At 46.2% G+C, this 57,671-nt stretch carries 49 protein-coding genes (1 of these 49 running past the window's edge); 16 read left to right on the top strand and 33 right to left on the bottom strand.

Features of this window, described 5'->3' with window-relative positions; translation table 11 throughout:
• The 13 genes from E5342_RS04960 to E5342_RS04905 form a co-directional block, all read right to left on the bottom strand.
• On the bottom strand, positions 1-590 hold the 5' portion of the coding sequence (locus E5342_RS04960) for a DegT/DnrJ/EryC1/StrS family aminotransferase (protein ID WP_135958962.1). It extends 541 nt beyond the left edge of the window; only the first 590 of its 1,131 coding nucleotides appear in the window; it begins with the start codon at positions 588-590; its stop codon lies off the left edge, out of view.
• A gap of 72 nt (positions 591-662) precedes the next feature.
• A complete protein-coding gene (gene metG / locus E5342_RS04955; protein WP_135958939.1) occupies positions 663-2,702 on the bottom strand; it encodes a methionine--tRNA ligase in 2,040 nt (679 codons plus the stop codon).
• A 267-nt stretch (positions 2,703-2,969) separates the two neighbouring features.
• Positions 2,970-4,361: a DUF3575 domain-containing protein gene (locus E5342_RS04950; RefSeq protein ID WP_135958938.1), complete on the bottom strand. Its 1,392-nt coding sequence runs from the start codon at positions 4,359-4,361 to the stop codon at positions 2,970-2,972.
• Between the two features lie 15 nt (positions 4,362-4,376).
• On the bottom strand, positions 4,377-6,101 hold the full coding sequence (locus E5342_RS04945; RefSeq protein ID WP_135958937.1) for an ATP-binding protein: 1,725 nt from the start codon (positions 6,099-6,101) through the stop codon (positions 4,377-4,379).
• A gap of 200 nt (positions 6,102-6,301) precedes the next feature.
• Complete coding sequence (locus E5342_RS04940) at positions 6,302-7,162, bottom strand: DUF4493 domain-containing protein (RefSeq protein ID WP_135958936.1); 861 nt, start codon at positions 7,160-7,162, stop codon at positions 6,302-6,304.
• 22 nt (positions 7,163-7,184) lie between these two features.
• Entirely contained in the window at positions 7,185-8,939 is a 1,755-nt protein-coding gene (locus tag E5342_RS04935; RefSeq protein WP_135958935.1) for a DUF4493 domain-containing protein, read from the bottom strand.
• 9 nt (positions 8,940-8,948) lie between these two features.
• Complete coding sequence (locus E5342_RS04930; RefSeq protein WP_210434959.1) at positions 8,949-10,616, bottom strand: PCMD domain-containing protein; 1,668 nt, start codon at positions 10,614-10,616, stop codon at positions 8,949-8,951.
• A gap of 9 nt (positions 10,617-10,625) precedes the next feature.
• Entirely contained in the window at positions 10,626-11,297 is a 672-nt protein-coding gene (locus E5342_RS04925; RefSeq protein WP_135958961.1) for a hypothetical protein, read from the bottom strand.
• A gap of 136 nt (positions 11,298-11,433) precedes the next feature.
• Positions 11,434-11,577: a hypothetical protein gene (locus tag E5342_RS19300; RefSeq protein ID WP_168354451.1), complete on the bottom strand. Its 144-nt coding sequence runs from the start codon at positions 11,575-11,577 to the stop codon at positions 11,434-11,436.
• Between the two features lie 14 nt (positions 11,578-11,591).
• Positions 11,592-11,888, bottom strand: coding sequence for a hypothetical protein (locus E5342_RS04920; RefSeq protein ID WP_135958933.1), 297 nt, complete (start codon positions 11,886-11,888; stop codon positions 11,592-11,594).
• On the bottom strand, positions 11,882-13,675 hold the full coding sequence (locus E5342_RS04915) for a PCMD domain-containing protein (protein ID WP_168354450.1): 1,794 nt from the start codon (positions 13,673-13,675) through the stop codon (positions 11,882-11,884). The genes E5342_RS04920 and E5342_RS04915 overlap by 7 nt, the downstream gene beginning before the upstream one ends.
• An 11-nt stretch (positions 13,676-13,686) precedes the next feature.
• Positions 13,687-14,997 (bottom strand): DUF4493 domain-containing protein, encoded by a 1,311-nt coding sequence (locus tag E5342_RS04910; RefSeq protein ID WP_135958932.1) that lies wholly within the window; start codon positions 14,995-14,997, stop codon positions 13,687-13,689.
• 13 nt (positions 14,998-15,010) lie between these two features.
• Positions 15,011-15,814 (bottom strand): DUF4493 domain-containing protein, encoded by an 804-nt coding sequence (locus E5342_RS04905; protein WP_135958931.1) that lies wholly within the window; start codon positions 15,812-15,814, stop codon positions 15,011-15,013.
• 867 nt (positions 15,815-16,681) lie between these two features.
• On the opposite strand from E5342_RS04905, the gene E5342_RS04900 reads away from it, so the two are divergent.
• On the top strand, positions 16,682-17,530 hold the full coding sequence (locus tag E5342_RS04900) for an AraC family transcriptional regulator (protein ID WP_121737161.1): 849 nt from the start codon (positions 16,682-16,684) through the stop codon (positions 17,528-17,530).
• Between the two features lie 7 nt (positions 17,531-17,537).
• Here the strand turns inward: E5342_RS04900 and E5342_RS04895 are convergent, their stop codons facing one another.
• From E5342_RS04895 to E5342_RS04860, 8 genes are all read right to left on the bottom strand, one after another.
• Entirely contained in the window at positions 17,538-19,076 is a 1,539-nt protein-coding gene (locus E5342_RS04895; RefSeq protein WP_135958930.1) for a YifB family Mg chelatase-like AAA ATPase, read from the bottom strand.
• A gap of 60 nt (positions 19,077-19,136) precedes the next feature.
• Complete coding sequence (locus tag E5342_RS04890) at positions 19,137-20,237, bottom strand: TlpA disulfide reductase family protein (RefSeq protein WP_121737159.1); 1,101 nt, start codon at positions 20,235-20,237, stop codon at positions 19,137-19,139.
• Positions 20,238-20,426: 189 nt separating this feature from the next.
• The gene (gene pckA / locus E5342_RS04885) at positions 20,427-22,034 is read right to left on the bottom strand and encodes a phosphoenolpyruvate carboxykinase (ATP) (RefSeq protein WP_121737158.1); all 1,608 of its coding nucleotides are present in this window, start codon (positions 22,032-22,034) and stop codon (positions 20,427-20,429) included.
• A 312-nt stretch (positions 22,035-22,346) separates the two neighbouring features.
• Positions 22,347-23,354 (bottom strand): 2-oxoacid:ferredoxin oxidoreductase subunit beta, encoded by a 1,008-nt coding sequence (locus E5342_RS04880; protein ID WP_135958929.1) that lies wholly within the window; start codon positions 23,352-23,354, stop codon positions 22,347-22,349.
• 23 nt (positions 23,355-23,377) lie between these two features.
• Positions 23,378-25,225 carry a 2-oxoacid:acceptor oxidoreductase subunit alpha gene (locus tag E5342_RS04875; protein ID WP_135958928.1) on the bottom strand — a complete coding sequence of 616 codons (1,848 nt, stop codon included), beginning with the start codon at positions 25,223-25,225 and terminating at the stop codon, positions 23,378-23,380.
• 91 nt (positions 25,226-25,316) lie between these two features.
• Positions 25,317-26,528, bottom strand: a complete 1,212-nt coding sequence (locus E5342_RS04870) for an alanine dehydrogenase (protein WP_135958927.1) — start codon at positions 26,526-26,528, stop codon at positions 25,317-25,319.
• Between the two features lie 3 nt (positions 26,529-26,531).
• Entirely contained in the window at positions 26,532-27,053 is a 522-nt protein-coding gene (locus tag E5342_RS04865) for a shikimate kinase (RefSeq protein ID WP_121736888.1), read from the bottom strand.
• A 79-nt stretch (positions 27,054-27,132) separates the two neighbouring features.
• Positions 27,133-29,193, bottom strand: coding sequence for a hypothetical protein (locus tag E5342_RS04860; protein WP_135958926.1), 2,061 nt, complete (start codon positions 29,191-29,193; stop codon positions 27,133-27,135).
• 280 nt (positions 29,194-29,473) lie between these two features.
• On the opposite strand from E5342_RS04860, the gene E5342_RS04855 reads away from it, so the two are divergent.
• From E5342_RS04855 to E5342_RS04830, 6 genes are all read left to right on the top strand, one after another.
• On the top strand, positions 29,474-30,649 hold the full coding sequence (locus E5342_RS04855; RefSeq protein ID WP_121736886.1) for a glycosyltransferase family 87 protein: 1,176 nt from the start codon (positions 29,474-29,476) through the stop codon (positions 30,647-30,649).
• 5 nt (positions 30,650-30,654) lie between these two features.
• Positions 30,655-30,837: a hypothetical protein gene (locus E5342_RS04850; RefSeq protein WP_236651525.1), complete on the top strand. Its 183-nt coding sequence runs from the start codon at positions 30,655-30,657 to the stop codon at positions 30,835-30,837.
• Between the two features lie 41 nt (positions 30,838-30,878).
• On the top strand, positions 30,879-31,676 hold the full coding sequence (locus tag E5342_RS04845) for a polysaccharide deacetylase family protein (RefSeq protein ID WP_135958925.1): 798 nt from the start codon (positions 30,879-30,881) through the stop codon (positions 31,674-31,676).
• A complete protein-coding gene (locus E5342_RS04840; RefSeq protein WP_121736884.1) occupies positions 31,663-32,298 on the top strand; it encodes a viroplasmin family protein in 636 nt (211 codons plus the stop codon). Before E5342_RS04845 ends, E5342_RS04840 begins: the two co-directional genes overlap by 14 nt.
• 56 nt (positions 32,299-32,354) lie before the next feature.
• The gene (locus tag E5342_RS04835; RefSeq protein ID WP_135958924.1) at positions 32,355-33,488 is read left to right on the top strand and encodes a glycosyltransferase family 4 protein; all 1,134 of its coding nucleotides are present in this window, start codon (positions 32,355-32,357) and stop codon (positions 33,486-33,488) included.
• 68 nt (positions 33,489-33,556) lie between these two features.
• Positions 33,557-34,330, top strand: coding sequence for a glycosyltransferase family 2 protein (locus E5342_RS04830; protein ID WP_121736882.1), 774 nt, complete (start codon positions 33,557-33,559; stop codon positions 34,328-34,330).
• On the opposite strand, the gene E5342_RS04825 is transcribed toward E5342_RS04830, so the two are convergent.
• The 5 genes from E5342_RS04825 to E5342_RS04805 form a co-directional block, all read right to left on the bottom strand.
• The gene (locus E5342_RS04825) at positions 34,331-35,041 is read right to left on the bottom strand and encodes a lipopolysaccharide kinase InaA family protein (RefSeq protein WP_121736881.1); all 711 of its coding nucleotides are present in this window, start codon (positions 35,039-35,041) and stop codon (positions 34,331-34,333) included.
• Between the two features lie 206 nt (positions 35,042-35,247).
• Complete coding sequence (locus E5342_RS04820; protein ID WP_135958923.1) at positions 35,248-36,132, bottom strand: hypothetical protein; 885 nt, start codon at positions 36,130-36,132, stop codon at positions 35,248-35,250.
• A gap of 118 nt (positions 36,133-36,250) precedes the next feature.
• Positions 36,251-37,141: a hypothetical protein gene (locus tag E5342_RS04815; protein WP_121736879.1), complete on the bottom strand. Its 891-nt coding sequence runs from the start codon at positions 37,139-37,141 to the stop codon at positions 36,251-36,253.
• Complete coding sequence (locus E5342_RS04810; protein WP_121736878.1) at positions 37,125-38,180, bottom strand: glycosyltransferase family 9 protein; 1,056 nt, start codon at positions 38,178-38,180, stop codon at positions 37,125-37,127. Before E5342_RS04810 ends, E5342_RS04815 begins: the two co-directional genes overlap by 17 nt.
• Positions 38,180-38,785, bottom strand: a complete 606-nt coding sequence (locus tag E5342_RS04805; RefSeq protein ID WP_121736877.1) for a DUF4254 domain-containing protein — start codon at positions 38,783-38,785, stop codon at positions 38,180-38,182. Before E5342_RS04805 ends, E5342_RS04810 begins: the two co-directional genes overlap by 1 nt.
• A 102-nt stretch (positions 38,786-38,887) precedes the next feature.
• On the opposite strand from E5342_RS04805, the gene E5342_RS04800 reads away from it, so the two are divergent.
• Positions 38,888-40,087, top strand: a complete 1,200-nt coding sequence (locus E5342_RS04800; protein ID WP_121736876.1) for an MFS transporter — start codon at positions 38,888-38,890, stop codon at positions 40,085-40,087.
• 204 nt (positions 40,088-40,291) lie between these two features.
• Positions 40,292-41,401 carry a 4-phosphoerythronate dehydrogenase PdxB gene (gene pdxB, locus E5342_RS04795; RefSeq protein WP_121736875.1) on the top strand — a complete coding sequence of 370 codons (1,110 nt, stop codon included), beginning with the start codon at positions 40,292-40,294 and terminating at the stop codon, positions 41,399-41,401.
• Between the two features lie 12 nt (positions 41,402-41,413).
• On the opposite strand, the gene E5342_RS04790 is transcribed toward pdxB, so the two are convergent.
• A complete protein-coding gene (locus tag E5342_RS04790; RefSeq protein ID WP_121736874.1) occupies positions 41,414-41,974 on the bottom strand; it encodes a phosphoribosylglycinamide formyltransferase in 561 nt (186 codons plus the stop codon).
• Between the two features lie 154 nt (positions 41,975-42,128).
• On the opposite strand from E5342_RS04790, the gene E5342_RS04785 reads away from it, so the two are divergent.
• The 3 genes from E5342_RS04785 to rnc are packed head-to-tail and all read left to right on the top strand — an operon-like array spanning position 42,129 to position 44,496.
• Positions 42,129-42,365: an acyl carrier protein gene (locus E5342_RS04785; RefSeq protein ID WP_005639879.1), complete on the top strand. Its 237-nt coding sequence runs from the start codon at positions 42,129-42,131 to the stop codon at positions 42,363-42,365.
• Positions 42,366-42,386: 21 nt separating this feature from the next.
• Complete coding sequence (gene fabF / locus E5342_RS04780; protein WP_121736873.1) at positions 42,387-43,652, top strand: beta-ketoacyl-ACP synthase II; 1,266 nt, start codon at positions 42,387-42,389, stop codon at positions 43,650-43,652.
• A gap of 1 nt (position 43,653) precedes the next feature.
• Complete coding sequence (gene rnc / locus E5342_RS04775; protein WP_121736872.1) at positions 43,654-44,496, top strand: ribonuclease III; 843 nt, start codon at positions 43,654-43,656, stop codon at positions 44,494-44,496.
• Between the two features lie 56 nt (positions 44,497-44,552).
• Here the strand turns inward: rnc and E5342_RS04770 are convergent, their stop codons facing one another.
• Positions 44,553-45,566, bottom strand: a complete 1,014-nt coding sequence (locus tag E5342_RS04770; protein ID WP_121736871.1) for an ATP-dependent 6-phosphofructokinase — start codon at positions 45,564-45,566, stop codon at positions 44,553-44,555.
• 80 nt (positions 45,567-45,646) lie between these two features.
• Here E5342_RS04770 and E5342_RS04765 point away from each other — a divergent pair, with 80 nt between their 5' ends.
• Positions 45,647-47,161 carry a GH3 auxin-responsive promoter family protein gene (locus tag E5342_RS04765; RefSeq protein WP_135958922.1) on the top strand — a complete coding sequence of 505 codons (1,515 nt, stop codon included), beginning with the start codon at positions 45,647-45,649 and terminating at the stop codon, positions 47,159-47,161.
• A 97-nt stretch (positions 47,162-47,258) separates the two neighbouring features.
• Here E5342_RS04765 and E5342_RS04760 read toward each other — a convergent pair whose 3' ends face one another.
• The 3 genes from E5342_RS04760 to E5342_RS04750 all read right to left on the bottom strand — a co-directional run bounded on the left by E5342_RS04760 (position 47,259) and on the right by E5342_RS04750 (position 51,357).
• Entirely contained in the window at positions 47,259-48,044 is a 786-nt protein-coding gene (locus tag E5342_RS04760) for a phosphatase PAP2 family protein (RefSeq protein WP_121736869.1), read from the bottom strand.
• Complete coding sequence (locus E5342_RS04755) at positions 48,034-49,872, bottom strand: right-handed parallel beta-helix repeat-containing protein (protein ID WP_135958921.1); 1,839 nt, start codon at positions 49,870-49,872, stop codon at positions 48,034-48,036. The genes E5342_RS04760 and E5342_RS04755 overlap by 11 nt, the downstream gene beginning before the upstream one ends.
• A 1,035-nt stretch (positions 49,873-50,907) precedes the next feature.
• Complete coding sequence (locus tag E5342_RS04750) at positions 50,908-51,357, bottom strand: cupin domain-containing protein (protein WP_121736867.1); 450 nt, start codon at positions 51,355-51,357, stop codon at positions 50,908-50,910.
• Positions 51,358-51,596: 239 nt separating this feature from the next.
• On the opposite strand from E5342_RS04750, the gene E5342_RS04745 reads away from it, so the two are divergent.
• From E5342_RS04745 to E5342_RS04735, 3 genes are all read left to right on the top strand, one after another.
• Positions 51,597-51,974, top strand: coding sequence for a winged helix-turn-helix transcriptional regulator (locus tag E5342_RS04745; RefSeq protein WP_121736866.1), 378 nt, complete (start codon positions 51,597-51,599; stop codon positions 51,972-51,974).
• A 272-nt stretch (positions 51,975-52,246) separates the two neighbouring features.
• On the top strand, positions 52,247-53,722 hold the full coding sequence (cysS, locus tag E5342_RS04740; RefSeq protein WP_121736865.1) for a cysteine--tRNA ligase: 1,476 nt from the start codon (positions 52,247-52,249) through the stop codon (positions 53,720-53,722).
• Between the two features lie 25 nt (positions 53,723-53,747).
• Positions 53,748-54,155 carry a PaaI family thioesterase gene (locus E5342_RS04735; protein WP_005864005.1) on the top strand — a complete coding sequence of 136 codons (408 nt, stop codon included), beginning with the start codon at positions 53,748-53,750 and terminating at the stop codon, positions 54,153-54,155.
• Positions 54,156-54,235: 80 nt separating this feature from the next.
• On the opposite strand, the gene E5342_RS04730 is transcribed toward E5342_RS04735, so the two are convergent.
• Together E5342_RS04730 and E5342_RS04725 are read right to left on the bottom strand one after the other, a co-directional pair.
• The gene (locus E5342_RS04730; protein WP_135958920.1) at positions 54,236-55,102 is read right to left on the bottom strand and encodes a DUF3108 domain-containing protein; all 867 of its coding nucleotides are present in this window, start codon (positions 55,100-55,102) and stop codon (positions 54,236-54,238) included.
• Positions 55,044-56,957: an Ig-like domain-containing protein gene (locus E5342_RS04725; RefSeq protein WP_135958919.1), complete on the bottom strand. Its 1,914-nt coding sequence runs from the start codon at positions 56,955-56,957 to the stop codon at positions 55,044-55,046. Before E5342_RS04725 ends, E5342_RS04730 begins: the two co-directional genes overlap by 59 nt.
• Positions 56,958-57,671: the final 714 nt, after the last annotated feature.

The following is a 57,671-nucleotide window of genomic DNA, read 5'->3' as shown; positions in this document are numbered from 1 at the left end:
GCCAACGGTTTCGAAGGGAAGAAGGAGGTCGTTCCTATAGAGGCGATCGTACCGGCTTTCTTCACCGTTCCATCCGAGAAAGTATAATCAGCCCCGATGGACTGGGCATTATCCTCGATCACATATAGATTATGGCGGCCAGCGATACGCAAGATCGATTCCATATCACAACATTGGCCAAAAAGATGAACCGCGATAATAGCTCTCGTCTTTTCAGACAAGGCATCTTCTATCTTTTCCGGGTCTATATTGAATGTTTGGGGATCTACATCCACTAATACCGGCACTAGGCCAAGAGCCAAAGCCACCTCAGCCGCAGCGATATATGTAAAAGCAGGAACGATCACCTCATCGCCCGGATGTAAGTCTAATGCCATCAAGGAGATTTGCAAGGCATCTGTACCGTTGCCGCACGGGATCACATAAGGAACACCTAAATAATCTGATAAATGGTTACAAAATCCCTTCACCTGAGGGCCATTGATAAAGGCACAAGCATTTATCACCGTTTGCATGGCGGGATCGATCTCACTACGCAAACGTTCATACTGCTTCCGCAGATCTACCATCTGTATCTGTTTCTCAAGCATCTTATCCATTCAAAAAATAGGGCTATCCCGTCGTTAAAACGGAATAGCCCCCTCATTATTGCGTTTACCTTATTATTTCACCTCGCTACCCGGTTTCACCTCTTTCTCCGGAGTGATAACGGCCAGCTTTCCATCGAAATTCTCGGCGGAGAGAATCATGCCCTCGGAAACAATGCCTTTCAGCTTACGGGGAGCTAAGTTAGCGATGAAGCAAACTTGCTTGCCTACCAATTCCTCGGGTTTATAATGTTGGGCGATGCCCGATACGATCGTACGTTTCTCCAGACCATCGTCTATACGGAACTGAAGCAGCTTATCCGCTTTCGGAACCTTCACGCATTCCAGCACCGTACCCACACGGATATCCAGTTTCATGAAATCATCGAACTCGATATTCTCACGGATCGGTTTCGCCTTATAGTTCGCCTCCTCATTCGCTTTCTTCGTATCCAATAATTTCTGCACTTGAGCCTCGATCACGCTATCTTCTATCTTCTCGAACAGCAATTCTGCCTTGCCCAATGGATGACCGGCCTCCAATAGATCCGTAGCACCTAGGCGATTCCATCCCAACGGCTCTACATTCAGCATCTTGTTCAGTTTCTCCATGCTAAACGGCAAGAACGGTTCGAAAGCGATCGCCAGATTAGCCGTAATCTGCAAAGCGATATTCATGATCGTAGCGACACGAGGCATATCCGTCTTCGCCAACTTCCAAGGTTCCATATCAGCGAGATACTTATTTCCGATACGGGCTAGGTTCATCGCCTCTTTCTGCGCGTCACGGAAGTGGTAGGTATCCAACAGGCGTTCCACGTTCTCTTTCACATCCGCGAAATCCTTCAAGGTCTGACGATCATAATCCGTCAACTCGCCAGCCGCCGGCACCTTACCCTCGAAATACTTATCCGTAAGGACTAACGCACGATTCACGAAGTTCCCTAAGATAGCGACCAACTCATTATTATTACGAGCCTGAAAATCTTTCCATGTGAAATCATTATCCTTTGTCTCCGGCGCGTTGGCCGTCAAGACATAGCGCAACACGTCTTGCTTGCCCGGCATATCCACCAGATACTCGTTCAACCAAACCGCCCAGTTGCGGGAAGTAGAGATCTTGTCGCCCTCCAAGTTCAAGAACTCGTTAGCGGGGACATTCTCCGGCAAGTTATAAGAACCTTCCGCTTTCAGCATGGAAGGGAATACGATACAATGGAACACGATATTATCTTTACCGATGAAATGGACCATTTTAGTCTCCGGATCCTTCCACCAAGTCTCCCAGCTATCCGGCAGCAACTCTTTCGTATTAGAGATATAACCGATCGGAGCGTCGAACCATACATACAACACCTTTCCTTCCGCCCCTTCCACGGGAACAGGGATACCCCAATCCAAGTCACGGCTCACCGCACGGGGTTGCAGTCCCATATCCAGCCAGCTCTTACACTGCCCATATACGTTCGGTTTCCATTCCTTATGATCCTCCAAGATCCATTTACGCAAAAACGGCTCCCACTTGTCCAAAGGCAGATACCAATGCTTCGTCTCACGCATCACCGGCTTGCTGCCACTGATAGCGGATTTCGGATCGATCAAATCCGTCGGGCTAAGAGACGTACCGCAAGCCTCGCACTGATCGCCATACGCCTTCTCGTTTCCACAATGCGGACAAGTACCCGTGATATAACGGTCGGCCAAGAATTGCTTCGCCTCCTCATCGTAGTATTGCTCGCTTGTTTTCTCGATGAATTCGCCTTTATCATACAATGTACGGAAAAAATCCGAGGCCATCTGATGATGCGTAGCGGAAGTAGTACGGGAATAGATATCAAACGTGATACCGAACTCCTCGAACGATTTCTTGATAATACCGTGGTAACGATCCACCACATCCTGCGGCGTGATCCCCTCCTTCTTCGCTCTCAACGTGATGGGTACCCCATGCTCGTCCGAACCACCAATCATCAACACTTCCTCTCCCTTCAAACGAAGGTAACGGGCATAAATATCAGCAGGCACATACACCCCGGCCAAGTGGCCGATATGCACCGGTCCGTTCGCATACGGCAACGCCGTAGTAATCAGCGTTCTCTTAAAATGTTTTTCCATACCTTGTGTTCTCTTTTTGAGGGGCAAAGGTACGGAATAATTTGATTTATTGAAAAAGAATGGTTTTCTTTGCCACAAAGTATTCATTTAATCAGCAAATATGATTACACCAGCAGTCGCAGTATTCGGCACATTTGCTATTATTGGCATAATCGGCTGTATCATCATCAGCACCAAACGAGGGAGAGAGTGGTTAAAGAGGTTCGATTAATCGTATACCCATCCGTCCTCAAAAAGGATGAGAGCGGGTGGCAAATGCCCCCGTCTTTATTTAAATCCAAACCTATACACCAGCGCCAGCCGGAAATTCAGCATGAAATGGGTCAGAGAGAAATTATCCACGGTCTCGCTCACCTGCGTGTTATAATCGCGGGTATAGGTAGAGGCATCGAAGGTGATCCGCGTACCGAAGCCCAGCCCGGCCTCGAACGCCCAGCCTCCGGAAATCGGTTGTAAATAGTTCAGCATAGCACCAATCCCAAAGAATTGCCCTGTCTCACCATGTCCTAACGGCTCATTGTCTCGCACATTGAAATTACCGTATTTCATTTGCAAGCCCACGTTAAACCCGCAATACGTACCATCATCATTGAACCAAAGACGAGGTTCGAGCATCAACGCCGATATACCCCACAAATTATCCGGATTGCTTTTATAACCGAACCGCGAATAAGTACCGCCCAAAACAACAGATCCCCACCCCCCAAACATATACTCCAATTCCAAGTTGGGCATGATAGCTCCGGTCTTAAACTCAGCACCTTTTGTTCCGATACTTAATCCGGGCGACAAGGTAGCCCAAGGCAAGAGATTCGTGCGTACCGTCAGGTTAGCCGTTTGGTAAGTAGGATAGACTTTCTGCACGGCACGAGTTGCCTCTTGTCGAGGTTGGTACACAGCAGATCGCTTTTCTTGCGCTTGCGGCTCAGGTGCTACGTCTACCGTTGCCTGCCGGACAATTTTTGGCTCCGTCCGGACCGGTTGAACAACTTCCGAAGCTTGTCTCACTTTTTCCTGCGTTGGCGGAGCCACCGGAAGCATCGCACCTTCCTCATAAGGAAGGTCTGCCTTATTGTTTATCACCACATAGGCAAAGACCTCATCATCCACGCAAAGATCGGGATCGTTGAGTACATAAATATAAGGAACCTCCGCATATCGTTTTAGGCTCGATGAGATAGCGGGTACAGACTGATCCGTGGAATAAAAGATCTGTTTATTAGCAAATTCCGGCATAGCGAAATAAAGCAGATATACATGCACACTATTCCCCCACTCCCCGCTACGATCCACGTAAAAGGATATCTGTTTGTTATCAAGTTCATATTTATTTTTCAGGTATTTCCGTACGGTATTCCCTCTCCACATTGCCGTATTCACGGCAGTCTTGGATACCGCCCCTGTCTCGGTATAGATATGCGAGACGATCAACACATGAAACTCCCCATCCATCAAAGGGTTCATCACCGGCCAGATTTTCCGGCTCAAGCGTTCCATCTCTATGGAATTATTCCCGTATGTAGCTTGAATATCAGCCTCTCCGGGTATAAAAGAGAACAAAAATGAATCACCCTTGGATTTCTCATTCTCCGGCTGCCCATGGGCCATAAAGATTGAGAGAAAAGAAAAATAAAATAGAATAATCAATAAATGTCTCATGTCTTGTCCTTTACGTTAGAGATTAATAATTTCCCATGTCTTACAAACCTTCCCGGCCGCTATATACACCACATACGATCGCATGCGATAAGCGGGGAATTGCCGATTGATATCAGCGGCATATCTTCTCACCTGATCAGCATCCTCGGAACGAACAACCTCCAAGGCCTCTATCATGGCAGCGTCTTTCGCCTTGAAATACTTGAACTCCACCACCCGGCAATCATTGTGGAAGGCGGTGCCCGGTATGCCCGTCAGCACCAAATCCGCACGGCCGCTTGGCAAGTTCTGCTCCACGGCAAAGGTATAGCAATTGCTCAAGTAACGACTCAACACCTCGAAGAAAGAGCAACGGATAAAGTTCTCGTTGATCTTGTCGAATACTTGCGCCGGGAACTGACCGAGGTACTCCTTGAAATAATTTTCCACCAGCGGCTCCAGCTTCCGATGATCCATGAAAGACTCATAAGCTGGCACAAACCGGCGAGCATCGTCACTTATGCGGTTTAACTCGTTGTAATAATTCATGTAAATACTATGCGCTGTCAAATTAGGCAACACCATCTTGAATTGGTTTTTCAACGTTGTCATGCCCAAGTAATATAAACTGACGGGATAAAACTCCGGATCGAAGAACTTCTGCTTGTTGAACTTACTCCTCAGATCCGGTTGAGAGTAGATCAACTCGCCATCGATCACCAAGGCATCCAGCATCTCCTTCGCGTTCTCCAAGGTGATGGTAAGGCGGCGGATCCAATTCACATCCGTGCGAAGGTTCTCGTCCACCATCTCATCGGGGACACCTCCAAACAGCTCGGCGAAGTTCTTGAAGAAATAAGTCAATATAGTGGAATTAAATAACGGACGTGCGTTGGGTAGGAAGCGATAGCCATCATAGTTGTTTACGATAAGCGTCCACAGCTCGTCGAAATGATCCTCGTTATTGCCATATTTACGGATAACATAGCGCAGATACTCAGCAGCCTCCTCATGATTGAAACCTAACATCTCCGTGAAATCAGGCTTCAAGGTAAGAATCTCGGCGATATTATAGCCACTCGTCAAGTCATCCATCGTAACAGGCAACACACCCAAACAAAAACAAGTACGGATACTTCCCTCGCCGATACCGGCCTTGATAGCCTTGAAAAAAGTACGCAAGAAACTCTCGCCAGTGGTGACAGACTCGTAAAGCGGATCCTTATAGGCCGTAAGCAATTGGTTTGTGAAATTATCGTACTCATCGATAAGGATATAAACCTTGGGCAAATCGTGCGCCCGGGCATAAGCCAAAGCCTCCTCCAGCATCTGCGTGGCGTTGCCCTTGGTAGAGAACTTGAAGTCTCCAAAGAGATTGCGATTATGCTCCACCATAATCTCCACGGGAGAACAGTTCAATATATTAAAGTTACGCTCCAACCCCTCCATCGTCTCATCCAGCACCATCTTCGAAAAGTCATAGCGGATAATCATGTATTGGTTATGCTCCGGCGTAGGATTGGCACCGATCCACGTTCCCCCGAAAAGCTCCTCAAAGCGATGAGACTTACTCCGATCGTAGTAATGGGCGAGCATAGAGACCAAAAGGCTTTTCCCGAAACGCCTCGGACGCAAGAATACCGGTGCGTTATAACGTTCCAGATAAGGAATAAAACGTGTCTTGTCCACATAATAAAAACCTCGCTTGCGCAAATCAGCGAAGTCGGCCACGGCATAGGGGATGGTAATATTGGGTATCATACGGCTCTATTTTTCTTTATCTTCCACGTTATACAATAGCACAAAGTTACTACAAAAAAGCGAATATCTATGATATCTGAATACAATTGGCACATTGAGAAGATGACACATCTTACACCAACAATATGTATCATGTTATCCATGTAAGATGTGTTATGTCGCGGGTGTAAGATGATACATCCTTCGCAGACTCGCTACAATCACTCGTAAGGATTGACCTCTACCGGTATCTCGACAATCTCCACTGTTCCGTTTACGTTGATGGTCAACGTTAATGTGCCTTGCGTGTTCGCAAGACTGTATTGTACGCTGTAGTTCTTGGTGGCAGCGGTGATGGAAGTCTCTTCCGATTCTCGTATCTGTGACGAGATGGAGAATATCTTGGTCTCGTCTGCGATCAGCTTGCCTTCTATACGGATAAATACATTTGAGAGGCCGGGTTTCACGAACAAGGTCTTGCCGGTTTCTAGGGTATTTGCGGTGGATAGCAGGGTATATTCCGGGTTCTCTTCCGTAGGGTCATCGGCGGTACCAGTGTACACATAAAGCTTGGTGATCGTAGCCATCTTCTGCAACTTAGCGAACTCTTCCGTATTGATCGTGATGATCGAGTTGGTGAGCGTGGCTGTAATAGAAGCGGAGGCAGCCGCAGCGTTAGGGGTAATGGTTACGCTTTCCGTTGTCTTCCCCGCAAGCGTGGGGCTGTCGAACTGCAAATCGCCAGTCATTTTATCGTAAGTGGCTGATAGTTCTGTATAGGTACCGGCGGGAACGGCCTTTGTGGCCCCATTGGCGAAATCGGAGGATTTGCCTAAAGTAATAGGGCTGCCATCTTTTGTACCGGTGATCACCAGATTATTTTTAACTTCGTCGCTGATCGTTACAAACGTAGTTGATGTGGCTTTCGTTGTTACACAGACGGAGGCATCTGCCTCAAGGGCAAGGCCGAGTTTACCAGTCTTGGCTGTCGCCAAGGAATTTCCGGAATCCTCCAGGATGTTGCTACAAGAGGAAAAAAGAGCGAAAGCGGTTATTAAACCCAACAAAAAATTTCCTTTCATATTGAATGAATCCATTATACTCTTATCTATAACTAATCTTTACATAAAAGACTTCCGAATGCGTCCTTCCTGATCCATAGCTATTATTACACTTGACATAGTTATTAGAGGAAGATAGTACAGAAGGACGCTTATCCTCAACTGTCTCACTTTTATAATTAAAAAGAGCTCCTTCAACCGTCGTTTTAAACAACTCATTAGTCCCTATAAACAAACTAAAAGTAGTTCCAACCGCCCCTCCCTGTACATAATACCTCGTAGCAACTTCCACATTCACATCCTCTGGAATATAAAAATTATTTGAGATTATAGAATGCGGTTGGGAAGTAGAAATGTTGCCTAATCTTACATGGTCACTATTCCACTTAATATCTCCTTCCTCTTTTCTCCATTTATCTTGTGTTGGAGGCTCCGCCTTATACGGTAGCCCTGTGACATGGCAATCAAACGGAGTTGAAACATTTTCTGTTCCATCAAAAGCAACTGTTGCGGTCAACACATGCTTTTGCCATGCAAGAGAGGTAAATTGTGTTTTTATTCCATACACTAACTCTCCGGAATCTTTCCCGGTATCCGTTTTATAACTGCTCTTCAATAAATTCCGATAATTCGGATTATTCAATATATCCTCAGATATACTTGCCGTAGCCACTATATCAATAATGCTTGATCCATTTATCGCATTCGCAGCGATAGTATTGTGCTCATTCGCATAGACCGAATAACTCGTACGACCGGACACACTCACGGAGAACTGCGGTTCCGAAACTGTAACATCTGCCGGGGAAAGTTCAAATTCCTCGCCTGTTCGAAGCCTGATAGAAGCTAACAACTTACATCCTTTAGGAACATATGGCCACCCCTCTACCTCTGTCATGGCATCGGTAAGATTATTGCCTGAATAAGTCCGGATAGGCGTGTCATTGTATAAAACACTGATCATCCAATTCTCCACCAATTCAATAGGGGCCCCATTCGCTTGACAGCCTAACGTTATGTTAGAGCCCGTCAGCAGATCCCCTTCATACGTTGGCATAGCGACCGCCTGCAATTGTACGTTCGAGAAGGTCGACAAATCTGGATTACATCGAACTATATATACCTTGCAAGCCTCCACCTGATCTACCAAGTCCCATTCCTTTGAGGTTTGCTTACCTAATAGATTCGTACCTTCAAACAGATTTTTCACAGCCTGTCCAGACCGTGCGAACAAGACTCCTTCCGGAGCTTCATTGGATACTAGGATCTCTGAAGTCTCTCCAACCTTTACCTTCAACCGCCAATCTGTATAATGCTTTTTCAGATGGTCATTCACAACAGACACCAACATCGTATTCCCCAAAGAGGTTTCAATAGATTCCTCCAGGCTCTCTCCCGGCACGATACGCACCTCCTTCGAACCATAAAAATAGGGATTCTTTTGAATGATCTCATTCGTTCCTGCGTACGCCTCTATGGTATAAATACTTGTAGATAACTCCAAGGTCTGCCCCTCTACCTCTGAAAATGGTTTCGGATACCCCTCAAGCGAAATGCCTCCTTGTTTAATATCAATCATAAAATCCGTTGTCGCAGGCATATACGCCTCGGGCAAAGTAAGCGTTCCCGCTTTCGTTTCTACCTCAGCAGAAACCGCAGATGAAATATCTCCCAATGCCAACCGAAGATATCCCATTCCTTTACCTACGGGACGGCTAAGATCCTCACTCACGCAAGCTGATAAGCCTAACAATAGTAACAGAAAAGGGATGCTATATATCAAATTCAATCGTCTCATATTTCTATTTTAATCATAAATCAATTCACATTCATCCAGCCAAAGCTTACTACCCTCGCCGCCCGTGAAGTAATCGCCATACTTGCTGGCAGAAGCGACTACCACGATGTATTTAGGCGTACGGTTCGTGTAGCGGTAATCCAGCACGATATCCGCTTGCGTCCACGAGGAGACAGACTCGCCCTTCGTCAGTTCGCCGTAAGCGATCACCTTCGGATCCGAAGGGTCGAAGAGCTGACGTTCGGAAGGCCGGGTACGGATCTCCAGTGGAGCATCCCAGTCGGTCAGAGCGATATAGATTTGGCACGAGTCCGGACGACCTATCAAATACTTGAAATCATCATCGCCCGACTTGTTGATCGGGACGCAATTGTATTTATAATGGATCCGCAGCTTCGAGGGGAAGCTCGTGAAGGGGCGGCCGAATTCCAAAACACCGTTCGTCCCGTCTGTCCGCACGTAAGTACCCGTAAAGATGTTGCCGGCGGCAAACTTCAGGACGATATATTTCGACTCCAGCGAGGCCGCCTGCCCGCTTCCCGTACTCGTCTCTGTAGTAGGCGTGGAGTTGCTGTTGCCCACGGTGGTAGCCCCTTTGTTTCCCGTATCCCAAAAAGAGGTTCCTCCTTCCGCCCAAGGCTGCCAAAGTGTATTCTTGCCCGCGGCCACGGAACTCCAGTCATCGAAGCCTCCGTTTGTCAAGGGCATCGGCTCTGCCGTGTTAAAAGATTGCTCCTCTCCCGCTATTCCATCCACCGATACCCGGTATTGATAGGCAGTGGCTGCCTTAAGCCCCGTCAGCAAGGCCGTAAAAGAGGTACCGGATACCTTCACAGCCGAAGCCGCCAACGTGCTCCAAGCCGCATCCGCCTGGCGCTTATACTCCACGATAGGCGTCTTCCCGCTCTGGATCTTTCCGGAAAGCGTAGCACGGGTTACCATCGCGAATGCTTCCGCCCCCCCCGCATTACTCTCCTTATGATACACGAAGACATTCCATTTCGACATTGTCTCTTCCCAGTTATATCCAACATAAAACTGCCGGGAACCTTTCGAATAATCTCTCTCCGCCGGATCGGTAGGATCCGGTTCCACACGCCCGAACTCCCCGCCCAGCGTCATGCTGTTCACTTGCAGGTTGTTCAACGATTGATCCGGAGAAACATAGATAACCACGTTACGGTTCACCGGATCGATCACGGCATCCGCCACTTGACCCGTCACGTCTACCTCCCGTTTGATCAATTGCGTCACCGACACCTTCCAAACATATTCCTGATACGTTTTCACCGTAAAGGTAACCGGCTTGGTAAAATCCACCCGCGTATTCGCATCGGAAGAGACACTGTCCAAAGAGGCGAAACCCGCTGTCGGGAAACGGCGTATATCCACACATGCGGTCGAATCAGCCATCAAGGTAGCTCCCTCTGTCACTTTCAAGGATTTGATCTTCAAACGGGAGAGATCCACCGAATCATTCACGAACAAGGTCACCGTCCTCGCCTTCACATCGATCGTTGCCTCCACGCCCTGTCCTTCCTCAGCGGCACGCTGCCCTTCCACCGTCATCGAAAGGATAGCACCCTCCAACAACGGATAAGGGATATCATCTTCAATCACGCAAGCGGTCAACGACAACAGGCATATTATATAACAGATTATATTTCGATTCCTCATCTTCATTCCTTACAGATAAAACGTCATACCAATATTGATCGAGAAGAGATTGATCTTGAAATTCCCGGAAGAGACCCGCTGCCGTCCCTCCTCTACTTGGTTTGTCTCTTGATCGATCCACTTGAAGTCGAAGCCCATCACGCCGACCGACACCTCTACCGCCGACCAATCCGTGATAAACGCCGTCATACCCGGGGCGAAACCGATCTGCATATTCTGCACTGTCTGATACGAGCCGTCATACTCCGCACCGGAACCGGTAGAGTTCTTTCCCGTGCCATACCCATACGTCAACCGAGCCTCGTTGAAAAGACCGAAGATCTTGCTTTTGCCGATCGGCATATACGTCCGGATAAAGCAAGAGGCCTCATATTTATGCTCCAGATAATACAAGTTCTTTAAACTGATATTGAAATCCTCACCCAAGTTCAAGTCGAAATTACCCAAATCCAAGAAATTCCGCTTATAGGCGAAACGTGCGCCCATAGAGATATTATCGCGAAAGAAATAACCGAAATAAGGGCTTACGCTAAAGTCGTATCCCTTCCCCTCGATATCCTTGAGGACGAGGAAATTCAAGTTACTCTCGTTATGCTCCGAATAAGATACCGTACCACCAGCCATCCATGTTCCTTTAGGAATAAAGACTGTCTTCTGTATCTCGCGGTCGATACGTTGCATACGCCGTTGAGCCTGTGCCTCGCTGGCACCACACAACAGCCATTCAACCAAAAAAATTGTAATTATAGAAACTTTATATCGCATTGTTTTTTTAATAACGCTTATTTCTTCTTGTTTGCACATTCATGTAATGCTCTCATTTCGCCATCTTCTCCCACATCTTATCCAATTCCGCATCGGGATCGAAGCCCTCCGGAGCTGGGGGGAAAGTCATTTCCAACACCTCCGGAGAGATCGGATGATCTTTTTTCAAATGGGGGATTACGATTAATTCTGTCATAGATCACATCCTCCTTAAATCTCATCCGGCGATTCGCTGTCTCCGTCACCCAGTTCCGTCAGTTCCGTTGGATCGACGGGATCGAGGGCACCGACCTTGCCACCCCGGGCACGCACCACCTGGCGTAGCTGCACGAAAAACTGGTTCACGCCATCGATCACGGCGGCGAGGGCGGTCTCCTTGGCGGCGTCCTTCGTCACGAGGCTGTTCACCGTGTAGGCGGCGTTGATGCCCTCGGCCAAGGTGCGGAAAGCCGTGTCGGAAGCCTTGCGCAGCTCCTTCGACGAGACCGGAAAACAAAAATTTACCAAATAGCAGGCTCTCCCTCGTAAATAAAAGAAAAATCGTCTACATATAATATACTGCCAACACCTCCAGTCATATAATCACCATACTTACTGGACGAACATACCACAATAATATGAGTAGGTTTATCCGTCAAACTCTTATATTTCAACGGGATGTTGAACTCCACGTAGCCATCACCCTCCGTAGCCGCCCCAGAGAGAAGCTCGCCATAGGCAATGATGTCTGGATCATCCACATAATTTATATACTCATCTTCATTCTTGTTATTGAAAGTAAACGACTTTTTTGCCAGCGCAATAAAGATAGCACATTGATCCAGCGTCTCGCCTGCTTTTATTGTTACTCCATTAGGAACTCTATCAACCTTATTTATAACAGCAGGTATATATTTATAATAGCCTTTCAAGGCAATCGGACGAGCATTAAAGCCCTTTCCAAACTCCATATTTGCGCTCATCCCATCTAGTCCCAAGAAACTTCCAGTATACAAACTGGCTGCGGCGAAAACACTCACTTTCTCTGTTGATTGCAATCGTGCAGCATAAGTTCCCCCATGAACAACATCGGTGACTCCTGTTGTCGGATTTACAGCACCTCCTATCGCACCCAGGCCTTGAGATGTACCCGGATTGCTCGTATTCCAAAAAGATGTAGTATTTCCAGCTTCAGCGGAAGAACCCGGATACCAGGTTTTACCGCTTTGACTCCAAAGCTCAAAAGAGCCGTTATACAAGGCTACCTCTGTAGCGGTCGTAAACATCACCTCATCGCTCGCATACTGATCACTTTCCTTATTATAAACAAGACGATACGTGTACGCCGTCCCCGGTTCCAAACCAGTCAAGATAGCTTTATAATTCTCCCCCTCCTGCGTGGAAGCTAAGGTATTCCAATTCACATCTTCCTTCTTTTTCCACTCAAATCTCATCGCACTCGGATCCGGCACGAAAGATTCCGACTTAGACAGGATACTGCCTTCCAAATGGGCGAACCGGCTCCATAACACAGCCGGAGTCTCCGCACCCAGTCGCGTGGAAGCGACCGTAGGTACCTCGAAGGTATAGGTATATTCCTTCTCCGAGTCATCCGCCTCCACGGTAATCCCGCTATTGCCAGAATCACCCAACTTGCAATTCAAGATATAATGATCGCGCGCCTTGACACCCGTAATCGGTCTCTCCAACGCCGGGAAAGTAGTCCCTGCCATATTGGTCACAGCAGTTCTCACGGTCAAATCCCCCACCGGGAAATAGACCACCCGCTCAGTCGAGGAGCAAGTTGCCGACTGCGGAAGCACCCCTGAGACAGAGGAAACGACCTCCATCGCTAAGCTCTTAAACACATTCAACACGGAAGTATCGAAACGGAATGTCACCTTCACGTTTGCCAACCGACAAACAATCGAGGCAGACACCGAACTGCCATCCACAGGAATGGTCACCGTTGTAGAACCCGTATAATAAGGGATACCCTCGCCCGAGGCGTTCCCGTCAAAACCGTTTGAAGAAGCGGCTATCGTATAATTCCCCGGGGACAGCATCACTTCCTTCCCTTTCCACTCCAGATCAAAATTGTCCGTGCGTTTCACGATGTTTCCACTCGCATCCTTGATCTCCACATGCAGTTGCTTCGGATTATAGTTCTCCGGGACAGCCGACTTGGTATTCGTACTTGACACCGCAGTCACATCCAATCGCAAATAGCCCATCTTACCCTGTAAAGAAGTATCTTCCTCTTGACAGGCAGACAAAATCACAACGGACAACAACAGAAAAAATATCTTTTTCATACGATACTCCCTTACTCAGTTATTGTTAATGTCAGAGAACCGGTAGCGACCTTGCCATTTGCGTCAGTCAATTCAAGATAGAATGTATGCGTACCCGCAAACTCCCCTAAGAAAGTAGAAAAAGCCGATATCGGAAACTCATATTCGGTCTCACCCTTTTGAGGTGTTTGCTTTGGATTATCTCCCCCTATCGCATCAAACAATTCCTGCATTGCAGAATTATTAACCAAATCCGCACCAGTCAATAAATCTCCTGGTTTTTTATCAAATGAAAGATCTTTCAATATCGCATTAAAACCTGCATTGCTGGTCTCAATCCTTACAGTCGCACTCTCCAATCCAGTAGGTGCTTTCAATACGGCATTCAAATCAGCCGGTATCGCAGTCTTAGAATAAGTACCTCCGGCAGGCAACACCATAGAAGGCTCTTGTTCACCCGGAGTCGGGTCCGGATCCGGATCTGTTCCCGGATCTGTAGGCTTATTCTTATCATTCACCTCGATCTTCACCTCCGTATCCGAGTTGGCGAAAAGGACATTCACCGTAACATCGATACCAATCGTACCACTCGTCGGTGCGTCCGGAGCTTTAGGATCCAAGGTGATAATCAACGCATCGCCTCCCTTGAAATTAGAGTCATCTCCCTCCTCATAGCCCGTCTCCGCATCAGCCTTGTAATAAGGCTGGGAAAAAGTAACCGTATTACCCGTAACGGTAGTCGCAAGGATATTCAACGTAACATATTCAGCCCCGTTCTCCTCGAAAGCATAGTAACCGGCTTTGGGAGTTGTTCCCACCGTATTGTCGTGTTCCACACTATACGCTATACCAGAACCATCATCCAACGTAATCGTCCACGATTGAAATGCGGCCAGGAATTCCACCGTATAGTTCAATTGGATCCGGCTGTTTCGCATCTTACACTGCACGTTGGCCTGCGTATCCTTATCCTTCTCGATCAGCAACTCCTTGTTACCCAAGTAATAAGGGTGATCCATCCGCTTCTCCAATTTGCCCGGTGTATGCGAGACCACATTATACGTACCCACCGACAACTCAATAGAAGTGGGCAAGTCGCTCACCCTATCGAAATCCTTCGTATAATCCTTCACCTCATCGCTTACCCCCACGATACTCACCGCAAAGTTATCCGTAGCGACCGCCGACTTCGTTTGTACCTTCGGGGCGATCGCCTCCACGGACAAGCGTAACAAACCCGAACCTTGCGATTCCTTCTTACCCAAGATCTCTTCCCGCATCTCGCAAGAAGCCAGGCCCACCAACAGGCAAAAGGCCATTCCTATCTGATTCAATGCTTTCATTTCCTTTTCTTATTTATTTCCAAGTCGGAGGGATTACAATATCGATCGGCTTGTCCTCTGTTGTCTCATCTATCGTGATCTCCAAGCCTAACTGGCCATGGTTGTAATTCGGCTTCACCTTCAATGTCCAGCCTTGGTTCGGACTTAACGTTTTTGTCTGGACGACCGAGGCCTCCTTGGTCTCATACTCCGCCTTTGGAGTCAAGGTGATCGTAGCCTTGACCGTCTCACCCGCCTTATCGACCTTCAGGTACCAAGGTTCCATATCACCTTTCGCCCACGTAGCCGTGGTAGATCCGTTCAACGCCTTGGTATCATACACCACCTTATAGTCGCTGAAATAGGTAGCCATCGTCACATCAAAATTCACTTGTACCTTGGCGCAAGTAGGCACACATTCAACGGAGACCGATTTGTCCTGATCGCCCCCTTTCACACCAAACGCCTTCTCTCCATACACGTAAAACTCATTTCGGGAAGCCACTTGTTCCTTGCCATAAAAAGCCTTCAGCTTATATGCGCCCTCCTCCAGCTCTATCGAGGCAGGCCGATCCTTAAATAAGAACTCATCCTTAATCCTATCACCAGAAAGGATCTGCAACGTATATCCATTCTTATCTTTATAGGCAGCCTCATCCACCGCCTTCGTCTTGGAACCGGAAGCGAATCCCGGCTGCGCATTCAGTTCGAGCGTGATCGTCCCCGTCCCTTTCGCCACAGGCACTCCTCCCAACTCCTCCTGTTGGCAAGAGGCCAGCGACAGGCATCCGCCCAGCAGACAAGCCATCCCCCAACTCATAAATCTCATTTTTCTCATATTAATATCTTTAATATACTCACTCCTCAACAATAAGGATATTCAAACCCAAATTCAACTGCAAAAGAACAACATCCCAACAACACACACAAGGTCTGTTTATATGATTACCTATTCTCTTTTTTAGATTTCACTTCTCACTCCCACACATACAGAAGTGTTTAAGAAAACAATTATGTCCGATTTTTGTAAGCCTCTGTTCTCTTTTTCAAATAGCACAAAGCAACAAGCCATCGCCTTGACCGTGGAAGAAAGATCGTTACAAAATGACAATTTGTAATCTTAACTCCCGAAGAATCGATTATTCCGGGTAAAAGTACGTGCCGTTCCCAAATTTTCAAGAAAAAAACCACAATCCACTGTTTAATAGTTCTATATCCCAAAACGGCCTTTTATTCTAACGAAAACAATTCATACTAATTCATATTCGGAGCGTAAAAAAGGGAAATCCGGGGGACAAGAATCGGGTTATACCGGTATACGAATGCCCATTCACGACTACTCACGATCCAGTTCTCGACTACTTACGATGCCCAACGGCAGTATCGGCATTGCCCAACGACACCTATCGCATACACTTTTGCCGCCTAAAAGGTATCCAAAATACGGTTTTCTCACAAAAAAGGCCGTGTATTACCTGTGTGCTCCCGCTATTTTGGCAAACCAAGGAAACAGCCTTATCACGATATGCGGCCCCTTTTGATCAAAACGTCACAAAAGACAGGATTACAATAACAAATATGCTTTCCAGGAAAAGCGAAGCTCAATCCTACCAAGCACAAGAAATATTCCGCGAAAAGACACGACAAATCTTTGAAAATATCTACTTTTGCCAAGTATTCATGCTTAAGGAATGATAGGAGAGACATGGAAAAAGACATCCCTAAAATAGACCTGCCCCAAGATTGGGTCATCGGGAAGCTCACGGCCGGAGATATCGGTCTGCTGAGCCTCTACGCCAATTACCCCTGCCGACTGAAAGCGGGGATCTTCGTGTTCTGCCTGAGCGGAGAGGTGGAGGCCTCCATCAACCTGACGCAGTTTAAGGTAGAGCCGGGAAGTTTTATCTCGATCTTGCCAGGCAGTATTTTCCAGATTCATAAGATAGGTGGAGACCTGCAAATCTATTTCATAGGATTTTCGTCCGATTTCCTTGAAAAGGCTAACGCAAATAAATCGGTCATAGATATGCACTATATCGTGAAAGAAAATCCGATCTATAAACCGAAAGACAAAACACTGTCTCTATTGAAAGACTATTTCGAATTGCTGATCAAGACCTATGAGTTGTGTGGCTCTCAGCTGAGCAGAAATGTTATCAATCATTTATTCGCTGGTATATTAATGGGAGTTAGCACCATGTATAAAGATCAAACGGCTGATAAACAAAACCTCTCCAAAGCGGAGCAAATCAGCAAGAACTTCACGCAATTAGTAATGCAAAACTACACCATGCAACGATCCGTTGCATGGTATGCCAAGCGGCTTGGCATCACACAAGCGCACCTAAGCAGCATCGTCAAACAAACAACCGGCAAAACTTGCGTAGAGATCATCACCTACATGGTCATCATGGACGCGAAAGCGCAGCTGAAATCAACGAATCTTTCCATCCACGACATCGCCTATGCGTTGAACTTCACGAACATGTCTTTCTTCGGGAAGTATTTCAAGCGGCATGTAGGCATGAGCCCGCAGGAGTATAGGAATAGTTAGTCAATACTCACATCCCCCAATTCTCCCTATCCAAGCTCCTATACTGTATCGCCTCCGCCAGATGCCGTACCTCTATACGTTCGGAACCTTCCAAGTCCGCTATCGTACGGGAAACTTTCAAGATACGATCGTAAGCACGGGCAGAAAGGCAGAGGCGCTGCATGGCCGTTTTCAAGATGGAGAGGCCTGCCGCATCAGGGACAGCGTATTGGTGGAGCAATTTAGAGTTCATCTGGGCATTGCAATGGATACCCTCGTAAGCGGCGAAGCGTCTCTCTTGGATCGTACGAGCTTTGATCACACGTTCGCGGATGGCGAGGCTCGGCTCAGAGGGTTGTCGTTCGGAGATCTTCTCGAAAGGGACAGGGACAATCTCTATCTGGATATCGATACGGTCCAATAAAGGGCCGGAAATGCGGTTCATATATTTCTGGACGGCTCCGGGAGAACAGAGGCAAGGACGGTCCGGATGGTTGTAGTAGCCGCAGGGACAAGGATTCATGGAGGCCACAAGCATAAAGCCGGCCGGATATTCCACCGTGAAACGGGCACGGGAGATATTGATCACTCGATCTTCCAATGGCTGCCGCATGACTTCCAAGACACTCCTGTTAAATTCCGGCAACTCATCCAAAAAAAGGACACCATTGTGAGCCAAGCTGATCTCTCCCGGCTGCGGGAAAGTGCCCCCTCCTACCATGGCGACATTAGAGATCGTATGATGGGGAGAGCGGAAAGGACGTTGTACCATCAAGGAGGTGCCACCTCCTATCTTACCGGCTACGGAATGGATTTTAGTTGTTTCCAAGGACTCATGCAAGGTAAAGGGAGGCAAGATCGTAGGGAGACGTTTCGCCAACATGGACTTGCCACTTCCGGGAGGACCTACCATGATCAGATTATGTCCGCCGGCGGCGGCCACCTCCATCGCACGCTTCACGTTCTCTTGTCCCCGGACATCGGAGAAATCGCAATCAAACAATTGCTGGCGGTCGTAAAACTCCTTACGGGTATCAATGACCGTAGGCCGCAATGTAGGTTTCCCCTCCATAAACTCCAGCACCTCTTTGATATTCGAAGCTCCATACACTTCCAGATCGTTCACCACCGCAGCCTCACAAGCGTTTTGCTTGGGTAAGATAAAGCCCTTAAAGCCTTCTTCCCTAGCCTTGATAGCAATAGGCAATGCCCCTTTTATCGGTTGGAGGCTCCCGTCCATAGAAAGCTCGCCCATCAATACGAATTTGGATAAGTTGGATGAATCTATCTGCTCTGCCGCCGCCAGAATACCGATCGCCAAAGGCAGATCATAAGAAGACCCTTCCTTACGGATATCTGCGGGGGCCATATTAATAACGATACGATTACGGGGGAATTTATAACCACATACTTGAAGAGCCGAGATAATGCGTTCATGGCTCTCACGAACAGCCACGTCCGGAAGACCGACTAAAAAGAATTGGATACCTTTGGAACAGTTCACTTCTACGGTAACGACCGTAGCGGAAATCCCCTGCACGGCAGCGGCATAAGATTTTACTAACATAGTTAAGAATTTTGAGTTACTAATTACAAATTAAAACCGGAACCTCCTGTTTTCAATCGCTCAGTCTTCGAACAAGTTCTCCAGTGTTTGCTTGATCTCGATTCCATTCTCTGTTTTCATCAAGATCTTATGATCCTCATCTATCAAGAAACAGCGTGGCAATACGCTTACGTTATACAGATCTATCAACATAGCCGCTTGTCCGGCCGAATCCGTTACCAGATTCCACGCTATACTATCCTTCTTCAGTACATCCCGGACATTATCCGGATTATCGTCCAAGCTAACCAAAAGAATGTCCAACTGATCTTTCGGATATTTCATCGCTACCTTATCCAGATATAGATCCTCAGTCTGGCACATATCACACCAAGGAGCGGTAAACGTCAGCAATAAATATTTCTGCGGAAAAGAGTCCAAACTAACCGTATTTCCATAAATATTCTTTACGGAGAAATCGGGAGCCTCCGCACCCAAAGCCGTGCGTTTCGCACGGGCACTATATTGCTCCAGCTCCTTTACCAGATAAAAGTCTTTCAACCTCGGATTCAATAACGCCAACAATTCATCAATTTTACGAGTATCATCGGGATCTGAAAAGAAAGATTGAATCAAGACAGCAGAAGCCTCTTCATCCGGGTTCTCTTTAACATACCGAATCGCTTCCTCGCTCAGTTGCATATTCACATTTGCCAAACGAGCAGCGATATCTGTCTCCTCAATCGTATCATTCAAATCCTTACTATTTAAAGAATTTGATAAATTTGTTAATTCAGTCAACAAAGGAGCGAGTTTTTTCTTAAAAGCGGTCAACTTATCATTTGTCCGTCCCCCCTTTACCTGCAATAGCAATGGAGAGTTAGCGTCGCCCGTGATTTTCACGGTTTCTCCCGGTTCCAGATAAGCCGTAACCCAATGCTCTTTATCCGCAAAGAAGATAGTCACACAATGGAAACCCGCTTCATGTTGATCGATCTGGAACTGCCCGGGTTTCGTACAAGCCACTGTATCAACCACTTTATAATTATCCTTCTCAAATACAGCATATACGGTTTGATCTTCCAGATTAGAAAGTTCCCCTTCAATCCGATAGACATAATCCTTGCCACAAGATGACAAACAAATTATAAAGCCAATAATAAGTGCCAATTTTTTTATCATTACTCCTTTTTAAGCTCTTCTTATAACAGATAATCCGGTCTAAAGGTAGGAATATTTTTTAAAACTACTTCACATTTATAATAAAATTAACGCAGTTATCATAAAAAAAGCGCAGAATTAGTAATTCCACGCTTTTTTATAAAGATATTTTTAAACCTTGACCTTTTTTGATCAAGGTTTTTTAAGCAATTATAACTGAGGACCAGCAGCAACCAATGCCTTACCAGCTTCGTTACCCGTGAACTTAGCGAAGTTCTTGATGAAACGAGCAGCCAAATCCTTAGCCTTCTCATCCCATTGAGCAGCGTCAGCATAAGTATCGCGAGGATCTAAGATATTCGGATCTACGCCCGGTAATACAGTCGGAACCTCGAAGTCGAAATACGGGATCTTCTTTGTCGGAGCCTCGTTAATAGAACCATCAAGGATAGCATCGATGATACCTCTTGTATCTTTGATAGAGATACGCTTGCCAGTACCGTTCCAACCTGTGTTCACCAAGTAAGCCTTAGCACCAGTCATTTCCATCTTCTTAACTAACTCTTCGCCGTATTTTGTCGGGTGCAATGACAAGAAAGCAGCACCGAAACAAGCGGAGAATGTAGGAGTCGGCTCTGTGATACCACGCTCTGTACCTGCTAATTTAGCGGTAAATCCAGACAAGAAGTAGTATTGAGTTTGCTCCGGAGTCAAGATAGATACTGGAGGCAATACACCGAATGCGTCAGCAGACAAGAAGATAACTTGTTTTGCGTGCGGGCCTTTAGAAACCGGCTTAACGATGTTCTCGATATGATAGATCGGATAAGAAACACGAGTGTTCTCTGTAACAGACTTATCAGCGAAATCAATCTTACCATCAGCGGCAACTGTTACGTTCTCAAGAAGAGCGTCACGTTTGATAGCGTTATAGATATCCGGCTCGCTCTCTTTGTCCAAGTTGATAACCTTAGCGTAGCAACCACCCTCGTAGTTGAATACACCTTCGTTATCCCATCCATGCTCATCGTCACCGATCAACAGACGTTTCGGGTCTGTAGACAAAGTAGTCTTACCTGTACCAGACAAACCGAAGAAGATAGCGGAACTCTTGCCTTCTTTATCCGTGTTAGCGGAGCAGTGCATAGAAGCGATACCACGCAACGGGTTCAAGTAGTTCATGATAGAGAAGATACCCTTCTTCATCTCACCACCGTACCAAGTATTCAAGATAACTTGCTCTTTAGTCTTCAAGTTGAAAACAGTAGCAGTCTCAGAGTTCAAGCCTAATTCTTTGTAGTTGTCAACTTTAGCCTTAGCTGCGTTGAAAGAAACGAAATCAGGTTCGCCGTAGTTAGCCAATTCCTCAGCTGTCGGACGGATGAACATATTAGTTACGAAGTGAGCTTGCCAAGCAACCTCCATAATGAAACGTACTTTCAAACGAGTAGCCTCGTTAGCGCCACAGAATGTATCGACAACGAACAAACGTTTGCCAGACAATTCTTTTACGGCTTTAGCCTTCAAGTCTGCCCAAGCAGCCTCAGAACAAGGCTTGTTATCATTCTTATATTCATCAGAAGTCCACCATACAGAATCTTCGCTGGCTTCATTCTTTACGAAAAATTTATCTTTAGGAGAACGACCTGTATAAATACCAGTCATCACGTTTACAGCACCTAGCTCAGTTACTTGGCCTTTCTCGAAGCCTTCCAAACTCGGTTTAGTTTCTTCTGCGAACAGAACATCATAAGACGGGTTGTGAATGATTTCTTTCACATCTACAATTCCGTACTTGCTTAAATCTAAATTAGCCATCTTGAATTTAATTTAAATGATTGACTTTATATAACTTTTCTCTCTACTCTAGTTCGACACGGTGAGGCTTTCCGACCTTTTGGAGCTTGCTGCAACTCCACCTTGTTAACCGCGGTACAAAAGTAATATTTTTTTTTATCGCACACACCTTATTAAGGAAATTTTTCAGTAATAATTACTCTTTTCCATGCAATTAACAAAACTCCTAGTCTATTTGTAATATAGAGTTTACAAATCATATCCTAAATGAAAAAAGCCACAACCCCATTTTTCACTTGGGCTTGTGGCTTCTTGTAGCAGAAGAGGAAATGATTATTCTTTCACTTCCCAAATATCATTTGTCATCAGCAATTCTTGGAAATTATGGTATTTCTTCTTACCGGAAACCTCCTCGATCTGCTCATGAACAGCCTCATTATAGGTTGGAGCTTCCACATCACGGATCACACCTAAGGCAATCGGGAAATCCGGACCTTCCATCAAGGCTAGCTTCAATTGCAAAGTATTATCCATACAATGGGCATCATGTACCAATATGTCCTTCTCAGTGATACCATTCTCTCCGATCTTCACCACTTTCAAACCAAAGCCTTCTTGCATCAAACCGAACTCCTTGTTCTCGCCAAACAACATAGGTTTACCATGCTCCAAATAAATCGCATTCTTCGCACGGCCGGCCTTCGAATAAACAGACTCATGCGTCCCGTCATTAAAGATCACACAGTTCTGCAAGATCTCGCAAACGGAGGCTCCTTTATGCTTAGCTGCCGCCTTCAAGACTGCCACTGTACCTTGGGCATCGGTCGCTACGGCACGGGCAAAGAAACGGCCGCGGGCACCGAAACAAAGTTCTGCCGGATGGAATGGGTCCTCAACCGTTCCATAGGGAGAAGATTTACTGACAAATCCACGCGGGGAAGTAGGTGAGTATTGCCCTTTTGTCAATCCATAGATACGGTTGTTCAAAAGGATCATATTAATATCGATGTTGCGGCGCACCGCATGGATAAAATGATTACCACCAATAGCTAATCCATCGCCATCACCAGAGATCTGCCAAACCGTCATATTCGGATTCGCCACCTTAAAACCGGTTGATATGGCTGCCGCACGGCCATGGATCGTCTGCATAGCATACGTATTCATATAATAGGGAAGACGGCTTGAACATCCGATACCGGAGATAACGGCCGTATCATGCGGAGCTACTCCCAACTCAGCCATCGCATTGTGCAGAGAGGCTAAAAAGAAATGGTCGCCACAACCCGGACACCAACGCGGTTGTCCTTTCTTGAAATCTTTTGCTATATATTCGCTCATTACCTTTACGTTCTTTATGGTTATTATTTATTTAGGATATCGGTGAAAGCCTCAACCAACTCACTGACAACAAACGGTTGACCTTTCACTACATTGTATTGATAAGGAACAAATCCGTCTACTTTCATACGGAGATAGCCGGCAAACTGACCTAGATTCTGCTCAGCCACCACGACCTTCTTATATTTTCTCAATACCCCGGCCGTATTCTTTGGCAGCGGGTTCAAATACGTGAAATGAGCCAAAGCCACTTTCTTACCGGCTCGGTTCATTTCCTCCATAGCAGAATACAAGTGCCCATATGTACCTCCGAAACCGACAATAAGCAAGTCCGCATCATCCACACAGCCTTGCACTTCCACGTCGGGTACAGGGATCTTCGCCACTTTATCCGCACGTAAACGGCACATTAAATCATGGTTTTCTGGATCCGTGGAGATCGCACCTGTATTACTATCCTTCTCCAAACCGCCCAAAATATGCATATACCCCTCTTGTCCCGGAATAGCCCAATAACGGACTCCTGTCTCCGGATTACGCTGGTAAGGCGTGTACTGTCCCTTCATCTCCGGAGTCACATAAGGTGGATTGATGGAAGGATAATCCGCCAAATCCGGTAATCGCCAAGCAGATGAGCCATTAGCCACGAAAGCATCCGTCATCAACACAACCGGAGTCATATGTTCCAATGCGATCTTACAAGCCGCATAGGCCGCATCAAAACAATGCGTAGGTGACGCGGCAGCCACTACCGGCATCGGAGACTCACCATTACGACCGAACAATGCCTGCAATAAATCCGTTTGTTCCGATTTAGTAGGCAGACCCGTTGACGGTCCTCCACGCTGTACATCTACAACAACCAGCGGCAACTCAGTGATAACGGCTAAGTTCATAGCCTCAGACTTCAAGCAAACACCCGGACCTGAGGTAGAAGTAACCGCTAAAGCTCCCGCAAAAGAAGCACCGATAGCGGTAGCACAACCGGAAATTTCGTCCTCACACTGAACCGTAGTCACACCCAATGATTTATGCTTAGATAATTCATGCAATATATCCGTAGCCGGAGTGATTGGGTATGAGCCGAGGAACAAACGTAAACCAGCCTTCTCCGCAGCGGCGATCAAACCGTAAGCAGTCGCTTTGTTACCACTGATATCCATATATTTTCCAGAAACTTTCACTTTAGTATCCACCCGATACGTATGATCTACGGAGGCATGCGTATTATGTCCATAATCATAGCCCGCATGTACCACTTTTATGTTAGCTTCCGCTATGGCCGGTTTTTTGGCGAATTTCTCACGCAAGAAATTCTCGGCGATAGATAAGTCCCGGTTGAATAACCAACAAACCAATCCCAACGCAAACATATTACGACATTTCAGCATAGACTTGTTATCCATACCAGAGTCTGCCAAACAATCTTTCACCATTTGGGAGATCGGAGCAGAAATCACATCTTGCTTGATTCCCATCTCCTCAATCGGATTATCTGTCTTAAACGCAGCCTTATCTAAATCCGTCTTCTGGAAGCAATCCGTATCGATAATGATGCAAGCCGTAGACTTCGCAAATTTGTACTGAGTCTTCAGGGCGGCAGCGTTCATAGCAACCAACACATCGCATTTATCACCCGGAGTAAACACCTTTCCGGTACCAATATGAACTTGGAATCCAGACACTCCGGTAAGAGAACCTTGCGGAGCCCGGATATCCGCCGGATAATCGGGGAAAGTACTGATTCCATTTCCCACTGTCGCAGAAATTGTAGAGAAAATGTTTCCCGCCAACTGCATACCATCACCAGAGTCGCCCGAAAAACGAATAACAACCTCATCTAGCGAGGTTACTTTTGAATGTTCTACCATAGTATTATATAAATTAACGTATTTATCTACATCCTATTTAGATCGTCCGCAAAGTAAAGCATAAACTTCGCGAGTTCAAAACTTTTCCACATCAAAAAGCGGAGAGGTATAGATCAAGATTATTAGATGATAGATTAAAGTGGTTAGACACATAACTATTCACAGTCTTCCCATAATACATATAAACTCCTGCCCTAAAACCCTTATCTGATTTGATCATTCCTTGCACGGAACCGGCGTCGCCCAACGACAATAATAGAGGTACGAATATATTACTATAAGCCATCGAGGTCGTACGAGCCACCCGGTTGCTGATATTCGGTTTACAATAATGCAATACCCCATATTGCTCGAATACCGGCGGATCTTCCCTTGACAAGCAGCAGGTCGTCTCAAAGCAACCGCCTTGGCTTACCCTCAGATCGATCACCAAAGCTCCCTTTTTCATCGTACGCACCAAGTCCGTAGCGATAATATAGCGATGCCTCGTATTAATATAACGCATCGCCCCGATCACCACATCGGCGCTACGAAACGCATTACGCAATACATTCGGATGGAACGTGGAAGTAAAAAGCCTCTGTCCCAAGACCTGTTGTATCATACGCAACTTATTGATATCATCATCGAACACTTTCACGGAGGCCCCCAAGGCCAATGCGGCGCGCGCAGCTACAGTCCCAGCGTTTCCGGCCCCGATGATCAACACTTCCGTAGGGGATACGCCCGGAATACCGCCCAATAAGATCCCTTTACCTCCTTGGGTATTGCTCAACAGCTCGGAAGCGATCGTTATGGAAGCCGCCCCCTCGATCTCGGAAGTGACATTCAGCACCGGGAAACGATTATCATCGTCCGCCATCAACTCATAAGAGATAGCGGTAATCCGTTTCGCCATCATCAACTCGAAAGCCTCCTGAGCGAATAAACTAAACTGTACCAATGAGAAAACGGTCGTGCGAGGTCTCATAAAGGCGATTTCCACAGGTAACGGAGGCAATATCTTCAAGATCAGATCCGCTTGAAAAACTTCCGCAGGCGTATCGACAATCTCCGCCCCCGCCTCCGAGAAATGGTTATCGGAATAGTTGATGCCTAATCCGGCACCACTTTCCACCAACACCCGGTGCCCGCAATCGGTTAGCATATCCACCGCCTCCGGAGTCAACGGCAAGCGTTTTTCCGCCTCGCATCGTTCACGAGGAATACCGATAAGCAAACGGTTATTCACCTTGCTGATCTCTTTCAATAATTCCTGCGGGATATAGGCCCCTTGTACCTGCTGGCCGTCATTCGCTTCCATATGCTATAGGATTTTCATTAATGCATTCGATATGTCATGTACATCAGATTCTGTTAACATCTTCTCGGCATCAAAAGTTATGGACGCCTTCGTATAAAACGGATTCCTTTTCTCCAGACTCTCGGCAATGAACGCCCTCAGCTCCTCCCCGGAACGTCCTTTTAACACCGGACGGGTATGTTTACACAACTCCAGACGCTTCGCCAGCTCCTCAACTGACACCTTCAAGTAAACCGTCGTACCATAAGCGTTCATAAACTCCATGTTATCGAAAAAGCAAGGAGCGCCTCCTCCCGTGGAAATCAACACGTCCTCAAACTCAGCGACCTCGTGAAGCATATTCCGTTCTATCTCCCGGAAAGCCTCCTCCCCTCTCTCGGCGAATATCCGGGAAACGGCCTTATGATAACGCCCTTCGATATAGTAATCAAGGTCTATGAACGAAAGACCGGCGAGCTTGGCGAGATCCTTTCCCACCGTAGTCTTACCCGCCCCCATATATCCGACCAAAAAGATACGTTTCATACGTTATTATAATAGTTTTCGCAAATGTAAACTTTTTCTAGAAACTCTATCTTCTTTATTTCTAAGAATCAATAAAAAATCATAGGCCAATGGCTTTTACCGTCTGAGTCGCACGATCCACTACCAATAAAGTATGACGAGCACCGGCTATTTTCTCAGGATAGACCATCGAATCCGTAAAATCCTGCAACAATTTCCCATTCTTAGGGCTGATCTCCCACAGCTCCGACCGTTTATCATCGACACGGAGTGTAACGAACAAACGGTCTCCTACAAACGCTATCGACTGAGGTGACTTCTCAAATCCCAATGCCACCAGATACGGTGCGAAACCCGCGTTCCCTACCCGAATGTCCGCAGGATCGAATAAATAGATCACGTTTTTATTCTGGGCCGTCACATACAAAAAGCCATCATTCCGCGCCGCTACCGCATAAGTTCCCATGGCCTCTTGCAAATTTACGCTACGGCTATATATAGGTACTCGGGCGGCAGAGCCGGGCTGTACATCTTGCTCTAGGACTACTACCAGCTTTCGTTTATCCCGGATAAAAACAGCCCCTTGGCTAGCCGTGACATCAAACGCATGAACGGTCTGATAGGCACCCTCACCCCAAGTACCTGTACCGATACAAGTAATGAACTCATATGTTTCCGCATCAAACACATCCGTACGACTTCCCGTATTCGTGACATATATTTTCCCATACGAACGAGTCACACCGTTTGGTTCCCCCGCGAAGGTCTCTTCCTTATCTCCATTCATCCACCCAACTATACTTCTCACATGACGTACGTTGCCGGAAGATACATCAAAAACCTCCAAGCTATAATGTCCAGGAGCATTATTCGCTACATATAGCGTATTTCCATAAAGATGGACCGCTTTCGGACAAAAAGTTTCCATCGTAGTGCCGGGAATATCCAAGGAGGAAAGCGTAAACGAGAGAGGAGAACCCTCATCGCCGACCCTATCTGTCTCCATCGGGGCAAGCCCAAGCCCGCCGTCTATGGCATCCAGCTCCGGATCATCGATAATGTATCTCGAGGAGGTATACAAACTTTTATTCTCTACCAGATTCTTATTCCTCCGAGTATGCAAGAAACGGCGGGAATAAACCGGTAATTTCTTACTCACGGAAAGCTGTGAGTAAACCTTCATACAAATCGTAGGGAAGCCTCCTTCCGCCGGATAATACGTCATATTCCCACTATGCCCATATCCCAGGCAGTGCGCCAACTCGTGATACGGCGTGTCGGAACCATTGGCATCATCTGCGTAATGGGTAAGATAGACATATTCGCCTAGCCCAAAGGTATTTCCCCCACCCAGGCCGACCACATTCACCACACGCCCATAACATAATCCGCTATGATTCATGATTTTTTTCTTCAATACGTCTATATCCACGATTTGCTCGTTATTTATCAGCTTACCACGCCACTTCTCCAGCTCCTCGTCAAAAAGCGAGGAAGAAAACATCGCCGCCATATTCAAGGAAAGAGCAACCGCCTCACGAGCTAGGTGTGGCCTGAAGTTACCCCAGTTTGAACCGGAATATTTGCCAAACCAGATATTCCACTTTGGTTTCACGTTAATCATTCCTTGATAAACCGGATCTCCACATTCAACCCGCAAACTTATATTCTCGGCCACGATATCCGGATGAGCCTCTATGGTGACCTCCTGGCCAGAACGTGTATAATAAACCTTCGCCCGCTCCCAAAAAGGCAACTTCATTTTAAACTCCTGAAAAGGTAAAACCGTAGTGAACTCCGCAAACCGTACCTCATCCTCATAGCCTTCAATCGTAGCCCAGACAATCACATTACGTATAGCCCTGGGAGAATAGAAACGGAGCATCAACTCCTTCTGCCCGGTAACTGATACCTGCAAAGGCTCATTCACCTTGAATTTCCGCTGTGACGAATCGAAAAGAACCTCGTCCGGTTCCTCATCTTGAAGGATATAGGCAGTATTCGACGGATCATAATCCTCCTCCGCCATCCGTATCAAACCATATTTGCCCGTTCCTCCACCATCATTCACGTCATCTTCATCCGAACATCCGAGAACAAGAAGGCCTCCCATCATGAACAGAATGACACGAAAAATCGCATATCTCAGCATTTCACCCATAGCATAATCTCTTATCAGTTTCGGTCGCGAAAATAGTATTTTTACGGCGTAATCGCGACAATCGGCGGAAAAAAGGCAGCAACAAGCAAGGAGACGAAAATGTTCACCGCTCCCCGCCCATGAAAAACGGTTCATCACGAACGGCTTAATTATTCCTAAAGATCCTTACCCGTATTTAACACGAAAAGGGCCGTTCTACCTCCGTAGTAAGTCCAATGCAAGTCCGATGTAAAATCCGCATTTTTTCGTAATTTTGCCCCGCAGACAGATCATAGACTCAATGACACGATTTACAGATAAGCTCAATACGATCATCCATAAGCCCTTTCTCAGCAGATATAGCACCTTGGCGGGGCTATGGACTTTGCTGGGGATTATCGCATGGATCACTAAGTATTTCCCCGGGAAATATAACAACTTTTCCATCTTCAGGCAATCCTTTTGGCATACATTGAATGAGTTGCCGCTCTACGCCGCTTACCCGGAAGAATACAATGACATTTTTCATTACGGACCGGTATTTAGTTTGGTAATCGCTCCGTTCGCCATTACCCCGGTCTGGTTGGGTCTGCTTACTTGGTCGGTGACGCAAAGTCTTTTCTTATTCTGGGCGATCAAGATATTACCGGGAATCAAGCGAGAGCACATTTTTATCTATTGGTTCTGCGCCCACGAGTTGCTTACCTCGCTTTTCATGTCGCAATTCAATATCAGCATCACGGCGATCATCGTTCTCTCCGATACGTTGATCGAGAAGGAAAAGGATATATGGACAGCGTTCATGATCATGCTTGGAACCTTCACTAAATTGTATGGTATCACGGGATTGACCTTTTTCTCCCGCCATAAGATAAAATTCAGCTTATCATGTGTCGGATGGGCGCTGGCCATGATCGTGGCCCCCATGATCCTGTCGGGACCGGATTACATTCTCTCGCAATATACCGCTTGGTTCGTGGATCTAAGTGAGAAGAACTCCGATAATTTATTCGCCTTGATGCAAAACATTTCCTTCTTGGGGATGGTCCGTAAGATATCGGGATTGGCTAGTTACCCGGACATTTATCTGATAACCGGAGGATTAATAGTATTCGGCTTGCCATATCTACGCATCGGTCAATATAAATATGAGGCTTTCCGGAAAACGTTATTGGCCTCGGTGTTGATGTTTGTCGTACTGTTCAGCACGGGTAGCGAGTCCAGTACCTATATCATAGCGTTTATCGGAGTCGCTATTTGGTATACGGCTGTACCGTGGAAACGTTCGACATTGGATATTGCCTTGATGGTCTTCGCCTTTCTATTGACCAGCATGTCTCCGTCCGATCTTTTCCCGAAATACATACGAGCGCACTATGTATACCCGTATGCGTTAAAAGCATTGCCTTGTATGCTGATCTGGTTAAAGCTGGCATTTGAAATGTGTACGAAAAATTATAACCCGGTAAAGGTATAACTGGAATGAACGCACGAGCAGACATAGATTTGGTATTACCTTGTTACGACCCGCCTTCAGGCCGGGAGGAACAAGTAGCCACTCATTTCCGTGAAGTGGAGCGATTATTCAACCCAGTACGTTTCCACCTTTTTACCACCTGCGTTGGTTGGATACGGGATTCAAGGTTCCGCAGCAGGAAGCGTTGAACTTCTTATCCATCTTATTTCATAGAGATTAATTAACATTCATGATATTACTTAGTTTTGATATCGAGGAGTTTGACGCTCCATTGAAACACGGCGTGGAATTGCCGTTCGAGGAACAAATGCGTACTTCCGTGGAAGGAACCCGGAAGATATTGGCATGTCTGGCCCGTCACCAGGTAAAAGCGACTTTCTTTTGCACGGCAAACTTTGCCCTTCACGCTAAAGATTTGATCTTGGACATCCAAAAGGGTGGACACGAGATCGCTTCGCATGGTTTTTATCATTCGTCGTTCGAGACAGCCGATCTACGCAAGTCCAAAGAGGTATTGGAGGAACTGACCGGGCAACCGGTGAACGGTTTCCGTATGGCTCGCATGATGCCCGTTGAAGAAAAGGATATATATAAGGCAGGTTATTTATACAACTCGTCCTTGAACCCGACCTGTATTCCCGGTCGTTACAATCATCTAGGGCAACCCCGTACCTATTTCATGAAAGCGGGCGTATTACAACTTCCCGCCTCGGTGACTCCAATCGTGCGTTTCCCCTTGTTTTGGCTCGCTTACCATAACCTTCCAGCCTCCTTGTACCGTAAGCTGGCACTTTGGACGTGGAAAGAGGACGGTTATTTCCTGACCTATTTCCATCCGTGGGAGTTTACCTCCTTAAGTGACCGGAAAGAGTTAAAGTTACCGTTTATCATGACTAACCATTCCGGTTGTGGTATGGAAAGAAGGCTGGATGCCTTGATCCGTTTTTTCAAGGATAAAAGAGCGTCGTTCGGTACCTATACGCAGTTCTCACAAAAAATCTTGAGTAAGAGCCATGGCCAAGAATAAGTTTTATGTCGTATGGAAAGGGTTGAACCCGGGAATCTATGATAGCTGGGCGGAATGCAAGGCGCAGGTAGACGGGCAAGAGGGAGCCAAATATAAATCCTTCGAGAACCGGGAGGAAGCCGCCAAAGCTTTCGAAGCCGGCTATACCCATTACCTAAAGACCGCCTCTTCCCCGAAAGCCGTGGCCCGTCTCGCACCGAAAGCCCCGATCGGGAACCCCATCAATGAGAGCCTTGCCGTAGACGCCGCCTGTAGCGGCAATCCTGGGGATATGGAGTACAGAGGCGTTTATACCGCTACCGGACAAGAGATCTTCCATATCGGCCCACTGAAGGAGGGTACGAACAATGTCGGGGAATTCCTCGCCTTAGTACATGGCCTCGCCTTGCTACAGCAAAAGGGAAGCGACCTGCCGATCTATTCGGATAGCCGCAACGCCATCAGTTGGGTCAAGAAAAAGAAATGCAAAACCCTATTAGAACGTAAACCGATCAACGAACCGATCTTCGACCTCATCGAGCGGGCCGAGAAATGGTTGAACACCCATACCTATACCACCCGGATCCTCAAATGGGAAACCTCTGTATGGGGAGAGATCCCGGCGGATTTCGGAAGGAAATGAGGTAAAGGTAATTAAAATTATATCGTATATTTGTCCAATATATCGAACTCAAACCTATGAAGATCGCTTTCGACGCAAAAAGGATTACGCATAACGCTACCGGACTGGGTAATTATAGCCGGTTCGTAGTGAATAGCTTGTCCGCTTCTTTTCCGGAACATACGTATCAACTCTATACGCCGGGCAAGGGTAAAGAGGTGTTACGGAAACGGATCGAGGAGCGTCCAAGTGTCTCATTCCATTATCCGGAGGGCAGGTTCAATAAACTATTTCCGTCTTTATGGCGTACCTCCGGTCTAGCGACTACGCTTCGAAAAGAGCATGTCGATCTGTTCCATGGCCTGAGTAACGAGATTCCGATGAATCTAAAACAGAACGAAATCCCAGCCGTCGTAACGATACATGACTTGATCTTTTTGCGTTATCCGCAGCTTTACAAACCGATCGATCGTTCTATTTATACCTACAAATTCAAGCAAGCTTGTTTACGGTCAGACAAGATCATAGCGATCAGCCGACAAACGATGCGAGACATCCGTGATTTCTTCAACATCCCGGAAAGCAAGATCGAGGTGGTTTACCAAGGTTGCGACCCGGTATTCGGGCAAGCGATTCAAGAAAACGTAAAATCGACCATACGCAAGAAATATCAGATAAATGGACCTTATATATTATATGTAGGGAGTATCGAGGAACGGAAGAATCTATTGCTCCTGATAAAAGCCCTAAAAGAGCTGAAAGAAGATATTTCCGTGATCGCTATCGGTAAACATACGCCTTATACGGATACGGTAGAGACCTATATCCGGGAAAACAACCTGTCCGATCGTGTCCGTATCTTGACCCATATACCTTTTAACGAATTAGCCGCTTTCTATCAGATGGCGACCTTATTTGTCTATCCCTCGTTTTTCGAAGGATTTGGTATCCCGATCTTGGAAGCCCAGCTTGCCGGTATTCCGGTGATAGCGGCTACCGGTTCTTGTCTGGAAGAAGCGGGTGGACCGTCCGCTTTATATACCGATCCGAGAAACGAGCAAGAGCTGCGCAGCTTGATAGAGTCCGTATTGAACGAGCCGAAGCTGGCCGAATCCATGCGTTCCGGCGGACGAGAGAATATGCGGCGATTCATGCCCGACGTATTGGCGGCTCATTTCATGCGAGTATACGAAAGTGCCTTACGATCATAGAATGAAATTTGTTTTTCTCAAAAATGCTATATACTTTTGAGTAATATATAATCTAACAATTTATTTACATGGGTATTTCTGTTGTCATTAATACATATAATGCTGACTTACATTTAGACAAAGTACTAAGTGCCGTCCAAGATTTCGATGAGATTCTTCTTTGTGACATGAATAGTACCGATAAAACAATTCAAATCGCTCAAAAACACAATTGCAGGATTATCTACCATGAGCATACAGGAATCGTTGAACCCGCACGCAACAAAACAATCCAAGCTGCGTCTCAAGAGTGGGTATTAATTATCGACGCAGATGAGATCGTAACACCTCAATTAAAAGAATACCTCTATCAACAAATCAATCTCCCCAATCCTCCAGATGCCATCCGGATCCCCCGAAAAAACTATTTTATGGGGAAATTCATGCGTGCGACCTATCCTGATTATTTATTGCGCTTCTCCAGAAAAGAAGCGATAGATTGGCCTCCGTTCGTTCACGCAATTCCACATATAACCGGTAAAACCGCTACAATCCCTGCGCATAAAACAGAACTCGCACTTATTCATTTAGCGAATGAGAGTGTCGCAGATTTCATAAGAAAAATAAATACTTATTCCGATAAAGAAGTTGAAAGGCGAAAAAACAAGAAATATGCGCTATTTGATATCGCCATGCAAGTGAGCTTTCGCTTCTTCAAACAATATATCCTCAAGAAAGGTATATTAGATGGTACACCCGGATTTTGCTATGCGATCCTTTCGGCCTATTACAAATTCGCAACAATGGCTAAAGTGTACGAATATCATCACAAAAAACAGCCTGCTCCCCGAACAGGCTTATAATCAAGAGTTACTCATTCTCTTATCCTTGAAATAGCAAATCCGCTCAATCGCATATTGAGGGTTAAACCCGCGCGCTAAAGCGTAATTATAAGCTATTACTTTATATGTTTCATCTGGTAGCCAAAGACGATCAAAGTTTTTATAACCCTCTTCTTCTCCAATTTTTCCAAATTTCATGCGATTTATATCCACTAAAGCGAAAGAGGGGCGATCATTCTTTACCTCAAACAAAACATTCCCCGAAGAATAATCTTTGTGTAAAATTCCCTTTTCATGCATATCTGCCGTATAGCGGGCAAAAGACTCAAGAATAGGCATTCGATCTCCTATTTCCGGGACATACCAAAACTCACGCAAATTCCGCTTGAAGGGGCATTCTAATGATACATAGAAAGAATGATTAAGACCTAGGCCCGAACAATCCTCAATAAAAGCTACAGGTTCAGGAGTATATATACCTTGCTCTAAAAGATAATTTGCATATTCAAAGGAACGCCTTGCTTTAGATCTACGCATATTCATATATACGAACCTATTAATAATATGGGGTACTTTAAAACTTTTCACCACTAAACGACATCCTTGAACCTCATAGAGCTTCAAGATATTTCGCCCTGAATAAATAAGTTCCCCTGTAAAAGTAAAGTTTTCTGGAACAGAATAAATAAACTCCTCTAGAAAACGGTATTTTGGATTGATAACGTATTTCATCAAACAAGTATTTAATATAGAAGTCTTCCCCAAATCATATTTAAGCTAGAGCCGGAAAAATTAACGATCAGACTTTATTAAATCCATTAGTAAGAATCTAATTAAGTCTGAAATAACATTCTCTACTATCTTTTAAGATAAAAGTTCCTCTAATCAATTATCCTCAACGTAAACAATATAATTAAAGCGATAACACCATAAGAAAGTTAAGGTGCGAACGGTTTACTTATTCTTTTCATTTTTATAGAGGTTATTCTATCATTCCAAGTTTTGCTCACATCCCTTCTTAAAACAACCTTCTTTAAATTAGGGCAAAAGACTCCTCCAAATTCAACATCTCTTGCCTCCCTTGTATTCAGACTAAACAATCCCCTATCCATTACATAATCTTTTGTTCCATCCACTATCTGAGAAATAAAAGAGCCTCTATAATTATCATCTTCATACATATTTAGTAACATATAATAACCACTCCGGACATACGCACAAAAAGCCGTCGTTTTATCATTCATTTCATAAGTAGGTTTTAAATGTGGAACAGCGACAGAATCAGGAGATGTAGATGGATAAAATATATGACGAACCTTTCCGGAATAACCATCATCATCACATAAATACAAACTTCCAATATTTCCATTCCAATCTGGTGCACAAGCATCATTCTCCGGGACAAAACCTCGAGAAGAGACTTGATCTATAAAATTAGCATCAATTTTACTATTTTTATCCACAATCGCATCCAAATTCGCCATTAACTCTCCCTCATTATCAAAATACTCTACAGAGCCATCAGCATATATAAAAGTTCCCCAACCTGATAAAGAGTTTAAATATGAAAGAAGAGACTTAGTATCCTCGTCCGCAATCATATTAACAACAGAATCTCCTACAATTGAATAAGTAACCTCATACGAACTTCCCTTATAAATAAAAGATTCATATTGGAGAATCGTGTCACTTTTAGTTAAAGCCTTAGTAGTAATTGAACTAGATTCATCAAGACTAGCTGAATCTATAAATTCATTTGAGCATGAGGTCAATCCCCCAATGATACACACCCAAAACAAATAACGATTAATAAATTCCATCATACTATTTCATTTTAAAAACAAGATGAAGATACATCCTAAACCGACCATAACATTCTTCCAAAAGCTATACTTATTAGTCCATTTTAAATCAAATAATAATTTATTATAAGAATCCACTCTAAAAGCATCTTATATAAGCCAAAGAGTAACTATTATAACAAAAGTCTTTTACTCCATACTTATATTGATATGAAATGATATTCCTTCCAATCCCATAGCTCATTTTTATACGTAAAACGCCTGGTTTATCTCCATTATTTCTATACCCCCGGAAACCGGCGTAATTACAATCCAACGAGAGCCCCCGGTAGGTACCTAACACGCCTGCCCCATAACAGAAAGCATCGTTCTGACGATGAACGACATCATTCGTCATCCAACAATAAAAACCAGCTAAAGCTTGCACACGGATCGAAGCGTTTACATCCTTCCGCTTCCACAATGTATGTCCCAGATTGGCGTCGAACCAATAAGAGGCCGCATCCGTATAACGAGCGTCGCATAAACGTCCGCCACTGGCAGTTTTCAGGTTGGCGCTTACCACAATATCCATCCATTTCTCGCTCCGGAGGGCTTGGAAATAAAAATTGAAGATCACATCACCCCGGCAAACAATCGGGGATTTCAGTTCTACCGCATAACGTTCGTCCCGGACTTCCGGCGACATCTCATACCATTCTTGGAATACCCAACTGACATTCACCCCTACACGTCCCTTTACGACTGGGATATACAAACGGGTAAAGATATCTTTTGTTTTATCTCCTTGCATCCTATAATACTCTCCCCGAAGTTCAACCTCCCAACGATTAGACAAACTTCCTCCAAGCAATTCCGGGATCGGAAAAGCATTTGGTCCGAAGTAACGAGGTGAATATATTAAATAATTCACTTTTTCATGCCATTCCACTGCTTTTATAGACGATACACACAAAAAAAGACTACCCAAAAGTAGACAAAATCGCACTATTTGTATTCGCTTACTAATTAGTTCAATGACCTCCTTCATCCGAAACCATTTCATTTAAAGAGGTTAATACCTTGTTTATGATTAGATCCGGATTGAGCTGTTTCAAACACGCCCAATCCTTCCGCAGGCAGGGCTTTTGGCCGAATACGGAACAAGGACGGCAAGGTAAGTCCAACTGGATACAATCCTCCGTATCCTGATGATATCCGTAAAATCCGGCATAAGGATGGGTAGCGCCCCAAATGGAAAGTACCCGTGTACCGACCAAGGAGGCGAAATGCATATTGGCAGAATCCATACAAAGCAACAGATCCAACCGGCTGATCAAGGCCAGCTCTTGGTCTAAGGAATATTTACCCACCACGCTTTTTACCCGGGGATGCTCAAAAGCCCATTGCTCCAAGACAGCCTCCTCATAACCACGACCACCGAACAGGAAGATAGTAAGATCCTCTCTCTCCGAAAGCTTGGCCACGACTTGCTCCATCTCCTCGATCGGATAAATCTTTCCCCGGTGCTTGGCGAAAGGAGCGATACCTATCCATTTGCCGGTCTTCATTCCCGCAAGAGGTTCTAAGGCTGATAAATCCGGTGCGGATGTCTCAAACAACGACGTAAATGTCTCCATATAATTCAGTCCGGCATTACGGAAAACATCCGCATAACGTTCGATCACCGGGCGAAGTTGTTTAAATTGCTTATTCTTCGCATCAGTCAACCGCACACGATCTTTCCGGGCCTTATCCACGACAAATACACGCTTGCCGTTCAAGCGGAACAGCGTACGGATGATCATAGTCCGCAATACGTCGTGCAAATCCAGTACCAAATCGAAATCGTACTTCACCAATGCGGAGGAAAAACGGAGCAGCCCCGCCAAATTCTTCTCCGTGGTCTTCGTATTGATACCAATCACGTTCACGTTCCCCGGCCGGTTCATGAATACCGGGATCAAGAAAGCTTGTGTCAATACCGTAAAAGAGTCCTCAGGATTCGCCTTGGCCGCAGAATAGATAACGGGAACCGTCATCGCCACATCCCCGATAGCGGAAAGTCGTATTACTAATATATTCGCCATTATTTCTTACCGTACAACACCGGGTTCAAAGCCGGGTCATTGTACATCTTCATTTGCTTATATACTTTCATGTATTTCTTACCGTCACGGATATCAGACAGTAATTGATCCAGCGCCGAAGATAAGTCCTTCTTCTGCTCCAGCAATACGGCCAGCTTTTGCTCGCAACGGGTCTTATGCTCGGCAGTGGCATCCGCACGGCTCGCCTCTTCACGCATATGATGTATCTTTAGCGTAAGGATAGACAGGCGGTCGATCGCCCAAGCCGGGCTTTCCGTATTGATCGTAGCGTCCGGCAACACCTTCACGTCCTTGTATTTATCCAGAAAGAAACTATCGATCAGCTCTACCAAGTCCGTACGATCTTGATTCGATTTATCGATGCGGCGTTTGATAGCCAGCGCTTCCATCGGATCGATCTCCGGATTACGAATGATATCCTCCAAATGCCATTGCACGGCATCAATCCAATTCTTTAGATAAAGATAAAACTCGATGCTTTTTACCGCATACGGGTTATGCACCGTGGCGTCTACGTTATCAGTCACGTGATAGGCTTCCGTAGCTTGCTCAAAAATCCGGAAACATTGTTCGCTGAAGTTCATAAGTTCAATTATTTTCTTTCTGTAAATACTTTGTGCGGCAAAGATAAAGATTCATTCAATAAATTCACCTAATTTCGCACTATTTATAAACGATACGTCTCTATGAATAATGATAAGATCGTCACATCCAGCTTTTGCTATATATTAGCGGCAAACTTCCTGCTTTTTTTCGCATTCTATCTAATCCTGCCAATCTTGCCTTTTTATCTGAAGGAAGAATTCATGATCGGGAAGTCCATGATCGGGCTTATCTTATCGTGCTATACGTTAGCAGCGCTCTGTATCCGTCCGTTCGCCGGATATTTGCTGGATACTTTCGCCCGCCGTCCCTTATATCTGGTAGCTTATTTCATTTTCACCGCCATATTCGGCGGGTACATGGCAGCCACGGCACTTACCCTCTTTATCGCCTTACGCATCGTACACGGTTTCGCCTTCGGCATGGTGACAGTGGCCGGAAATACGATACTGATCGATATCCTGCCCTCCTCCCGCCGTGGGGAAGGCATTGGCTATTATGGCCTGGCCAACAACATCGCCATGAGTTTCGGGCCGATGATCGGGCTATTCATGCAAGGACACTTCACATACGACGTGATCTTTTCCTGCTCGTTGCTATCCGGAAGCCTTGGTTTTATCATGGCCTATATGGTCAAGGCTCCTTATAAGCAACCGGTCAAACGAGAACCTATCTCTCTTGACCGCTTTTTCTTGGTGAAGGGAACTTGGGCGGGTATCTCCCTGCTATTGCTCTCAATCCCTTACGGAATGACGACCACTTATGTGGCGATGTACGCCGCCGAGATCGGGATCAACGTAAACTCCGGGCTCTATTTCACCTTTATGGCGATCGGACTGGCCGTCTCCCGCCTGTTCTCCGGACGGCAAGTGGACAAAGGACGGATCACGCTTGTTATCTCTCTCGGGATGTATTTGGCGGCGGCCACATTCTTTCTTCTTGCGGCGCTCAAGGAGTTGATGCGTTGGAACCCGGTATTTTCTTCCTATCTCTACATAGGTATAGCCCTCTCGCAAGGCGTGGCGTTCGGAACCATGTTCCCTGCTTTCAACACGCTTTTCGTGAATCTGGCACCCAATAACCAACGGGGTACGGCCACTTCTACCTATCTAACTAGTTGGGACGTAGGTATCGGTGTTGGGTTGATGGCCGGGGGCACCATCGCACAAGAATTGGGCGGGTTCAACTACGCCTACCTGTCCGGCGCTTGCCTTACGGTATTGTCCACCTTGTTCTTCTTACTAAAAGCGGGGCCTCATTTCAATCGGCACAAGCTGAGATAAGCACCCTATTATTAACATATTACAGTTTTTTAAAATTTCTTGCTACTAAAACTTTTGTTTCTCTTAGGTGAAACTAATGTTTTAGTAGCAAGAAACAAAAGTTTTCCTTAATAGAAACCACTGTTTCCACTAGAAGAAACTCCCATCACTTGTATATCCCCTGTTTTTTACTTAATATCGCGTAACGATAATCAAGCTAATAAAATGAAAATAATAGCAGATAACACGGTTCCTTACCTAAAAGGGATCTTGGAGCCGATAGCAGACGTATCCTACCTTGACTCCAAAGAGTTCACACCCACAAACATAAAAGACGCAGATGCCCTGGTCGTACGTAGCATAGATAAATGTACACGCGAGCTGCTGGAAGGTAGCCGGGTACGCCTGATCACGACGGCCACCATCGGCTACGACCATATCGACACCCGTTATTGCGAGAAGGCAGGGATCACGTGGAAGAACGCGCCGGGTTGCAACGCCGCCTCCGTGGGGCAATATGTATTATCCTCTTTGGTAGCCGTCGCACTCCGTAAAGGAGAGAGGCTAGCGGGGAAGACAATCGGTATCGTAGGCGTAGGCCATGTAGGGAGTATCGTAGAGAGACTATGCGAGACTGTGGGGATGCGCGTGCTTCGCAATGACCCGCCCCGTGCCGAACAGGAAGGTGAAGATGGATTCGTATCCTTGGACACGATCGCCAAAGAGGCGGATATTATCACCTTACATGTACCGTTGACCAAAGAGGGACGCTTCGCCACCCGTCACCTAGCCGATCACGCTTTTTTCGACAAATTAGAACGAAATCCTTGGTTTATCAACAGTTGCCGGGGTGCCGTACATGATACGCAAGCCTTATTGCAGGCCAAACGAACCGGCAAGGTCAGCGAACTGATCATCGATTGCTGGGAGAACGAGCCGGATATCGACCGGAAGTTACTGTCGGAAGCCACGATCGCCACTCCCCATATAGCCGGTTTCTCCGCTGACGGGAAGGCGAACGGGACACGGATGTGCCTTGAACATATCAAACGCTTCTTCGGTATTAAGATCGACAAAATAAAGGAAGTCGTCCCCTCCGCTCCATTTGATCCCGTGATCGAGCTGGGACAATTCGCCATGAATCGGGTGGAAGAAACCATCTTGCGAAGCTTTAACCCGCAAACGATTGACAGAAAACTCAGAGAAAGCCCGGAACGCTTCGAGTGGTTCAGGGCGCATTATGATCATCCCCGCGAGTTCCATGCTTACCACATAATCGGATCATCCCCAGAAGAAGACATCACGCTCAAAAGACTAGGCTTTCAAATAGCTTGATAGGCAAGAGGCTCATAATAAACTCTCGATAACATGCGGGTAATGTTTATATTCTAAAGCATGCACTTTATTGGCAACCTCTTCCGGTGTGTCCGAAGGAAGCACCGGACAAGAGGCCTGAAAAATAATGGCTCCCTCATCATAATGCTCATTAATATAATGTATAGTAATACCCGACTCCCGCTCACCGGCCTTCACGACCGCCTCATGCACATGCATGCCATACATTCCTTTACCGCCATATTTAGGAAGTAACGCAGGATGGATGTTCACGATTTTCCCGGGAAAAGCCTGAAGAATCACATCCGAGATCTTATTCATAAAACCGGCCAACACGATAAGACAAACATCATATTCCACCAACTTTTCCAAGATAGGCACACCAGCAATGAATTCCTCCCGTGAAAACACGAAAGAAGGCACGCCCAACTTGTTTACCCGTCCGTGCACACCAACATTACGGTTATTTGATAAAACAACCGCAACATTAACGTTTTCACTGTTAGCAAAATATCGGGTGATGTTCTCGGCATTCGTACCAGATCCGGAAGCAAAAATCGCTATGTTTTTCATATTTTCAGATGTTTAAATGCACAAGAAAAGAAAAAATGTGCAGTTTTCCGCATTTTTAGCTTATTAAATTTGCTTTGTAACATAAAAAATTCTTTTCTTTGCACTGCAAATTTAAAAAGTATATTCGTATTTATTAATCTAAATTGAAAAAGTTATGTCTGAAGTTGCTGAAAGAGTAAAAGCTATCATCGTTGACAAGTTAAGTGTTGAAGAAACAGAAGTTACAAACGAAGCAAGCTTTACTAACGATTTAGGAGCAGACTCTCTTGACACTGTAGAATTGATTATGGAGTTCGAAAAAGAATTCGGTATCTCAATTCCTGACGATCAAGCAGAAAAGATTACAACTGTAGGTGACGCTATCGCTTACATCGAGGCTAACGCGAAGTAATCAATCCTTTTAACTAAAGGTATGGAATTAAAAAGAGTTGTAGTAACAGGTCTTGGAGCTATTACTCCTCTTGGTAATACCCTCCCCGAAACATGGGAAGGTATTATCAACGGAAAAAGTGGCGCAGGACCTATTACTCAGTTTGATGCATCCAAATTCAAGACACAATTTGCATGCGAAGTTAAAGGCTTCGATCCGTTGAAAGTCATGGATCGTAAGGAAGCCCGCAAGTGTGATCGTTATAGCTTATTTGCGATCGATGCGGCGAAACAAGCAATCGAAGACGCGGCAATGGACTTGGATAACGAAGATAAGAACCGTATCGGCGTTATTTTCGCTTCAGGTATCGGTGGTATCAAGACATTTGACGAGGAAGTATTGAGTTATGCGAAGATCAAAGATACGATCGGTCCGAAATTTAACCCGTTCTTCATCCCGAAAATGATCTCGGATATCGCAGCCGGACATATTTCCATGCTTTATGGATTCCACGGCCCGAACTTTGCGACCGTTTCAGCTTGTGCATCTTCCACAAACGCTATCAGTGACGCATTCAATTATATCCGTTTGGGCAAGGCTAATGTCATCATCACCGGTGGAGCGGAAGCTGCTATCTCTGAATCGGGTGTAGGTGGATTCAACTCCATGAACGCATTATCAACACGTAATGATTCTCCTGAGACCGCATCTCGCCCGTTCAGCGCCAGTCGTGACGGATTCGTGATGGGTGAAGGTGGAGCTTGCTTGGTATTGGAAGAAATGGAGCACGCATTAGCTCGTGGCGCTAAAATATATTGCGAGATCGCTGGGACCGGAATGTCTGCCGACGCTTATCACTTAACCGCTTCTCATCCGGATGGTTTAGGGGCGAAGTTGGTGATGCGAAACGCATTGGAAGACGCGGGAATGACTCCGGAAGACATTGATTACATCAATGTTCATGGTACATCGACTCCCGTAGGCGATATCTCAGAGGTTAAGGCGATCAAAGATGTGTTCGGAGAGCATGCCTATCAACTGAATATCAGTTCCACAAAGTCAATGACCGGTCACTTGCTTGGCGCTGCCGGAGCGGTAGAGACGATCCTGTGTATTATGGCTATAAACGATGGAATCATCCCGCCGACCATTAACCATGCTGAAGGCGACGATGATCCTGAAATAGATTATAAACTGAATTTCACATTCAATAAGGCTCAAAAAAGAGAAGTGAAAGCCGCTTTATCGAATACGTTTGGTTTCGGCGGACACAACGCTTGTGCTATTGTTAAAAAATTCGTGAAATAACGTGTTTAGAAAGCTATACAAACAGCTACATAAAAGAATAAGGCTCCTGCTAAATAAAGGTAGGGAGCCTTATTTGTCTTTATCAAAGATTCTAGGTTTTTATCCGGATAATCTCCAGATTTACGAGCAGGCTTTGTTGCATAAATCATCATCGGTAGAGACGGGTGATGGTAAATGGATTAACAATGAACGCCTTGAGTTTTTAGGAGATGGAATCTTGAATGCGGCGGTCGCTGATATTGTCTATAAGCGCTACCCTAATAAGAGAGAAGGCTTTTTGACAAACACACGCTCCAAGATCGTACAACGGGAGACGATGAATAAGATCGCAGTACAACTCGGCCTAGATCAATTGGTAGTCTATTCAACCAAGATAAACTCTCATAACAATCATATGTATGGTAATGCGCTCGAGGCTTTGATCGGCGCTATTTATCTGGATCAAGGTTATGATGTTTGTTATAAGTTTATCCGCGACGTGATGATAGAAAAGTATATCAATGTAGATATGCTCGTCAGGAAAGAGATAAATTTCAAATCAAACTTGATTGAATGGAGCCAAAAGAAAAAAGTATCGATCTCATTCGATCTAATAGAATCTTTTACGGATCATAATGGGAATCCTGTATTCCAAAGCGCGATTAAATTGCTCGGCGAGCAAATTGGCATAGGTATCGGCTACTCTAAAAAAGAGTCACAGCAAGCGGCTTCTAAAATGGCGATCAAAAGATTGCGGACAGACAAAGAACTCCAGCAGCGAATCTCTGCCACAAAGAAAAAGAAGACTGGTGAATTAACCGATGAAAAAGAGTTTTCAGAGCTCCCCGAGGAAAAAACTGTATAAAATTTCCGACATGAAGAACTCCCAAAAGCTATCATCCTGCTTTCGAGAGTTCTTTATTATTTCCCGAATGTCACGCCCATCCGTTTCCCTTGCACGATCAAATCATGGTCCGGTGTCACCAATTTTAGTTTTCCTGCTACTTCCGACAAAGGAATAGATTCCACCGTGTCTCCTTTTATACAAACCATACGCCCGAATTCACCATTAGCGATCAGTTCCGTGGCATGGCCTCCCAAGCGGGTAGCGAGGTTACGGTCGAACGGAGAGGGGTTTCCACCCCGTTGGGTATATCCCAATACGGTATCACGAGTCTCAATACCCGTTCCCGCCTCGATAGCCCGGGTGATATAATCAGAAGGACGCTTTTTATCCGAAGTCTCGATACCCTCGGCCACCACCACGATGGAGTAAGGCTTGCCCCTGCGAGCCCGATCCAAGATCGCCTCGTTCACCTTATCGATATCGTATCCCAATTCTGGAAGTAAGATCACGTCGGCACCTCCAGCCATCCCGGCATACAAGGCGATCCATCCGGCATGATGGCCCATCACCTCCACAACCATCACCCGCTTATGGGAGCTAGCCGTAGAATGAAGACGGTCTATAGATTCCGTGGCGATATTCACGGCGGTATTGAAACCGAACGTAATATCCGTACCCCATATGTCATTATCGATCGTCTTGGGAATGCCTATCACGTTCAACCCGATCTGAGATAATAGATTGGCCGTCTTCTGCGTACCGTTTCCTCCGATACAAACCAAGCAGTCCAATCCTAGCTCCTCATAATTTCTCTTAATGATCTCAGGCTTTTCCGAATCTCCCGAGGCCAAGAGCTTACGGAAAGGCTTCTCTCTGGACGTTCCTAAAATAGTTCCCCCTAAATTCAATATGCCGGATAAACTCCGTTCATCGAAAACTTGGATGTCCTTATTCAAAAGACCTATAAAACCGCTATGAATACCGATAACTTCCATACCATAATGCATGATAGCGGTCTTGCCAACACCACGGATCGTAGCGTTGATACCGGGGCAATCGCCACCCGATGAGAGAATCCCTATTTTCATCGTAACGTTAATTTAGTACTTAGCAAAGATATAAATAAAAAGAGAATGCCTACATTTGCACTCGAACAAATAGAAAGAGCATGGATATTTTAACACAGACGATTTCGCTCCTTTTCCGCCATCGACAAACGGAGATCGGACGATTTGGGCGGGATATAGACCATATCCAGCGCAAACAATTGCATGCTCTGCTTTCGATGGCACGCAAGACGGAATGGGGGCTCAAATATGATTATAAAAGCATTCGCTCTTATTCAGACTTCTGCCAACGTCTTCCTTTACAAACTTATGACGACATAAAACCGTATGTCACCCGAATGATAAACGGAGAAAAGAATATTCTCTGGCCTTCGGTGGTGCGGTGGTACGCTAAGAGTAGCGGAACCACGAACGACAAAAGCAAATTCCTGCCCGTCACCCCCGAGATATTGAAGGGCTGCCACTATAAGGGAGGCTTCGATTGCGTGGCCATTTATCTGCGAAACAACCCGGAAAGCCGTTTCTTCTCCAAGAAAGGCTTGATATTGGGCGGTAGCCATAGCCCTTCCTCGCTAAACTCCGAGGCTCACCAAGGCGACTTATCCGCCGTATTACTTCAAAATCTCAATCCGCTCGTCAATTTAATACGCGTCCCCAAGAAACCCATCATCCTAATGGATGAATGGGAAAGCAAGATCAAGGCGATCGTGGAGAACACTTGGAATAAGGATGTAAACAGCCTATCCGGTGTTCCTTCTTGGATGTTGGTATTGATCAAGGCCGTATTGAAAAAAACAGGCGGGGAATATCTTACGGACGTATGGCCCAACCTGGAAGTCTTCTTCCATGGGGGAATCAGTTTCGAGCCTTACCGGGAGCAATATAAAACCTTGATTCCATCGGATAAGATGCATTATATGGAGACCTATAACGCATCCGAGGGTTTCTTCGGGCTGCAAGACGATCCGGCAGACCCCAGTTTGCTTATAATGCCGGATTACGGTATTTTCTATGAGTTCATCCCGGTGAACGAGATGGGTAGCACCCATCCGACCGTGTTGCCGTTGGAATCGGTAGAGACCGGGAAAAACTATGCGATGGTAATCACGACCTCGGGAGGATTATGGCGCTATCAGATCGGGGATACGGTACGTTTCACCTCGTTATTCCCTCATAAACTCGTTATCTCCGGACGTACCAAGCACTTTATCAACGCCTTTGGCGAGGAGCTAATGGTGAATAACGCCGATAAGGCGATCGCCATGACTTGCCTACGAACCGGAGCGAAAGTAAAAGAATATACCGCCGCCCCACTCTTTATGCTGGATAAGGCGAAAGGGCGACACCAATGGTTTATCGAGTTTGACAAGAAACCGGAATCCCTTGATGAATTCGCCACTCTGTTGGATCAGAACTTGCAAAAGTTGAATTCGGACTATGAGGCGAAACGGTATAAAGAGATCTCCCTTCAACCGCTGGAGGTCATTATCGCCCGCGACGGTGCTTTCTATGAATGGCTCAAGCAGAAAGGCAAACTAGGCGGACAACACAAGATCCCCCGCCTCTGTAACGATCGCTCCTATATGGAAGAGCTACTGCAAGTGGGGTTGCAGTAGTACTGCACCACTGTTTGCGGCAGTACTGCAACAAGGATTGCAGTAATACTGCAACAGGGATTGCAGCAACACTGCAAGTAGGATCGCGGCGACCTGCCTAAAATTGATATGTCAGATAGAATCCCGCCATATTCGAACTGAGTACCGGAGCGGCCACGATCGGACAGTTCTTTACGTTTCGATTGATCCGGCGTGCGATAGCGTTACGAATCGGGAAATAGATCAGATACGATAACTCTACCGACAAGATACCGAAACCCGCGCCAGCCACCACATCCGCTACCCAATGCCTGTTATTGTATAAGCGGGAACCCGCCACGAATGCCGCTATCGCATAACCCGAGTAAGCGAGTATAGGCGAGCTATCCTTAAATTCCTTATAAGCCATATGTGCCCCTAAGAAAGCATTCGAGGTATGTCCGGACGGAAACGAATAAGGCGCCCCGTCCGGGCGAGGCTCATTTACCCAGTTCTTCAACCCATGTACCATCAAGCCGTTCATCCCCTCCGCTAAAGCGACCAAGCAAAGTTGGTCTACCCAGTTATGCTTCTCTTTTCCCATAAGGTCGCAGACAAATACCCAACCGAGCATTCCCCACTCCAAGTAATTGTCGATATGGATTTGCTTCACGGAATCTTTCCGGGAAAACAGGTGAAAGTCATTCATCCCGTCGATCGCCGTGCCTACGGCTCCCACCGTTATCAATGAGGCCGGAAGAATCAGGCTTTTCGGGTTGAACTTATAGGCGACAACAGGCATTCTCTCCTTGGCAGGGAGTTGAGAACGTACGTTTAGCGTATCGAGATCACGAACGCCGGCCAGCGTAATGTTTACGAAGCCTATCAAAAGGCTTGCCAAGACAATTAATTTCCTATATATCATATCCGTTATTTTCCTCTAAGACATCCCTCTCTCGGATAAATCCTTCATCAAAATAATTGTTCTCTATTTTCGAATGGACAACCCGCTGGAAATAGAAACGATGGTTATTCCAATGGAAGGCCGGATATTCCGTATTTTGTCTGACAATGTTATTCGTGAACACCAACCCGTCCACGGACTTCGCATATACCAATGGCCTGTCGAACGTAACAAACTCGTTCGCGTCGATCACGATATCACTATGGAAATATTTCTTTTGCGACGCTAAATCCGGGATTTCCGGATAAATAGAGATAATAGCGTTCGTAAATTGGAACATATTCGTCAAGGAGTTGATAAACTTATTCTTACGGATCAACACATTCCGGCAAGCGCCGGTCTCGAACCAGCCGTTGCAATCACCGCACAGCAGGATCGCCGTCCCTGAGGTATGATCGAAAACATTATTCTCTACGACCGTTTGCCGAGGCGTGCTGAACAAGGAACCGCGGGCACGGTTATTCCGGATCACGTTATCCGAGAATAGGACCGTCGGCGTCCACTCCAGGTTCTCTATGCCGAAGCCGCTTCCCTCATGGATCGAAGGATTCACCCTATTCTCAAACCGGATCTCGAACTCCTTCGCCCCTTGGTAATCCGGTTGATCTACTGCCTTGATAGCGGCAATCCGGTTTTGCGCTCCTATCAATTCCATGGTACTCGAACAGATGAACTGCACGGAATCTCCTATCCTTCCCCATTCGAAACCATACGATTGCGGGTGCATATACCGGCCTACCAAGGTCGAGTCATTCACTCGTCTCACTACTTTCAGGTACGTTCCATGCACATTGATCGCGTCATCCATCATCCCTTCGTACAAGCCATTCCTGGAGATGATCGCACCCTTGCAACCCGAGAAGTGGGTTGCGTCCGCCTGTGTCGTGAAATACCGGGGATCATCCTCCCCTCTCAGGCAAACAGAGAAACCATCCAGCGTGATATGCTCGCTCATCTGCGCCAAGAGACCCATTCCCTCGACATAATGAACCTGGATATTCTCCAGCGTCGTATTCACGTCATGATACAGGAAGATACCGGGAGCCGGACGCTCCCCGTTACGCAGCGCGATCACCGTACCGGGCACCAAACGGTTGTCTTTCCAACGGGGAGACTTTATCAACCTTGGAGAAACCTCGATCAAACCCCGCACGCCTACCGGGATGTCGCTCGTCCGATACACCAAACGACGTGTATCCCCCTCGAAAGCGATACCGGAAGTGGGAACAATCTCCCAGCCTTCCCCCTTTGCGACGAACACGCTATCCCGTATCTCATACCGTACCCACGGAGCCACCTCAAAGGTGATCCCGCCATTCACCGTATCGTTCTCCACCACTTTCACCTGCGAGATTTGGGGATTCACGAAATCTATGCTGAAGTTCTTCAATACGCAATTCTTGGAATCCAGCAGGGATACCGGCAACATCCTGCCGTGAAAGATCAACTCCGAGCCTTGCCCGTCGAATACCATATTCTTCATCCCCTCGAAGGGCAAGCCTACCTTCTTCGGATTCACTTGGTCATGATTCGAGATATAGTAGACACGCTCCGCCGCACTATCGGGATAAAACTCATAGCGGCCCTTGGGCAAGGTCACCACAATTGTCTGGTTTTCCTCACATTGCTCCCGTATCCGCTCCAACGCCCTCGCCATGGCGGGTGCGTTATCCACATGCTCGACTGGGGATAAACCATACGCCGACAAATCATACCTCCGTTCCGTAGAACAAGCGCTCCCAAACAGGGAATAAAACAAGACAACCGTCCCCCATAGATACCATTTCATAGAAAATCAATTATATCCGCGAAGGTACGAATATAAAACCGAAAAAACGCAGTATATATTAATTGCCCAAGTAAATATATCTTATCGAAAAAGAAAGTTTATCTTGCGGCGTAACGGCTTTTCACCTTCTTTCGAGGCACAGCCTGGTGATCGGCCGACGCTTTTACATTAAGCCGTAACAGAAGCCATAGATGAAAAATCGCCCAAGGCTAAGAATTACCGTTTGCTGTCTATCTGATTACCGGGTGGATGGCAATGGAGATAAGCAAATATCTGAACAACACAAATATCCAAAAGAATGAACGCAAAGCAGCTACAACAGTAAATAAGCATCGATTAACTCGTTTATCGAACCCAACGATCGCATAAAAGATATTACAACGACTGGGCCAAATTATCGATAAGTCGACGGAATCGCCCTCTTCCTTTCTTTATGATTCTTTATTACAGGAGAATCGTGACAACGCCATCCCTAAGATCAACCAAACCAAGAGCCAAGAGGAGCCATAAAACGCCTTCCGAGGCGGAAATATCCCCGTTTTTAGGCACATTAGGCGGTGAAAGCCTACACATATAGTGCCATCAGGCTACGCCGATACTGCCGTTGGGCATCGTGAATAGCCGCGGACTGGATCATAAGTAGTCACAAATGGGCATTGTAACCCGGTTATAACCCAGTCGTAACCCTCCGAAATCGCCCAAATAAGGCCGTAAATATGAATTAGGGAGAATTATTTTCGCTAGAACGAAAGGCCGTTTTTCAGTATCGTGTTAGCTATGAATGGATTGCCGATTTTTTCTTGCGAATTTGGCGACGAGCCGCATGTTGGCCCGGAAAAAGCGATTCTCCGGGACTTCCGTTTACAAAAGGTCAGAATGTCAATGATCATTTCCTGGGATTTGGAATAATGGCTATGCAGACCGCCAAGCTGTCGCGAATTTCAGGGTTTCTCAGAACGGTTTACGCCCGTACCAAAGGCATAGGCGCAAACCAGCACAAGCAAACTAATCATATAAGCCTGTCTCTTCCTTCGCTTACCAGTTTACAGGTTCATTCAAGATCACACCGTCGGCCGCGTCGGCTGCCGTGAACGTATTACCACGGTATTGTACACAGAGCATCACGAGTGGTGCCGTCCCATTGTTGCGCACGCTTCGCTTCCCGTCGGGAGCCACACGTGCCACACTACCCTCCTCTACGGGGAACACTTGGCCATCTACCTGGAACTCGCCTTTGCCGCTCAAGAAAAAGTAAAGTTCCTCATGCGTCTTATGCGTATGCAAGAACCCCGTCTCCATACCCGGTTGGAATACCTGGAAAGAGAACTCTCCGCCCTTGGCCCCTAAAGCCGTTCCGCCAAATACCTTGCCGGGGATTTTCACCTCAGGGCCAAGTTCCAATACGTACTCATTCAAATCACTCAATTTACCCACGTTAATGGCACTGAATTGTGTTGCTGCCGCAACTTGCTCAATCTGTTTCATACTACTCGTTTTCTTTAATGGTTCGCTATTCCAAGGGGTCTCACTCCCTTTTCATGACGCAAAGATATCACCACCGTTCTATCCACGCAAGTAGGCACTTAAAGCTCAAATAGTTACCTCGAAGTAACCTTTGTTAATATTGAAACAGTTGCGAACGAATATTTTTTCAAGAAATTTTTCGTTTGCCGCTTAAATGCGGTTTGATTACCTTTGTAGAGTAATCCGAAACACAGGACATTATGGATAGAACAACGATCGAGGATGCCCTATTCCCCGGCTGCCCCATACGAAACATACTCGCAAGGATCAGCGACAAATGGTCCATACTGGTCATCTACACGCTCAACAAGGAAAACCGGGCCGTGCGATTCAAGGAATTGCAGCGCAAGATCCCGGACATTTCGCAGAAAATGCTGACCGTGACACTCCGCACGCTCGAAGAGGATGGCTACGTAACGCGCACCATCTATCCCGAGGTGCCGCCACGTGTAGAATACGCGCTCACCGAAAGAGCCCAAACCCTGCTGCCCCACATCTATGCGCTAATAGGGTGGGCCCTAGAGAACATGGATGCGATACTGAAAGACCGCAAGCGAGCGATCGTCCACAAGGCCTGAAAAAAACGTACGTGTTTTTGAGAAAGGATCATCGTGCTTTTTGGAAGACCGAGAAGTCGCCATGAAGATTTCTTGCCGATACAGGCTCACCGTATTTACGCAAATAGAAAGCATCCATCTACGACAAAAAGATAGCTATACTTTATTTTTACTTACAATAATATAATCAAGAGGGTTGGATGCCCCATTGTTAAAGATGGGGTTCTACGGCTTTTTATTCGTTTATTCCAAGGATTTTGTGTAAGTTCGCGATTACTAAACACAGACAGTATATGGAACATCCATTGAGTATTTACAACACGCTTACGAGAAAAAAGGAGCCATTCAAACCCCTGCATGAGCCGCATGTAGGTATGTATGTATGTGGTCCTACGGTTTATGGTGACGCTCATCTGGGACACGCACGTCCGGCGATCACGTTCGACTTGCTATTCCGTTATCTCACTCATCTAGGATATAAAGTACGTTACGTACGCAATATAACCGATGTCGGACATTTGGAGCACGACGCCGATGACGGGGAGGATAAGATCGCCAAGAAGGCACGGCTCGAGCAGTTGGAGCCGATGGAAGTGGTTCAATATTACCTCAATCGTTATCATCAAGCGATGGATGCGCTGAACGTACTTCCTCCTAGTATCGAGCCGCACGCTTCCGGACATATTATCGAGCAAATCGAGCTGGTCAAGAAGATTCTGGATAACGGCTACGCTTACGAAAGCCAGGGTTCCGTATATTTCGACGTGGAAAAGTATAACAAGGATCATAAATACGGCATCCTTTCCGGCCGGAATATCGAGGATATGCTGAACACGACCCGTGCGTTAGACGGGCAGGACGAGAAGCATAACGCCATCGACTTCGCCCTTTGGAAATGCGCCCAGCCAGAGCATATCATGCGTTGGCCGTCTCCGTGGAGCGACGGCTTCCCCGGCTGGCACTGCGAATGTACCGCCATGGGCAAGAAGTACCTCGGGGAGCATTTCGACATCCACGGAGGAGGCATGGACTTGATCTTCCCGCACCATGAATGCGAGATCGCACAAGCTGTGGCTTCCCAAGGAGATGATATGGTTCATTATTGGATGCACAATAATATGATCACCATCAACGGGCAGAAGATGGGTAAGTCGCTGGGCAATTTCATCACGCTGGATCAATTCTTCACGGGCGATCACGCCTCCTTGCAACAGGCGTACTCCGCCATGACAATCCGTTTCTTCATCCTGCAAGCGCATTACCGCAGCACGGTTGATTTCAGCAACGAGGCTTTGCAAGCTGCCGAGAAGGGCTTGTCACGCTTGATGGAGGCATACGGACATTTGATGAAGTTGAAACCGTCCGCTACCTCTACCGTAGACACGAAAGGTCTTCGTGAGAAATGTTTCGAGGCCATGAATGACGATTTGAACTCACCGATCGTGATCTCTCATCTATTCGACGCTACCCGTGCGATCAACTCCGTAAAAGACGGTAAAGCTACTCTATCCGAGGAAGACTTGAAAGAGTTACAAGAGGTATTCCATTTATTCTTGTTCGATATCCTAGGTATGAAAGACGAGGCTTCCGCTGGTGGCAACCATTACGAAGCGTTCGGTAAGGCCGTGGATCTCTTGTTATCTATCCGCCAACAAGCAAAAGCGAACAAAGACTGGGCGACTTCCGACAAGATCCGCAACGAATTAACCGCGATGGGATTCGAAATCAAGGATACCAAGGACGGAGCGGAATGGAAACTAAGCAAATAATCCACCAAGCGAATAGTAAGAGGTTATGACAATCCATGAATTTCTTCAAGGCGATAAATTCGCCTTGCTTGCGGGCGTTGAATTATTAGAAACGGGCAACGGTTACGCCAAGGCGCGTATGCTCATTAAGCCCGAACATTTAAATGGTGGAGGCGTATGTCAAGGTGGGGCGATCTTCACGTTGGCGGATCTGGCTTTCGCCGCAGCGACTAATAGCCACGCACGCCTGACATTATCCATTACCTCAAACATCAATTTCTTTAAGGCGGAGAGTAAGGGATACTTATATGCGGAAGCGAAAGAAGCGTTCAGCCATAAGAGACTGGCGAATTGCGAAGTCCGTATCACCAATGAAGCCGGAGAATTAATCGCTACTTTTAATGGTACAGGTTACCGCAAAGACACGGAATTACCCTTCACTCCGTTGGTTTAAAAAAGAAATTCTATAAAAAGCTCTCGCCCCAGCTCCGTGATGAGCCGGGTGCGAGAAACACAAGCCTATCTAAAAAGCTTTCATTTCTTCTGCACCACGATACGGCAAGTAAGCGGGGCACGCAAATTATAGGAATCTTTATAATAGACCTCGGCCGCCCCGATCTTCAGTTTCGCTCGGATCTTTATCGGGATATGGTTCTCGTCATCACCGATCCAGACCTCCGCAGCTTCCTTGGCTTGAGTGAAGGCCTCATCGTAGATATCGATATAGAAATGGCGGGTACGGAATTTAGCCCCTTTATGCTCGACGATCTGTTGCCCCGTATAGCGGAAACGGGCGTTTACAAGATCCCGGCCGATAGCGATTATAAAAGGGAATTCCGCCCCGTAACCCATCGTCCGCCAATCCAACGAACGAAGGTACATAGTGGCCCCTAACATATCGAATACACGCCCTTTCGCCATCAGCATCGTATCGATCTTTGTTTCCTTTAACGTATAGCGATGCGAGTGGATCTCGACCCTACCGCTTCCTTGATACTCAAACTGAAGATTATCCACCAAATAGTAATCCCCCTCATTCGTGCGCTTCGAGCTGAACAAGAGCTGAGGCACCTTTGAGTAATAGCAATCCATCGTATCACGCATCCCGAAGACTTTCTCGATCACGCCACCGGTGCGGAACAACAGGTTATAATGCCATGACGGCACTCCTTGGTATTCCGATTCTTTCACGGAAAGGGTAGCCAAACCGGCCTTCGACATGATGAGTCCCCACTTGAAATAAAGATCGTAATCCACCCGCTCCCCATGGGATAACGGCAAAGTTTGTGCCCGCAAAGACATAAGGCCCGCCGCACACAAAAAGAAAACGCATATATACAGTTTAGAAGCGCAAGCCGCCCACACCGCTGTTCCTATTGGACGAAGACTGTGTTCCCTCATTTTTGTAATCTCTTTTCTTTTTCGTTAGCTCTTTCGGTTTATTCTTCGTGATATCGATCGGTTTCTGCCGTTTCATCGGTGTAGCCTTGATATTCCACGTCTCCTCCACTTCCCAGTTCTGCATGATATTGAACATCTTCGGGCTATAGAAGACAAGCTCCGGCTGCCTTTTCTCGGCGTAATTACCGGTATCCCAGACATCGTTATCATTCACGTCTACTATTAGGCGGGCATAATATTTATCCGGTTTCAAGTCCATGAAGAGCACACCGCCATCTTTTACCTTCACCTTACGGACCGGTTGGTCGTTACTATTCAATAATTCCACGAAAGCGGTGGTATCCGCTCCCTCGACATTGATATATAGATGTCCATACTCATCTTCTTTCTTGATCTTGAATTCCCCGCTATACCCATCATTCCATTTACCATAGGCACTGAATATCGTAGCGGAGTCTATTTCCAAACGGTATTCCTCGCCATATTTCCACGGGCGCTTGATGAAAAAATTCAAGGAATTCGTCGTATCCGGGAAGAAATCGAAGTCAACGGCTTCCCAAAGCGTATCCACTTTCTGATCCAGATAAAAATGATCTTTCGTTAACCCCGCTACCGGTTCATTGAATGTAACAGTCAAGGTGTCATAAATGTTGATCGCTCCGGAAGCGTTTACATTCATTCCTAGAAACTCGATGGGTTCCGGCTCGTCGTTTTTTTTCTTTTTCTTGTTCTCCACAGGACGGCGGCGCATGGCAAATTGTACCGTATCCGTCTGTGGACGAAGTACATTCATGGAATCGCTTTTCAGGTAATTCACCTCCACTCGCAACGTATCTTGCTTCCAGATCAAAGAATCGGTCAACCAGTAATGTACGGCTTTTCCTTCTTCCGCTGTCTGCAAGAAATACCAATTACTATCTGCCGGGGTGAAATTCAAAGGAACTGGTACCGGAATGGTGTCCAAGGAGGCATTGAAACGCAAGGTTAGTATTTTCTCATCCGTACGCTCCGGCCTCAACATATACTGACGCTCTACTTTCTCCTTAAACAGACGTAACTCGATATTGTCCGGCATAAAATGGGTATAACCGACTGTCATCACCGTATCGATCGTCAAGCTATCTTTCCAAATCGTATCCTGACGGGCCGTCAACTCAAAAGCCGGTACGATCAAGGAATCGTAAAAGGCGATCTGCTGCCCTGGCTGGCTGTACTTATAGGAACGCATCACATCCTCCAAGGCATAGATCCGATAGGTTCCGGGGGCCATGTTACGAATCGTAAACTCCCCCTTATCGTTCGTACGGGAAGTACGGACAAACGGGATCGTCGTAAAGGCGGAATCCTCCAGATTCGTATGTACACCGATCGTAATACCCGGCATAGGCTCCAGATTCTCGGCGTTCAGCAAGATTCCGGACACCTCCATACTGTCTATGGATTCGCCGGTAGAGAACGCGAAGGAATAATTCTCCAATACATTCTTCTCATTATTATCGGAGATCGAATTGGTGAAGTCTATCGTATAGGTCGTATTCTCCTTCAACGTATCCATCAGCTCGATGACCGCCTTCCGGCCATTCGCCCGGATAACGGGTTGCTCCATTTGGGGCGGAGTGATGATCACATTCTCGGTAGGCTTATCGATCTGGATCAACTCATCAAAAATAATCTCCACCTTTTTTCCCTTATAGTTTATTTGGTTAGGCAACGGTGTACTGCTTACGAACTTAGGTGGAACCTCATCATAAGGCCCTCCGTTCGGAGAAGCGATATTGGCGCACGAATACAGCACGGCCAGCAGAAATACCCCTATAAAGAACCGTAAACTATTTCTCACGTATTTATCTTCCATTCAGTCTTCATATTTCAATTGAGAGACAAAAATAGGGAAAAATCCTGTGAACGATAAAGATATATACGCTAATTAATCTATCTTTACAAAGGACAAGGCTCCGCTTGATTCGTCGATTGACATTTTGACAATTTGTCATCTTATCCCCCGGAGATCCGCATATTTCGGACCAGCGTACGGTTCGCTCTCAAATATGAAAAAAGAAATTAGCAATACGCTGGTTCATAGATAAATGACAAAAAACAGCCTTTTATTCTAGCGAAACCTTTCACCGTAATTCATCCCAAAAGAGCCAAAATAGAAGTCCAATACCGCCTCAACCGGTTCATGAACCTACTTGAATGCCCATTCGCACTTACTTCCGATCCAGTTCACAGCTACTTCTGATGCCCAACGGCAGTACTGGTGTGTCCAAACAAGGGTACTTGCGCACCCTTTTTCAATTACTTTCGCATAAAAACACACTTATTTCCGGCTTCCAAACCCCATATTCACCATTTTCCACTCCAGATTTGTCCTTTTCGTTTACATCGTTTGTCACGACAAACAGCTTCTTTTCGATAAAAAGACAGCTATACCTAACCCTTCCCTAACAAAAGCACAATTTAATTAAACCTACCAATATGAATACATTCCGATTATTAGTTTTATCTTTGGCTCACTAGTGTCCCATAAAAATGGGAGCTAGTTAAAAATTAAATAAATTTGGTCCAC

It is taken from the genome of Parabacteroides distasonis (assembly GCF_004793765.1).
Taxonomy (GTDB): Bacteria; Bacteroidota; Bacteroidia; order Bacteroidales; family Tannerellaceae; genus Parabacteroides; species Parabacteroides distasonis_A.
Note: the sequence above shows the minus strand (reverse complement) of the source record. Positions and strands in the feature narration are given on the sequence as shown.

Excerpts from the sequence above, each read along its gene's own strand:
- metG (WP_135958939.1), bottom strand. The coding sequence starts at position 2,702 with ATGGAAAAACATTTTAAGAGAACGCTGATTACTACGGCGTTGCCGTAT.
- E5342_RS04950 (WP_135958938.1), bottom strand. The coding sequence starts at position 4,361 with ATGAGACATTTATTGATTATTCTATTTTATTTTTCTTTTCTCTCAATC.
- E5342_RS04945 (WP_135958937.1), bottom strand. The coding sequence starts at position 6,101 with ATGATACCCAATATTACCATCCCCTATGCCGTGGCCGACTTCGCTGAT.
- E5342_RS04940 (WP_135958936.1), bottom strand. The coding sequence starts at position 7,162 with ATGAAAGGAAATTTTTTGTTGGGTTTAATAACCGCTTTCGCTCTTTTT.
- E5342_RS04935 (WP_135958935.1), bottom strand. The coding sequence starts at position 8,939 with ATGAGACGATTGAATTTGATATATAGCATCCCTTTTCTGTTACTATTG.
- E5342_RS04930 (WP_210434959.1), bottom strand. The coding sequence starts at position 10,616 with ATGAGGAATCGAAATATAATCTGTTATATAATATGCCTGTTGTCGTTG.
- E5342_RS04925 (WP_135958961.1), bottom strand. The coding sequence starts at position 11,297 with ATGCAACGTATCGACCGCGAGATACAGAAGACAGTCTTTATTCCTAAA.
- E5342_RS19300 (WP_168354451.1), bottom strand. The coding sequence starts at position 11,577 with ATGACAGAATTAATCGTAATCCCCCATTTGAAAAAAGATCATCCGATC.
- E5342_RS04915 (WP_168354450.1), bottom strand. The coding sequence starts at position 13,675 with ATGAAAAAGATATTTTTTCTGTTGTTGTCCGTTGTGATTTTGTCTGCC.
- E5342_RS04910 (WP_135958932.1), bottom strand. The coding sequence starts at position 14,997 with ATGAAAGCATTGAATCAGATAGGAATGGCCTTTTGCCTGTTGGTGGGC.
- E5342_RS04905 (WP_135958931.1), bottom strand. The coding sequence starts at position 15,814 with ATGAGAAAAATGAGATTTATGAGTTGGGGGATGGCTTGTCTGCTGGGC.
- E5342_RS04900 (WP_121737161.1), top strand. The coding sequence starts at position 16,682 with ATGGAAAAAGACATCCCTAAAATAGACCTGCCCCAAGATTGGGTCATC.
- E5342_RS04895 (WP_135958930.1), bottom strand. The coding sequence starts at position 19,076 with ATGTTAGTAAAATCTTATGCCGCTGCCGTGCAGGGGATTTCCGCTACG.
- E5342_RS04890 (WP_121737159.1), bottom strand. The coding sequence starts at position 20,237 with ATGATAAAAAAATTGGCACTTATTATTGGCTTTATAATTTGTTTGTCA.
- pckA (WP_121737158.1), bottom strand. The coding sequence starts at position 22,034 with ATGGCTAATTTAGATTTAAGCAAGTACGGAATTGTAGATGTGAAAGAA.
- E5342_RS04880 (WP_135958929.1), bottom strand. The coding sequence starts at position 23,354 with ATGAGCGAATATATAGCAAAAGATTTCAAGAAAGGACAACCGCGTTGG.
- E5342_RS04875 (WP_135958928.1), bottom strand. The coding sequence starts at position 25,225 with ATGGTAGAACATTCAAAAGTAACCTCGCTAGATGAGGTTGTTATTCGT.
- E5342_RS04870 (WP_135958927.1), bottom strand. The coding sequence starts at position 26,528 with ATGGAAGCGAATGACGGCCAGCAGGTACAAGGGGCCTATATCCCGCAG.
- E5342_RS04865 (WP_121736888.1), bottom strand. The coding sequence starts at position 27,053 with ATGAAACGTATCTTTTTGGTCGGATATATGGGGGCGGGTAAGACTACG.
- E5342_RS04860 (WP_135958926.1), bottom strand. The coding sequence starts at position 29,193 with ATGGGTGAAATGCTGAGATATGCGATTTTTCGTGTCATTCTGTTCATG.
- E5342_RS04855 (WP_121736886.1), top strand. The coding sequence starts at position 29,474 with ATGACACGATTTACAGATAAGCTCAATACGATCATCCATAAGCCCTTT.
- E5342_RS04850 (WP_236651525.1), top strand. The coding sequence starts at position 30,655 with ATGAACGCACGAGCAGACATAGATTTGGTATTACCTTGTTACGACCCG.
- E5342_RS04845 (WP_135958925.1), top strand. The coding sequence starts at position 30,879 with ATGATATTACTTAGTTTTGATATCGAGGAGTTTGACGCTCCATTGAAA.
- E5342_RS04840 (WP_121736884.1), top strand. The coding sequence starts at position 31,663 with ATGGCCAAGAATAAGTTTTATGTCGTATGGAAAGGGTTGAACCCGGGA.
- E5342_RS04835 (WP_135958924.1), top strand. The coding sequence starts at position 32,355 with ATGAAGATCGCTTTCGACGCAAAAAGGATTACGCATAACGCTACCGGA.
- E5342_RS04830 (WP_121736882.1), top strand. The coding sequence starts at position 33,557 with ATGGGTATTTCTGTTGTCATTAATACATATAATGCTGACTTACATTTA.
- E5342_RS04825 (WP_121736881.1), bottom strand. The coding sequence starts at position 35,041 with ATGAAATACGTTATCAATCCAAAATACCGTTTTCTAGAGGAGTTTATT.
- E5342_RS04820 (WP_135958923.1), bottom strand. The coding sequence starts at position 36,132 with ATGATGGAATTTATTAATCGTTATTTGTTTTGGGTGTGTATCATTGGG.
- E5342_RS04815 (WP_121736879.1), bottom strand. The coding sequence starts at position 37,141 with ATGAAGGAGGTCATTGAACTAATTAGTAAGCGAATACAAATAGTGCGA.
- E5342_RS04810 (WP_121736878.1), bottom strand. The coding sequence starts at position 38,180 with ATGGCGAATATATTAGTAATACGACTTTCCGCTATCGGGGATGTGGCG.
- E5342_RS04805 (WP_121736877.1), bottom strand. The coding sequence starts at position 38,785 with ATGAACTTCAGCGAACAATGTTTCCGGATTTTTGAGCAAGCTACGGAA.
- E5342_RS04800 (WP_121736876.1), top strand. The coding sequence starts at position 38,888 with ATGAATAATGATAAGATCGTCACATCCAGCTTTTGCTATATATTAGCG.
- pdxB (WP_121736875.1), top strand. The coding sequence starts at position 40,292 with ATGAAAATAATAGCAGATAACACGGTTCCTTACCTAAAAGGGATCTTG.
- E5342_RS04790 (WP_121736874.1), bottom strand. The coding sequence starts at position 41,974 with ATGAAAAACATAGCGATTTTTGCTTCCGGATCTGGTACGAATGCCGAG.
- E5342_RS04785 (WP_005639879.1), top strand. The coding sequence starts at position 42,129 with ATGTCTGAAGTTGCTGAAAGAGTAAAAGCTATCATCGTTGACAAGTTA.
- fabF (WP_121736873.1), top strand. The coding sequence starts at position 42,387 with ATGGAATTAAAAAGAGTTGTAGTAACAGGTCTTGGAGCTATTACTCCT.
- E5342_RS04770 (WP_121736871.1), bottom strand. The coding sequence starts at position 45,566 with ATGAAAATAGGGATTCTCTCATCGGGTGGCGATTGCCCCGGTATCAAC.
- E5342_RS04765 (WP_135958922.1), top strand. The coding sequence starts at position 45,647 with ATGGATATTTTAACACAGACGATTTCGCTCCTTTTCCGCCATCGACAA.
- E5342_RS04760 (WP_121736869.1), bottom strand. The coding sequence starts at position 48,044 with ATGATATATAGGAAATTAATTGTCTTGGCAAGCCTTTTGATAGGCTTC.
- E5342_RS04755 (WP_135958921.1), bottom strand. The coding sequence starts at position 49,872 with ATGAAATGGTATCTATGGGGGACGGTTGTCTTGTTTTATTCCCTGTTT.
- E5342_RS04750 (WP_121736867.1), bottom strand. The coding sequence starts at position 51,357 with ATGAAACAGATTGAGCAAGTTGCGGCAGCAACACAATTCAGTGCCATT.
- E5342_RS04745 (WP_121736866.1), top strand. The coding sequence starts at position 51,597 with ATGGATAGAACAACGATCGAGGATGCCCTATTCCCCGGCTGCCCCATA.
- cysS (WP_121736865.1), top strand. The coding sequence starts at position 52,247 with ATGGAACATCCATTGAGTATTTACAACACGCTTACGAGAAAAAAGGAG.
- E5342_RS04735 (WP_005864005.1), top strand. The coding sequence starts at position 53,748 with ATGACAATCCATGAATTTCTTCAAGGCGATAAATTCGCCTTGCTTGCG.
- E5342_RS04730 (WP_135958920.1), bottom strand. The coding sequence starts at position 55,102 with ATGAGGGAACACAGTCTTCGTCCAATAGGAACAGCGGTGTGGGCGGCT.
- E5342_RS04725 (WP_135958919.1), bottom strand. The coding sequence starts at position 56,957 with ATGGAAGATAAATACGTGAGAAATAGTTTACGGTTCTTTATAGGGGTA.